We start from the raw sequence: 57,671 nt of genomic DNA on the forward strand, positions 1-57,671 counted from the left end.
TTTTTGTGGTGGATTACCCAAAGTACTTTACGCCCAACGGAGATGGCATCCATGAAACATGGAACATAGAAGGCATTGGAAGTACTGCCAAAATTTATATATTTGACCGCTACGGGAAACTGCTCAAGCAGATCAGCCCGGAAGGCCAGGGATGGGACGGGACGTTCAACGGCAACAACATGCCATCGAGCGACTACTGGTTCACGGTAGAGTACCTGGAGCCCCTGACCAACCAGATAAAAGAGTTTAAAGCCCATTTTACTTTACGACGATAATTAACAAATAATTCGGAATAAAAGCCTGAACTTAAAGTTCAGGCTTTTTTAAGTTTAATAAGGCTAAGTTTGATTTTTGTTGGTGTTAAAGCCAATTATCTTTACTTTTAGAATTAAAGGTTTTACATTCTAAAATTGAAATAAGTTTTCAAAATGCAAATTATATTTTGAATCCTAATATTATTTTCTTCTCTTAGAAGAATGTATTTATTTTTGTTAGAATAATACCCTTGGTTTAGAATAAGATTATAAAAAAACTCAATAATCATTGATTATTGAGTTCTAATACTTTTTAGGCTTTTGGAGAACTATACGGTATAATTAGATTTTAAACCCAAGAGTTAAAATAACATCAGTAAATTTTGATTCAAACTGTGCTGAATCTGTAAGCCCAACGTTATAAAGCTGGTAATTTGTATCGCGCTCAGCTTGACTAAAAGCTAAATCAAGATTAATATTACCAAAATTATAGCCAAGACCTAATGAATACCCTGTTAGATCTCCAAAGAAAGTATCATCTTTATAAGGACTTTCTTCAAAACGGTAACCACCTCTAAAGCTTAGTTGTTTGTATCGATATTCACCACCGACTCTATAGGAGTTTGCTGTATCTAATGTATTACTAATACTATTGTTTAAAGCTGAAAAATAAGTGTCAGAAGTTGGTCTAAACTTTGTGTTACTATAATCTTTGATAGAATAATCAAAACTGAGTAACCCTTGTTTTCCAAAAACATATGCTAAACTTCCTGTAAGTTTTGAAGGTGTTTGTAATCTATATTCAGGGAAAATATTAACCACATTTGGGTTTAGGATTGTGTTACCTTCGGTCGTACTTGTAGTTGCTAAATATTGAGATGTTTCTTCTGATATTCTAAACCAAGTAGGTGAGTTAAACGACAATCCAACTCTGAACTCTTCCGTAACTTTTGCAATTCCTCCTAATTGAAAAGAGAATCCGCTTCCTGTTGTTAATAGATTGTTCTCAAAATCAACATTAGTTATGGTAGAATTTGTATTTGAATTAGTTTCGTTCAAAAACGTACTTCTCTCATAATTGATAAAATGTGCGTTAAGATTAATTCCTAAGAATATCTTGTCTTCATAACTTGTAGCAAGATTAAAAGCTAGTTTACCAGTGTAACCTCTACTAGAATAGTAATACTCTTGGTTATAATCAGTTCCGTTAAGATCTATATTAGACGTATAAGCAGTATTTTCATCCGTGTTTTCTACAGGGTCAATGATAAATCCTTCATATCCTAAAAATGCTTGTTGATTTTCAAATCCATAGAATGATCCAATTTCAGAGTATGCCTGAGAGATTGTCTCATCAGTAAAAGCTGATATCTCATCTAAACGTTTACCTTGTGCATTTAAGAGAAAATAGCTACCTATGGAGTTATTAGGGTTAACACCTGTAGCTACCCAATCGTCATCAAAATCAGCTGATCTATCGTAAGCAGCACTTAGAGTAAATTTTTTCCAAGGTGAACTTTCATTTCTATTAACAAATACAAATGTTGCTCCAAACTGATTTAAATCGAAGTTTGAGTTTGAAGCACTTGTAAATCCATTAAAATAATTAATATCATCATTTTTATTAAAAACACCAATAGAAACAGAGGTGTGGCTATTATTAAATATAGCAGAACCTGCAGGATTAATATTAACGGCTGACATGTCACCACCAAGTGCACCAAAAGCTCCGCTCATAGCTCTAAAACGAGCTGTTCCTTGAATTTCATCCATTGAATAGCGAACAGCGTCTGATATATCTTGCGCTAAAATATAATATGAGCTCGCTATGCTTATGCATAACATAAGTAATTTTTTCATAAGTTAATTTTATTTTAAGGGAATTAATCTATTATCCTCTGCCTCGTCTACCGCCACCAGAACGCATGCTGCCAGATGACCTTGATCCGCCTCCAGAGCGCATACTTCCAGAAGATCTAGATGATGAGCCTCTCGAAGATCTAACAGAGCCTGAAGATCTTGAACTTCTTGTAGATCTAACTGAACTAGACGGTCGTGTGCTTCTTGTAGACCTAATTGAGCCAGAAGATCTGTTGGTACCAGGTCTTGTAACCCTAGAGCTAGGTCTCGTAGAAGAATTTCGTATTGTACTATTTCTAGAAGAACGAGTTGTAGAGTTTAATCTGCTTGATCTTGTAGCACCGCGAGACAATCTATTAGTAGAATAGTTTCTTCTAGACAATGCAGAAGTACTCCTGTTGGCACGATTTAGATAATTGTTACTAAGCATTGAGCCTCTTCTACCAGCATTGTAAGCATAACGATTACCTCTATAATAACCATTCCAACCCCAGTTGTTCCAACCGTAGCCCCAACCAGGACCCCAGCCCCAGTTATTCCAGCCCAAGCCCCAACCAGCATTCCAACCCCAACCAGCATTCCAACCCCAGCCAGCATTCCAGCCCCAGCCAGCGTTCCAACCCCAATTGTTCCAACCCCAGCCCCAAGGTCGTCCCCAACCCCAGTTATTCCAGCCTAAGCCCCAACCAGCATTCCAAAGCCATGGGTCATTCCAGCCCCAGCCATTATCTATAATATTAATTGTAACACTTTCGTTGTTTTGACCCCAGCCGCCATAAACTGGGCGTTCTTCAGTAGTTTCTTGAGCTCTTTCCAGGTAATTACCCTCATAAGAGTCTATGTCAGTAAATATTTCGCTATTTTCCATAGCAGCATCTATTTGTGCCGCATTTTCAGCAAAATAATTTTTATAATAATCAGAATCATCAGTAGATGTAGTAGCAACAGGTTGTTCAACACTGGCGGTATCATAATCTTCAGATGAATAAATGCCGTCGTCATCGTAACCTACATATTGAAAAGAACCACATGAAGTTAACACGGTCATTAAACCGAGTACAACAAAAAATGGCAATTTGTATTTAGTATTAGTTTTAAATTGCATATCTCTTATATTTTATTGTTGAACATAGCAAAAATAGTTAGTTTTGCGCAACTATTTTTTTATTTAACATAGTCACAATATTTGTGCCAAAACATTGAAAATGAGTAAAAATCTTACTACTAGGGCTGAAGATTATTCAAAATGGTATAATGAATTGGTTGTAAAAGCCGATTTAGCTGAAAATTCTGCCGTACGTGGATGTATGGTTATCAAACCTTACGGTTACGCAATTTGGGAGAAGATGCAGGCAGAGTTAGATAGGATGTTTAAAGAAACTGGACATCAAAACGCTTACTTTCCTTTGTTTGTTCCAAAAAGTTTATTTGAAGCTGAAGAGAAAAATGCAGAGGGTTTTGCAAAAGAATGTGCTGTAGTAACTCATTATAGATTACAGTCTGATCCCGATAATGAAGGTAAGTTAAGAGTAGATCCTAATGCTAAACTAGAAGAAGAACTTGTTGTTAGACCAACTAGTGAAGCGATAATTTGGAATACATATAAAGGGTGGATTCAAAGTTACAGAGATTTACCAATTTTAGTAAACCAATGGGCAAATGTTGTTCGCTGGGAAATGAGAACCAGATTATTCTTAAGAACAGCTGAGTTTTTGTGGCAAGAGGGACATACAGCCCATGCAACCAAAGAAGAAGCAATTGCCGAGACTATACAGATGAATAATGTATATGCTGAATTTGTAGAAAATTTTATGGCTATTCCAGTTATTCAAGGTGTAAAAACAGAGAGTGAACGCTTTGCTGGTGCCGAAGACACATATTGTATAGAAGCTTTAATGCAAGATGGAAAAGCTCTACAAGCTGGAACATCCCATTTTTTAGGGCAAAATTTTGCTGAGGCCTTTGATGTTAAATTTACTAACAAGGAAGGAAAGCAAGATTATGTTTGGGCAACATCCTGGGGAGTTTCTACACGTTTAATGGGAGCATTAATTATGACGCATAGTGATGATAAAGGTTTAGTTTTACCACCAAATCTAGCACCTTATCAAGTTGTGATAGTTCCCATTTATAAGAATGAAGAACAGTTTGAGGCTATTAAAAAAGTAGCAGACCAAATAACTGACGATTTAAAAGAATTGAATATCAGAGTAAAGTTTGATGGTAGAGATACTTTGCGACCAGGAGCTAAATTCGCTCAACACGAATTGCAAGGTGTGCCATTAAGAATAGCAATAGGTCCTAAAGATCTAGAAAATGAAACTGTAGAATTAGCTCGAAGAGATACTTTTACTAAAGAGACTGTAATTTTAGATAGAGTTAATGTGGTTGTTGAAGATTTGCTTGAGGAAATACAAGAGAGTTTATTTAACAAAGCTTTAAACTTTAGAGATTCTCATATTACACAGGTTAATGATTTTGAAGAGTTTAAAAAAGTGTTAGAAACTAAAACAGGTTTCATTTCGGCACATTGGGATGGTACGGCAGAGACAGAGCAAAAAATAAAAGAGCTAACAAAAGCAACTATTAGATGTATACCTTTAGATAATAAAAAAGAAGACGGAAAGTGCGTGTTTACTGGTAATCCATCCAATCAGCGTGTGCTTTTTGCAAAGGCGTATTAAATTTTTTTCAAAAAAAATAAGTTAGTTGTTGCAACATTTAAAAATAGTTGTATTTTTGCATCCGCAATGGAAACATTGTAGGTTCATTTAAATAAGTAAATAACCAAATGGCCCGTTCGTCTATCGGCTAGGACGCCAGGTTTTCATCCTGGTAAGAGGGGTTCGATTCCCCTACGGGCTACAATTTTTAATAAGAAAAAATAAAATGGCAAATCATAAGTCAGCTTTAAAAAGAATTAGAAGTAACGAAAAGAAGAGAGTGCTTAACAGATATCAGCACAAGACTACTCGTAATGCTATTAAAAAATTACGAGAGTTAACTGATGCTAAGGAGGCAAAGTCAATGTTGCCAACTGTTATAAGTATGATTGATAAGTTGGCTAAGAAGAATATTATTCATTCTAATAAAGCTGGGAACTTAAAATCTCAATTAACTAAACATGTTGCTGCTCTATAATAGCAGAAACCGCTAAGAATATATAAAGGCTTTCGAAATCGAAAGCCTTTTTTTATGTCAAAATATTATCAGTTTTTGTAATTAAAAATAAAAAAGCCTTGAATTAGTTTTCAAGGCTGTTCTACATTATTATAGTTTTTGAAGATTTGTTTTATCCATTCATAGAAATCAGGAACTCTTCATTGTTTCTAGTTTGTTTAAAACGATCATTTATAAATTCCATCGCCTCAACCGGATTCATGTCTGCAAGATATTTACGCATTACCCACATTCTTTGAATTGTATTATCGTCTAATAATAAATCATCTCGTCTTGTACTAGAAGAAGTAAGGTCTATAGCAGGGAAAATACGACGGTTAGAAATCTTACGATCTAATTGTAATTCCATATTACCAGTACCTTTAAATTCTTCAAAGATAACTTCATCCATTTTAGAGCCAGTTTCTGTTAATGCAGTTGCTATGATTGTTAAGGAACCTCCGTTTTCAATATTACGAGCCGCACCAAAGAAACGTTTTGGTCTGTGTAAAGCATTTGCATCAACACCACCAGATAAGATTTTACCAGAAGCAGGTTGAACCGTATTGTATGCTCTTGCTAAACGTGTAATAGAATCTAATAAGATGACAACATCATGTCCACACTCTACTAATCGTTTTGCCTTTTCTAAAACAATATCTGCAATTTTTACGTGCTCGTGAGCTTCTTTGTCAAAAGTAGAAGCAATAACCTCACCCCGTACATTACGTTGCATGTCTGTTACTTCCTCAGGTCTTTCATCAATAAGTAATATCATTTGATATACTTCAGGGTGATTAGCAGCTATTGCATTAGCCACATCCTTGAGTAACATAGTTTTACCAGTTTTTGGTTGTGATACAATCATACCACGTTGTCCTTTTCCAATAGGCGAAAACAAATCCATTATTCTCGTAGAAATAGTGCTTTGTTTTTCAGCAATATTAAATTTCTCTTTAGGGAAAAGAGGAGTTAAATGTTCAAAAGCAACACGATCTCTTACAACATTAGGATCTTGACCATTAATTTTACTCACCTTAATAAGAGGGAAATACTTTTCACCTTCTTTAGGAGGTCTTACATGACCAAGAACAGTATCACCTTTCTTTAAACCAAATAAACGTATTTGAGATTGTGATACATAAATATCGTCAGGCGAGGTTAAGTAGTTATAGTCAGAAGATCTCAAGAATCCATAACCATCTTGCATTATATCTAAGACTCCTTCACTTTCAATAATAGCATCAAACTCAAAATCTGGCTCACGATAACGGTTTCTGTTATCCTTGTTGCCATTGTTTTTCTGATTGTTATTATTGTTATTTCGGTTTTGTCTATTATCGTTTTTCTGATTGTTGTTGTTAGAACGTCTATTGTCTTCTTTACGATCGTTAGACTTATTGTCTTGACGTTGCTGATTTTGCTTGTCGTTGTTAGACTTATTCGATTTTTGTTCTTTTGGCTTAGCGTCCTCTTTTTTATCTGAAAACTCCAAAGATTTTTGATCGTTATTCTCTTTTGGTTTTCTCTGTACTCTAGCTCTTTTTTGTTGAGGCTTATTTTGCTTTTGCTCTGGTTTTTGGTTGGAGTCTGTTTCAACCTTTGCTTTTACTGCTTCTGGGTTTGCAGCTTGATAATCTAAGATTTGATATACCAAGTCTAGCTTTTTTAGTGAGCGATACTTAGGTACATTGAGTTGTTTAGCTATATCCTGTAACTCAGGAAGCTTTTTAGCTTTTAACTGTGAAATTTCAAACATTCGTATGTTATATAATGTATTACAATTTGATATTATTAATTCAATATTTTCTAAATGAAATAAAAAGAAAAAAAGTGAAATTAATTTGGAAGATAGAATGATGCAAATCAATTCGTTGCTTCATTCTATTGCAATAATACAATTTTATTTTAAAACAATTTCTATCTTTTTAAAAATAAACTACTAATTTTGCCTAGCAATTTTTAATTGAAGATATGATTCAGCGCATACAAACACTTTATTTATTTTTATCTGTAGTTATTTCTGCAGGACTAATATTTGTGTTTCATCTGTGGACTAACACTGAGGATACGAAAGTTTTTGCAACAGATAATTATTTGTATTTGGGCTTGTTTTTAGCGTCGGCTTTATTATCTTTAATTTCGATTTTTAGTTTTAAAAATAGAAAGTCTCAATTTGTAATGGGACGAGTTAATATAATATTAAACTTTATTTTACTAGGAATCTTTGTATATCAATCTCTAAATATATCTGGAGAAACGAATGTTTCTGAGAAAGGTATTGGGATTCTTCTTCCTATTTTTTCTATTGTGTGTTTAGTCTTAGCAAACAAGGCTATTAAAAAGGACGAAGATCTTGTAAAATCTGTAGATAGATTACGATAGAACCTAAAATCTTAGTAGTATTAGTGCGAAAAACCCAGACGCTGCCGTCTGGGTTTTTCATTTTTATCTATCAAATTCTATAACTTCGAGATCTTTTATTTGTTTACCATCAATATTAAAGCGCAACATTGTTCTTTTACGATGAAAACCATGCTTACCTATGGCACCAGGATTCATATGTAAAAGACGTAACTTTTTATCTGGAATTACTTTTAAAATGTGAGAATGACCACAAATAAATAAATCTGGCGGATTATTTTGAAGTATTTCTCTAACCCGACCATTATATTTAGGAGGATAACCACCAATGTGTGTTATCCAAACATCAACATCTTCACATTTAAAACGCAGATTTAAAGGGAATTCGGCTCTTGCTTTGGTGTCATCAATATTGCCATAAACAGCTTTTAATGACTTATGTTTTTTTATTTCATCGGTTACTTTTAAATTTCCGATATCACCAGCATGCCAAACTTCATCGGCTTGCTTTACATATTTAATAATAGTGTCATCAATGTAACTATGTGTATCTGATAAGAGGAGTATCTTTTGCATTAAGATAATATTGTGATATTAACTACCGATTCTATGTATCTTTGTGATTTAAAAAGCAAAAATAGCCAATCTTTTGAGATATTTTTTAGAGTTATCATACAATGGTAAAGCCTATCATGGTTGGCAAAATCAGCCAAACGCTATTTCGGTACAAGAAGTTATAGAAAAAGCACTGAGTACTATTTTAAAAGAAACTATCGATATTGTTGGTGCAGGTAGAACTGATGCAGGTGTGCACGCATCCCAAATGTATGCTCATTTTAATTTTGAAGGGAATTTTAAAGAAAAAGATATTACTTACAAGTTAAATTCCTTTTTACCCAAAGATATAGCCATTCATGATATTTTTAAAGTTACATCTCAAGCGCATGCTAGGTTTGATGCTTTGAGCAGAACATATCATTACAGAGTTTCAACATTAAAAAATGTATTTGATTATGATTATTCGTATCAAATGCATTTGCCTTTAGATGTAGATGCCATGAACAATGCTTGTAAAATTTTATTTGAGTATAAAGACTTTCAATGCTTTTCTAAGAGTAATACAGATGTAAAAACCTATAATTGCAATATTATGGAAGCGTTTTGGACTCAAAATGATGATGAACTTTTGTTCACCATAAAGGCTAATCGGTTTCTGCGAAATATGGTTAGAGCCATTGTTGGTACTATGGTAAATATTGGTTTAGGGAAATTAAAACCTGAAGATTTACATCAAATAATCGCATCAAAGGATAGGGGCAATGCAGGATTTTCAGTTCCTGCACATGGATTATATTTGGTAAATATTGAATATCCTGAAACTATTAGAGTTTAATAAGCATTTATAGAGCTAATTTTGGCTTACGATGGCAGAAAAAAATAAAAAGAAAATATTTGACACAACGCTCTTTAAGCGTTTATTACATTACATAAAGCCCTACAGAACGGTATTTGTAATCTCACTGATTTGTGTTATTGGTTTAGCTGTTTTTGGTGCGTTAAGACCAAGGATTTTAAAGGATGCGATAGATATTAAAATAGCCAATAAAGAGTATAGTGGTTTTGTGTTTTACATGGGTATTATGCTTGTGCTTCTTGTTTTGGAAGTTGTATCTCAGTTACTATTTATTTATTACGCAAGTTGGCTGGGCCAGTCTGTTGTAAAAGATATTCGTGTTAAACTTTTTAAGCATATCCTAAAGTTTAAAATGACTTATTTTGATAAGTCGTCTGTTGGTGTTTTAATAACCAGAGCTGTAACAGACATGGAGCGTATTGCAGATATTTTTGGGCAAGGACTGTTCATGATTTTTAGTGATATTCTAAAAATGTTGGTGGTGGCAATTTTTATGGCATTTATCAACTTAAAATTGAGTTTAATTGTTTTTGCAACGATGCCTGTAATTATTGTTGCTACCAAGATTTTTCAGAAGTACATGAAACGTGCTTTTGAAGATGTGCGAACAGAAGTCTCCAACCTTAATTCTTTTGTACAAGAGCGTGTTACCGGAATGAAAATTTTACAGTTGTTTACACGAGAAGCTACTGAATACACAAAGTTTAAAGAAATAAACGAACGTCATAAAAAAGGCTGGTTAAAAACCGTTTGGTATAATTCCATTTTCTTTCCAGTAGCTGAATTTGTGTCTTCACTTACTATGGCCTTGGTAATTTTAGTTGGAGGATTTACAGCCATAAACCAAGGCGCAACTACAACCTTGGGTGATTTGATTTCGTTTACAATGTTTATTCCAATGCTTTTTAGACCATTGTATCAAATCGCCAATAAATTTAATACATTACAAATGGGCATGGTGGCTGCTGATCGTGTGTTTAGGGTGTTAGATACCACTTCTAATATAGATGATTTTGGAACCATTGAAGCCAATCATTTTAAAGGTGCAATTGAGTTTGATAATGTTAGATTCTCTTATGTTAAAGATGAAGAAGTTTTAAAAGGCATTTCTTTTAATGTAGAAGCAGGTGAAACAGTCGCTATCGTAGGGGCTACAGGAGCCGGAAAATCTACAATCATCAACTTATTGAATCGTTTTTATGAAATAAATTCTGGACATATAAGAATTGATGGTACAGACATAAAGGATATGATCCTAAGTTCATTACGTAACCAGATCGCAGTCGTATTGCAAGACGTATTTTTGTTTGCTGATACCATTCTAAATAACATTACGCTCAATAACGAATATATTACAGAAGACGATGTTGTCACTGCTGCAAAAGCTATTGGTATACACGACTTTATAACAAGTCTTCCCGGTGGTTATCACTATAATGTAAAGGAACGTGGTGTTATGCTCTCTTCTGGTCAGCGTCAACTGATTTCGTTTTTAAGGGCTTATGTCACTAATCCGAGTATTTTAATTTTAGATGAAGCTACTTCTTCTGTAGATTCATATTCTGAGCAATTAATACAAGATGCTACAGATACAATTACCAAAGGAAGAACATCAATTGTTATTGCACATAGATTGGCGACTATTCAGCAGGCTGATAAAATTATTGTTATGGATGCTGGACAGATTGTAGAAATTGGAACACACAAATCTTTACTTAAGAAGAAAGATGGTTATTACAAAAATCTTTATGAAGTTCAGTTCTTAAAGGCTGAGGCCGTTTAATTAATCGTATCTTTTATTGTTTTGGCAGCTTCAATTTCAGCTCTTTTGGCTTCTATCATAGCGTCCAATGACCCATTATAATACATTATAATGGTAGATGCTATTGTTATAATGACAAATAGTACGATTAGAATACCAATAAATAGAAGAGATCTAAGTAGTATTTGGGTAAAACTAAGACCGTAAACACGTTTAAGGCAGTATGTAAAATATAAAACCATAATTGGTATCGTAAGCAATCCAAATGCTTCAAAAGATATTAGTTTAGTGGGTACTAACGCAACTGTTAAGATGGCGATACATATAGATAGTTGTGCTTGGCCGTACAAAAAAATAACAATTAATTCCGTGTAATTATATGTTTTTATACCTATAAAAGTAAGCCTTGCGATTAAGGCATAGATTGGTATATATAACATCATTATAAGGGACTGATAGTCGGTCATAAAACTATATGTAGAATCAAAGACAGCTTGCTGCGTTTTACCGATTTCTGTATTTAAATCGTAAAGTGAAATATCAGTCTGAAATTGCTGTAAGACATAAATTTGTAGACCAGACAAAGTAATGGCTAAGGCAAAATAGCTGATAACGTTTACGTACTTTTTTCTGGTGCCATTTATATAACCAACAATAACATCTTCTGGTTTTTTAAAAAGCTGAATAAAAGTTTGGAGCAGCTTGTTGTCGTAATTAAAAAAGGTTTCACTAAGATGTGTAAATAAGTTTTTTAAGGTAAGTCTGTTACGGATTACTTTTGCACCACAACGACTGCAATAATCATATTGCTCTTTTAACTCGGTATTGCAGTTTTTACAATTCATTGATTAAGAATTTGCTTAACTACTAAAATGATAATAACCAATACCATTAAGAATAATATTGACACCATATAAATAATCATTGTGATTAAGAATTTGGCCAAAGTATTCACAAAGCTTTCTCTAAATATACGTTTAAGTACATAGAATAAATATAGGAACGTAGGTAACGTAAGTATGGTGGAAACAATCAGATAGTTTAAACCAAATAGTAAAAATAAAATGCTAAAAAAAGCTGTAATTATAATTATTTGGGCAGAGTAGTATAGGTTTAATACAAGATGTTCAGTGTAATTATATTTTCTATTGCCAGTAACATAGTATGCTAGCCATGAGCCTAGAGCAGATAGAGGAACTGTTAAGATATAAATAAGGCCTTGGTATTTTGTAAACATGTCGTATTCTATACCAGCAAAAGGGTTGTTTTCTTGTCCTGGTAGATTTTGAACACCTTCAATAAATTCAGTATTAAACCCAATGACATCGTTAAAAAAAGTGGTCATTAAAAATACCTGAATACCAGCAAGAGTTAAGGATACAGCGAAGTATTGTAATACATCGATATACTTTTTTCTAGTACCCTCAATATAATTGACTATAACTGATTCTGGTTGTTTAAAAAGATCAATAAATGTTTTTAAAAACTTGTTGTCTAAAGAAATAAACTGCTCATTTATTTGGTTTGCAATAATCTTTGGTGTTAAACGGTTTTGAATCACTTTTGCACCACACTCATCACAATACTTTTGTGTGTCTTTTAGGACCTTATGGCAATTTTTACAATTCATTACTTAGTTTAAGTCTTCCTTAATCTTTTTTACAAGATCATCAGTGTCTTTAAACATTACAAACTCACCGTTTTTAATGTATGATATTTGCCCTGTTTCTTCACTCACAGCAATGGCAAGTGCATCTGTTTTTTCAGTAATACCAATGGCAGCTCTGTGGCGCAGACCAAAACGTTCTGGTATACGTTTTTCGTTATTAACAGGCAAGATAACACGTGTTGCTTTTACTACGTTTTTATCAATAATAATAGCACCATCATGTAGTGGGCTATTTTTAAAGAAAATACTTTCAATAATGGGCTGAGAAACTAAAATGTTAGTATCATCACCAGTATTTGTTAAGAAATCTAAATTGTTATTACGTTCAATAACAATTAATGCTCCTGTATTTGTAGCGCCCATTCTATTGCAGGCGTTGATAATAGCTTCGACATCTGTAGAAGTCTGATTTTCGTTTTTAAGAAATTTAAAATTTTTAAAAATTCCTTTTTTGCCTCCAATATTAGTTGAGCCTACGAGTAGTAAAAACTTTCGGATTTCTGGCTGAAAGACCACAATAAGTGCAATAATACCAACTTTCATAAAACCATCAAAAATGCTGTAGAGCATCTGCATTTGCAGGTAATCTGTAAGTCTCCAAGCAAAATAGATGATAAGAATACCAATAAAAATATTGATAGCCACAGTGCCTTTTACAAGCTTGTAGATGTAATAGAGTAGAATAGCCACAAGGAAAACATCTACAAAATCTATAAATCTAAATTCCCAAAGTTGAAGGTTTTCCAAGGTTAGTGCTTTTTGCTAATTTAATAATTTATGTTAATAAATGAATTCGTTAGAGTTTATAATGATATTGTTGTTTTTCAACTTCTTTAATTTTTTTTTAATTGAAATATAATTTTGAAACCCGAGATTTTTATTAAAATATAAATCTAGTTGGAAATTATCAGTTTCATAGATTTGAATAAATTCATCAAAATTTTGAAAATTTAATGTTGCGAATTCATCATTTTTAAAATCTAAAATGACTAAACTATCAATGTCAAAGTCTAAAGTCCATTTGGTTGTTTTGGGATAGATGTTATCAGATTTATGTTTTGAGCTATCAATTAATATATTATAAGGTTTTTTATGATTCTTTATAAATCTATATTTAACCTCAGTAAACTCTAAAAACCCCAAATTCTTAATACTTGTATCATTACAAGTAAAATAATTCTTTGCATCTTCATTTTTGTGCATCGATTCTTTTTTACGTTTGTTTTGCAGATATTGAATATGAGGAATAGCCTGCCTCAAAGTTAAGCGCCTGTCTACATTAACTAACCAGTTTGTAGTACCAATAAGATTTTTTCTATTGAAAAGGGTAGAGTCTGGTTGGGTTTCGTCATAAAAAATATAAACAGGTGAAACATCTAAAACTTCTGTGACTTCTGCATTTTCAATTTCAGGTAGCAGCAGTACGCGTTCATTGTTGCAGCCTAAAAAAGTAGTTATTGCTAAGATATATAATAACTTTTTCATTTAGTTCTTAATTAGTTTATTAAACAACATCACACACTCAACAGCTTCTTTTACATCGTGCACTCGTAAGATTTTTGCACCTTTTTGCAAAGCCACCATGTGTAATGCGGTTGTGCCATTAAGTGCGTTTTCAGAAGTGGTGTTCAGTGTTTTGTATATCATCGATTTTCTTGAAACACCTGCTAAGATAGGTTTGTCTACTATTTGCAATAACTCCATATTGTTGAGTAGCTCGTAATTTTGCTCTAGTGTTTTAGCGAAGCCAAATCCAGGATCTATAATTATATCGTTGATTTTTGCAGCATGCGCTTTTGCAATACGTTCTGCGAAATAGCTGTTGATATCTTTTACCAAATCATCGTAATCAGTTTGCTGTTGCATAGTTTTAGGATTCCCTTTCATGTGCATCATAATGTATGGTACGCCTAGTCGCCCAACAGTTGCAATCATGTTTTGGTCCAAATATCCAGCAGAAATATCATTGATGATTGCAGCGCCAGCTTCAATACTTTTTTTGGCAACTTCACCTCTAAATGTGTCAATAGAAATTAGAGTCTCAGGATAATGTTTCAGAATAAGTTTTACAACAGGCACCACACGATTTAATTCTTCAGTTTCACTAACATCATCTGCACCAGGACGTGAACTGTAGCCACCAATATCTATAAAAGTAGCACCTTCGTTCAGCATGGTTTCAACCTGATTTAAAATTGATTTCTCATCTTTATATTGTCCACCGTCGTAGAAAGAATCTGGTGTAACGTTGAGAATTCCCATCACCTTGGGTGTAGAGATGTCTATAAGTTGGCCTTTGCAGTTTATGGTCATGCTAGAGTTATAAAATTTCATTTTAAAAAAGCCAAAGTTAACATATTCATAAACTTTTAAGTCCGAAATAAATCAATGGAGACAGAACTTTGAACTTTAAACTAAATAAGCGAAATTTACAGAAATTTTTACGGAATTATATGCAAGATACATCAAAACAATACGATGCTGTTATAGAAAAGTGCAGATCGCTTTTTGTAAACAAAATGAGCGATTATGGAAGTGCATGGAGGATATTAAGATTACCGTCGCTTACTGATCAGATTTTTATAAAAGCACAACGTATTAGAAGTTTACAAGAAAATGATGTTAGAAAGGTGGATGAAGGAGAAGTAAGTGAGTTTATAGGTATTATAAACTACTGTGTTATGGCATTAATTCAGTTAGAAAAAGGTGTTGTAGAACAACCAGATCTGGAGACGGAAGAAGCTACGAAGCTCTATGATGAAAAGGTTGCACTGACCAAAGAGTTAATGATGAACAAAAATCACGACTATGGTGAAGCTTGGCGAGATATGCGTGTGAGCTCGTTAACCGATTTAATATTACAAAAACTATTGCGCGTAAAGCAGATTGAAGATAATGCAGGTAAAACCATTGTAAGTGAAGGTATAGACGCTAATTATCAAGATATGATAAATTATGCTGTTTTCGCCATGATTCATCTTGGTGAAGGTGAATAAATTCCAAATTACAAAAACTAAATTCCAAAAGATTTGGGAAATGATAAGATTTATAATTTAGAAAAGAGAACTTTTGTTTTTGCAAGAGATTGTCGTTTTTTGGTTCGAGATTTAAAAAGTACAATTTCTAATATTGAAGATGGTAAACAATTGGTAAAATCTTCTGGTTCTGTTGGAGCAAATTATATTGAAGGAAATGAAAAACTCGGTGATAAAGATTTAAAGTTTAGATTAAGAATCGCAAGAAAAGAAGCTAAGGAGAGTGAATATTGGTTAAGACTATTGAAAGAGTTTAACGAAAGCGAAAACGATAGGATTGAAAATTTAAGAAACGAAGCTAATGAAATTAGAAAAATACTCTCGGCTATTATTAATAAGTTAAAATAAAAGAAAAAGTTTAATTTTTAATTATTTGTTTGGAATTTAGTTTTTGATTTTTGGAATTTAATATTTATGAAATACATCACACACATAAGCAGAATATTCGTTGGAGTTTTATTTATAATCTCAGGATTTATAAAGCTTAACGACCCATTAGGATTTTCTTATAAACTGCAAGAGTATTTTGGAGCAGACGTGCTAAATATGGAATTTATGATTCCATATGCCTTATTGCTTTCTGTTTTCGTTGTAGTTTTTGAGGTTGTTTTAGGTGTGTTTTTATTAATCGGATATAAACCAAAATTTACCATTTATAGCCTATTGGCTATGATAGTCTTCTTCACGTTTTTAACTTTTTATTCAGCATATTTTGATAAAGTAAAAGACTGTGGTTGTTTTGGTGATGCATTAAAATTAACACCATGGGAAAGTTTTACTAAGGACGTTATACTACTTGCTCTAATATTGATTTTGGTAAAAGGTTTAAGGCATATACAACCGCTATTTACTAAATTACCAACTACTGTTATTGCCTTACTCAGTTTTATTGTGTCATTATGGTTTGGTTACCATGTATTAATGCATTTACCAGCTATAGACTTTAGAGCTTACGCCATTGGTAAAAATATACCAAAGCAAATGGAAATTCCAGAAAATGCTGCAAAACCAGTTTTAGAATATACGTGGACGTTTAATATCGATGGCGAGAAACAGGAATTTGTGACTAACGGAAGTTATCCAGAAGTTGATGGTGAGTATGTAGGTGTTGAGACTAAGACGATTGATGAAGGTTATGTGCCACCAATTCAGGATTTTTCTATTGAGTCTGAAGATGAAGACCTAACAACTTATTTCATGGAAAAGGATAAGTTGGTCGTAATCGCAATGTATAATATTACTGCATCTGAAACTGATGGAGTAGCTAAATTAAAACCCTTTACAGATAGAGCTACTAAAAAAGGCTACACAGTGATAGGGCTTACCTCTTCTGGTGAGTATGAAAAAGAAAAGGTGAAACAAGATTTTGACCTTAATTTTGATTTTTACTTGTGTGATGAAAAAGTGATAAAGACCATAGTGCGAGCTAATCCTGGTGTTGTTCTTTTAGAAAGGGGTACGGTTGTTAATAAAGCACATTGGAACGATATTGAGGATGTAAATTTATAGTACTCAGTTTGCAGTAGCAGTAAGCAGTTTTTTAATATCAAAACTTAATATTTAAAATGAAGTTTGAAGATTTATTAGCATATAAAAAGGGTTTTGATTTGGCAATGGAAATCTATTTTAAGTCTAAAGAGTTTCCAAAAGAAGAAACATATTCTTTAACAGATCAAATTAGAAGATCTTCTCGAAGCGTTTGTGCTAATATTTCGGAAGCTTATAGAAAGCGATTATATCCAAAACACTTCATAAGTAAATTAACCGATAGTGATGCAGAGAATTCTGAAACGCAAACTTGGTTGAGATTTGCTGTTGCTTGCGAATATATGTCAAAGGAATATTATGATGATTTTATGCTTAAAAGTAAAGAGGTAGGAAAGCTAATAAATTATATGATAAATAATCCAGGAAAGTTTGGTTGTAAGATGTAGAAAATTCAACACTGAATACTGAACACTAAATACTGAACACTGAACACTAATCACTTGATAAGATACTTTATAAATAAACTGTTCTATGCATTTATCACCTTATTAGGTGTTGTTACAGTTATTTTCTTTTTATTTACAATTCTTCCTGGCGATCCTGCAAAGATGATGCTCGGGCAAAATCAATCTGCCGAACAAGTAGAAGCAGTAAAAAAGAAATATGGTTTCGATAAGTCTTTGGGAACACAGTTTTTGTATTATTTAAATGACCTATCTCCAATTTCATTTCACTCTAATAATTCAGAAGATTACACATATTTAAGTATTAATAAGTATAATGCTGCAAAGTTATTTAGTATCGGTAATACAACAACGGTTGTAAAAACACCTTACTTAAGAGAATCCTTCACCAAACAAGGAAAAAAAGTAACAGATGTTATTGGTGAAACTATTCCAAATACCTTTGTTTTGGCAGTTTCAGCAATTATAATTGCTATAATTTTTGGGATTGTGTTCGGAATTATTTCAGCGTTATACAGAGATACTTGGGTGGATAAAACAATACAAGTTTTAAGCACGTTTGGTATGAGTGTGCCTTCTTTTTTTAGTGCTATTCTTTTTGCGTGGTTGTTTGGTTTTGTGTTGCACAAATACACCAATCTAGAAATGACAGGAAGTCTGTATGAATTAGATGATTTTGGTGAAAAAATGAATATACAGTGGAAGAATTTAATACTTCCTGCCATTGTTTTAGGTATTCGTCCGTTGGCAGTAGTTATTCAGCTGATGCGTAATTCGCTATTAGATATAATGAGTCAAGATTACATAAGAACCGCAAGAGCTAAAGGATTAAGCGAGTTTAAAGTGATAAAAAACCATGCTGTTAAAAATGCATTAAATCCAGTGGTTACGGCAATTTCAGGATGGTTTGCATCGATGCTTGCTGGTGCCGTTTTTGTTGAGTATATTTTTGGATGGAATGGGCTTGGAAAAGAAATAGTTAATGCTTTAAACACTCTAGATTTACCAGTAATAATGGGTTCTGTTTTGGTTATTGCTATTGTCTTTATAACCATTAATATTCTAGTAGATTTAGTCTATGCATGGTTAGATCCTCGCGTTAAGCTATCTTGATAATTAACTGATAATTATCAACAAGCATTGTGCTTTAAAAGCTTATTTTTGTATACTTCAAACTAAAGTAAAATCAATTTATAAAATCATGAGAAAACATATTGTTGCTGGTAACTGGAAAATGAATAATGGTTTAATTCAGACCAAAACCTTAATTACGGAGTTAATAAAGCAAGAGAAATCGTCTGATGTAGAGGTAATGATTGCACCAACATTTACAAACTTATGGCACGCTTTCGAAGCAACTAGACAATATGATATAGAAGTGATTGCCCAGAATATGCACTTTGCAGAAAATGGTGCATATACAGGTGAGATTAGTGCAGGTATGCTAAAAAGTATTGGTATTAAATCAGTGATTCTTGGGCATAGTGAGCGCAGAGCTTATTTTAATGAAACTGATGAAGCTCTAGCTAAAAAAGTTGATGCAGCTTTAGCTAATAATATGCGAGTGATTTTTTGTTTTGGTGAAGAATTATCTGACCGCAAAGCAGGTAATGAGGAAACGGTTGTAGAAAACCAAATAAAAAACGTACTTTTTCATTTAGACGCAAATGCCTTCAAGCATATTGTTTTAGCTTATGAGCCTGTTTGGGCAATAGGTACAGGAGAAACTGCTACACCAGACCAAGCACAAGATATGCATGCATTTATTAGAAAAACTTTAGCTGAAAAATATGGTAACGACGTTGCAGACGAAGTTTCAATTCTTTATGGTGGAAGTGTAAAGCCAAACAATGCTAAGGAAATTTTCTCTAAACCAGATGTAGATGGTGGACTAATTGGAGGCGCCTCTTTAAAGGCAGAAGATTTTTTTGCTATAGTGAACGCGTTTTAAATGAACAACACTATATATATAGGCTACGAATTTAAAGTAGAACCTCTTCAGCCAGCAACAGAAATTTTAATTGCAGAGCTTGGCTATGCAGGTTTCGAAAGTTTTGTAGAACACTCAAAAGGTGTTACTGCGTATATTCAAAAAGACGACTGGAATGCTTTTATACTAGAAGATATACAAATTTTAAACTCTGAAGAATTTAAAATTACCTATGAATTTAATGAGATAGAGCAAACCAACTGGAATGCAGAGTGGGAGAAGAACTTTAAGCCTATAGTTGTCGATGATTTAGTTACAGTAAGAGCACCATTTCACGATAAACCTAGTACTAAATACGATCTTATTATTGAACCAAAAATGAGTTTTGGTACAGGTCATCATGAAACCACACATATGATGATTCAACATATTTTAAAGAACGATTTTAAAAATAAATTAGTTTTAGATATGGGTTGTGGCACTGGTGTATTAGCGATTTTAGCTGAGAAAGTTGGGGCAACAAAATTAGATGCTATAGATATTGATAATTGGTGCTACCTAAATAGTTTAGAAAATATAGAGCGAAATGATTGTAAAAATATTTCGGTTTATGAAGGTGATGTAAAACTGTTAGAAGGAAAGCAATACGATACAATTATTGCAAATATTAATAGAAATATTCTATTAGCAGATATACCTATGTATGTTAAATGTCTAAACAGTAATGGTGAATTGTATTTAAGTGGTTTTTACGAAGAAGATATACCAAAGCTTGAAGATTTATGTAATAAGCACATGTTAAAATTTAAAGAAACAATAAAAAGAGGTGATTGGGTATCGTTAAAATTCATAAATTAGTATAATTAAAACGAGAAATCCTCAAATCCGTTTGTAGTTATGACGAAAGAAAAATTATCAGAAGAATTACTCCTCGAAGAAGAAGTGTTGAAACAAAATGAGATTGTTTTATTTAATGATGATGTGAATACTTTTGATCATGTAATAGATACACTAATTTATGCATGTGACCACACACCAGAACAAGCAGAGCAATGTTCTATAATTGTACATTACAAAGGTAAATGTACAGTAAAAACAGGTGCTTACGAAGATTTAAAACCTAGATGTTCTAAGCTATTGCAAGCAGGACTTAGTGCAGAAATAGTATAAAAAAAGAAATCCCTCAAGCGAGGGATTTTTTATTTTGTCATTCTTCCGACAGCACAACTAACAAAAGATTTAGCCTTTTTAGGTAAAGAGTTTTGTTCACCTACCATTGGGTATCCTAAATCTGAAAGTTTTGTTTTTGCAGCTTCAAACGCTTCATTATTATTATGATTAAAGCTTACTTCATCTGTATCATTGTTAACTGAAACATCAGATATGTCATCGAGTTTGGATAATTGTGTTAGTATAGTATTAGCACAACCACCACATTTTAGATTTTGTATTTGTATTGTTGTAGTCTTCATTTTGTAATTATTTGCGTTTACAGGTGTTCCATCCAAAAGGTAAATAAAGCGGACAGAAACTAATAAAACTTGTGAGTAAGAAAATAATAGCTAATGCCATTAAAACATAAGCCAGTGTACCTTCAATTACATTGAAATAATACAATAAGGCTATAGTAATAGCAATTATAATTCTAATACCTTTGTCTAAACTTCCCATGTTCTTTTTCATAATAAAAGAGTTTTAAAGTGTTGATAGACAAACAAAATCGGTAGTAGGTAGGTTTGTTTTCTTAATAGCACCAAATCCGCCAGCGATGTCTACCAAATTATGGTAGCCTCTTGCTTTTAGTATTGAAGCTGCGATAACAGAACGATAACCACCAGCACAATGTACATAATAGGTTTTATCCTTATCTATTTGATCCATTTGATTGTTGATATAATCTAGTGCAAAATGCTGAGCATTTTCTAAATGCATACTTTTATATTCACCATCTTTACGAACATCTAAAACACTTAATTCTGATGTATTTGCTCTTTTTTCAAATTCTTCAGCAGAGATAGATTCTAAGGAATCGATTTCTTTTCCTGAGGCTTCCCATGCGTCTATACCACCTTCAAGATAACCTAAGGTATTATCGTAACCAACTCGAGATAATCTAGTTACAGCTTCTTCAGACTTACCTTCTGGGACTACTAGTAAAATAGGCTGTTTAATGTCTGTAATTAAAGCACCAACCCAAGGCGCAAACTGTCCGTTTAATCCAATAAATATTGAGTTAGGTATGTGAGCTTTAATATAATCTGATTGTGTTCTTACATCTAAAACCAATGCAGATTCATGATTTGCTAATGCTTCAAATTCTTCTGGTGTTAAGGGGTTGTTTCCGGTGTTAAGAATGTCGTCAAAAGCATCATAGCCCATTTTATTCATCATCGCATTCTTAGCAAAATATTGTGGAGGTTGTGCGATACCATCAAGCACTTCTTCAATAAATTCTTCTCTGGTCATATCTGCACGCAAAGCATAGTTTGTTTTCTTTTGTTCACCTAAAACACCAACCGTTTCTTTACTTAAATTTTTTCCGCAAGCAGAACCAGCTCCATGTGCAGGGTACACAATAACATCATCAGCCAAAGGCATAATTTTTTCTCTTAATGAATCATACAACATACCAGCTAAGTCACGCTCTGTTAAATCTGATTTTATGGCCAAATCTGGTCTGCCAACATCACCTAAAAAAAGTGTGTCTCCTGAAAATATGGCGTAATCCTTACCGTTTTCATCTTTTAGTAAGTAAGTTACAGATTCTAAGGTATGACCTGGTGTGTGCAGTACTTTTATAGTAATATCACCGAGTTTCAATTCCTCACCATCGGTTGCCGAGTGAATGTTGTATTCTGTTTCTGCACCAGGACCGAAGACGATAGTAGCTCCAGTTTTTTCAGCTAAATCCACATGTCCAGACACAAAATCTGCATGGAAATGCGTTTCTAATACATATTTAATTTTGGCATTATTAGCTTTTGCTTTATCTATATATTGTTGTGTTTCTCTTAGAGGATCTATAATCGCTACCTCACCTCTAGATTCAATATAATAAGCTCCTTGAGCTAAGCACCCTGTGTATAATTGTTCAATTTTCATTAGTAATTATTTTTTACTAGAAATAAAACCTATGATTAATATAGCTTCATCTCTTATAAATTTACGCTAAATTACAAAAGCATAAAAATCTTAGTGTACTATTTGTTACATAGTTCGTAAACTAATGCGGTAGCTTACGTTTTAAAATCCCATACACAAATGTGCCTACCAAAGCAGCAGCTATTACTATTAACATAGAAAAAACACCTGTGCCCACCAAGACATACATTGGTCCAGGACAAGCACCTGAAAGAGCCCATCCGAGTCCAAAAATACTTCCACCTACTATGTATCTGATAAGTCCATTGTCTTTTGGAGGAACTCGTAGGTATGTGCCTTGCGTAGTTTTAAGATGTTTCTTTTTTGCAATTAACAATAAAATAACACCTGTAAAAACAGCGGAGCCAATAATGCCATACATATGAAAGGATTGAAATTTAAACATTTCAAATATGCGATACCAAGAAACAGCTTCGGATTTTACTAGTACAATTCCGAAGAATATTCCAACTAAAAAAAACTTTAAAAAATTCTTCATTTTAGAATAGTATTGGAAAGATTAAATGAATCATGATTAAACCACCAATGAAGAAACCAATAACTGCAATCAATGATGGTAATTGCAAGCTACTTAAACCAGTTATGGCATGGCCAGACGTACAACCTCCAGCATATCGGGTCCCAAAACCAACTAAAAAGCCTCCAACTATTAGTAGGGCAATACCTTTAAGAGTTAAAACATTTTTCCAAGCAAATAGTTCCGGTGGTAAAAGGCTATTTCCTACATTTTTAAAACCGAGTTCGTGTAGGTCTTTAATAGTTTCAGTACTTAGGTTGATGTCGGTTGGGTTCGATAGAAAAAAATGAGCAATAAACCCACCTACGATAGCTCCAATCACTACGGTGAGGTTCCATTTTTGACTTTTCCAGTCAAATTTAAAAAACTCAGAATATTTACCTGCGCCACCCATAGCACACATAGTTCTTAAATTAGAAGACATACCAAATGTTCTTCCGAAATAAAGTAACAAAAACATGGTAATAGCAATGCATGGGCCAGATACATACCATGGCCAAGGTTCTTTAATTAGTTCCATATAAATTATAAAATTTTAGTGTTGAGGGATAAGGGGTTTAATAAAGAATTAAAAATCTATAACATGGATTTTATTTCTTCCTAATGTTATTCTTTCTTGTTTTTCGAGTTGTTTTAACAATCTAGAAACTACAACTCTAGAGGTGTGCAAATCTTCGGCAATTTCCTGATGCGTAATTTCTAAATCTGTAGAAGCAGAAAGCTTTACTTTATCTGTAAGGTACTTAAAAAGTCTTTCATCCATTTTCATAAAAGCCAAAGTGTCAATGGTTTCTAGCATTTCGTCAAAACGTATCTGGTAACTTTGCAGAATAAAACTTCTCCAACTGGTGTTGGTATCAAACCAACTCCTCATTTCTTCTATGGGTATCATAATAACCGTAGTGTCTTCATCAGCAATGGCTCTTATCTTACTTACAGATTTGGCCATGCAACAGGTTAATGACATTGCACAAGTATCTCCAGACTCTAAAACGTACAGTAATAATTCGCTTCCCTCATTGTCTTCTCTCAAAACTTTAATATTTCCTTTAATTAACAACGGAACGTGCTTCAATTCTTGGCCAATATCAATTATAATATCACTTTTTTTGAAAGTTCTAAGTTCAGCTACTTTAGAAATATTTTTAAGAATTTCTTCGTCAAATAAGTAGGCGAAAGGTTGTATTAATTCTTTTGAAATCATGTTTCAAAAATAATCATTTAGAATTTTGAAATAAATAGTTTGGTTGTTTTTTAATAAAAGTTATATATTTGCAGCCCTTTATAAGGCCACGTGGCGCAACTGAATAGCGCATCTGATTACGGCTCAGAAGGTTGCAGGTTTGAATCCTGCCGTGGTCACAGCAGCGGAGAATTTATCTTATTTGATGAGTTCTCCGTTTTTATTTATGATGATTTGTTCTATGCATAACATATAAATGATAATAGACGGAAGTTTTAAGTTTTAATGTATAAAATAAAAGTTGATTTTTTATTCCGTGTAATGGTCTGTTTAATTTTCATATTGAGTGAAATTTTAGGTATAGAGTTAATTAATTTTTTAATTTTAAATGCTTCATCAAAAGCATTTATTATAATCTTAGAATGAAAACAGCATTAACTTTATTATTATTCCATTTTTTTTTCTCATTTGTCTCTTATTGTCAATTTTCACCAAATATTCATAACTACTCTATTGCTGAATATAAGGCTAGTAACCAAAATTGGGATTTACACAGAGCTGTAAATGGTAAAATATATGTAGCCAACAACAATGGATTATTAGAATATGATGGTTTAGATTGGAAATTGTTTCAATTGCCTAACAAAACCACTGTAAGATCGGTTTTAGAATTGAATAACTTGGTTTTTACAGGTTCGTTTGAAGAGTTTGGTTATTGGGAAGAAGATGATTATGGGGATTTAATTTATAACTCTTTAAGTGAATTGATTAAAGATGATATCTCTCCAAATGAGGAAATTTGGCAAATATTAAGTTATAAGGATAAAATCGTTTTTAGATCATTCTCGAGTATTTATATATATGATTTTAAAACTGTAGAACGTATTAATCCGAGTTCAGCTGTAATATCATTGAGTTTAGTAGGTGAAGATTTACTTGTTTCTACTTTAAACAACGGGATATTTAAGCTACAAAACAAAACTTTAATTCCTTTTTTTTCTGATGAAATATTAAAGGATACTAAAATAATTTCAATAGTAAAAAAACAAGATCGATACTTAATAATGACTTCACTTAAAGGAAGTTTTTATTTGATTTCTAATAAGCTAGTACCTACAACATATGCTTTTAATAATGAAATAAAGCAACACCAGCTGAATAAGTTTTCTAAATTAGATAATGGGTATATGGTCTTTGGTACCATAAAAGATGGTGTTTATGTAGCAGATAGTAATGGAGAGATAAAATTTCATGTTAGCAAAGAAAATGGACTCATAAACAATACAGTTCTTGGCCAGTTTATTGATAATAATAGTAAGTTATGGCTTGGTCTAGATAATGGAATAGCAACAATTGATCTAAAGAATACTAACTATTTTTTTAACGATATCTCAGGGAAATTAGGTGCTGTTTATGATATTGTTAAATACCAAGGTTTACTTTATATAGGTACTAATACTGGACTATTTTGTTTGGATAAAAATAAAACTTTAAGTTTTATTGATGGTTCACAGGGGCAAGTTTGGGATTTAAAGATTATAGACGGTAACTTATTCTGTGGACACAATGAAGGTACTTTTTTAGTTGATAAAAATCAAATAAGAAAAATATCAGATTTTACTGGCGGATGGACTATTCAAAAAGTGCCCGAGCACGACGATTTATATATACAAGGCACATATGCTGGTTTAGTGAAATTTGAACAAAAAAAAGGAAAGTGGAGTACTAAGCACATGGGCAAAACCACTATTCCTTCAAGATTTTTGGTTTTTGAAAACCCTTATACTGCATGGGTGGCTCATGCTTATAAAGGTGTTTATAAAATAAATTTCAGTAAGTCTTATGATACTATAACTAAAGTTACAAATTATGGACTCAAAGGCTTAGACTCTGAGTATAATCCTAGAGTATATAATTTAAAAAATGACATAGTTTTTAAAACTAATCATGGTTGGCAAAAATATGAGCCAATACTAGATTCTATTGTGCCTTTTGATTTGTTGAATGAAAAGTTTGGAACGGATTCTTATATTATATCTGAGAAAGATATGGGTCCGATAGTTCTTAAAGATAAAAATGGTGTAATAAGATTTAAATACATTAATAATGACAGTGTTGAGAGAAAAATAAACAACAAGTTAATAAAGAATAGATATATAGTAGGATATGAACATGTCTCTAAAATAGATAACTCACTTTTTGCTTTAAATTTAGACAATGGTTTTATGCTCATTGATGAAAGCTATATGGATTCTACAGTTCTTTTTAAACCTAGAATAGAGTCAATTCAAGTTAATGGTAAGAGTGTAAGTCTATCATCAATCGATAGTGGCGATAAAGTTGTTGCATTAAAGTACAATGAAAGCGTGAATTTAGAACTGTCCTCTTCTAAATCTAATAATCATTATTTTGAATATAGTATACCCTCTTTGAGTAAAGATTGGTTCAAAGTGGATAACAGAAATCTTGAACTAAATAATATTAATCATGGTGTTTATGACATATTATTAAGAACAAGAGACGATTCTGGAAATACGTCAAAAAGCCAAAGTCTAAAATTAGATGTTAGTCCACCTTGGTATAAAGGAACTCTTGGTTTAATATTATATGTTGTGTTATTGTTTGGTGTAATAGGTTTATTCTATTATTTACATCATAGAAAAATTCAAAAAGAGCAACGGTTAATTAGAGTTAAATACGAAAGGGAGCAGCACAAGCTTTTACGAGAAAAAACTCTAGAAAACGAAAAAAATATAGTACAGCTAAAGAATCAATCATTACAAAATGAATTAAAAATAAAGAGTAAACAATTAGCTAACAATGCAATGGCACTGGTTAAAAAGAATGAAGTTCTCCAAGATATTAAGCGCGAATTAGCTATAAACAAGGATAGCTTTAATGATTATTATTCATACAAGAAGCTTGTTAAGAAATTGAATAATTCAATAGAGCATAAAGATGAATGGGAGGTTTTTGAAGAGAATTTCAATCAAGTTCATGATGAGTTTTTTACCAGGCTTAAATCACGTCATCAAATTTTAACTCCAAAAGATTTAAAAGTATGTGCATATATTAAAATGAATCTAGCAAATAAAGAAATTGCACCTTTAATGAATATCTCTGTTAGAGGAGTAGAGACTCATAGATACAGACTGAAAAAGAAATTGAATTTAGAAAATGACATTTCTTTGACAGATTATTTGTTGAATATTAAATAACAGCTACATTAAGTTGTTAATTTGATATTTTTAACTACGTCATTACTACGTCACTTAGTTAAAATTTTAAGATTTTACAACGTTTTCGTTTATATTTAAACTACGTCAAATTATGAATTTAAAGGCTTTTAGGGTCTTTTAGTATTTCATGGCGTAATTAAAATGTAAATAGTATATATATTAAATTTAAGTTAACACCTTAACTTTAGGTTTAGAAAAAACTAACTATTTCAATCTAAATGTTAATGTATGAAAACTAAATTCAGTTTAATATTACTTTTGTTTATCTCCTTAATCTCTTGGAGTCAACAAATAGAAGTAAGTGGTGTTGTAACTTCAGCAAGCGATGGCATGCCATTGCCTGGTGTAAGTGTAATTATAGAGGGTACCTCTAAAGGTGTAACAACCGACTTTGACGGTAAGTACAATATAACTGTGCAAAGTGGTCAGAAATTAAATTTCAGCTACATTGGTTTTAAATCACAATCTACAACTATCGAAAACCAAATTGTTCTTAACGTAGCCTTAGAAGAAGATGTGTCGTTGTTAAACGAGGTGGTTGTAGTGGGTTATGGTACACAGAAAAAAGCAGATTTGACAGGTGCCATCTCTACAGTAAAAACAGAAGTTATTAGTCGTACGCCCGCAGCTCAGATAGCGCAAGGTTTACAAGGGCAAGTGGCAGGTGTCCAAATTAATAGTCAGGGTTCGCCTGGTGAAACACCGCAAATTCGAATTAGAGGAACGAATTCGTTATCAGGTAATAATAATCCTCTTTTTGTTGTTGACGGCAACTTTTTCGACAATATAGATTTCTTAAACCCTAGCGAAATAGAAGATGTATCTGTTCTAAAAGATGCGTCATCTGCGTCAATCTATGGTGTTAGAGCTGCTAATGGCGTAATTGTAATTACAACAAAGGGTGGTAAATTCAATAAGAAACCAGAAATTACATTTTCTTCTTTTATGGGTGTTCAACGCGCTCAAAATATTTTAAAAATGGCCAATGCAGAGCAGTTTACTACATTTGCATTAGAGTCTGGATCTCAGGCAGAGATAGAAAGTGTAGAGCAAGCGATTCAACGATTTGGTCGTAGTAGAGTTAATCCAAATATACCAAATGTTAATACAGATTGGTATGACGAAGTTTTGAGGGACGCTCCAATTGAAAATTATGACATTCAAGTTACCGGAGGTTCAGATAAAATATCTTATTCATTGGGTGGTAACTTTTTTTCTCAGCAAGGTATTTTAGATATGAAAAATAGCTATAACCGTTCCAATCTTCGTGCAAGGATTGACGCCAAGGCTACAGATTGGTTAAAAGTTGGTGGTAATATCTTATATAGTAATGCCGTACAATACGCTGACGAAGGATCTGCATGGCAACTTACATATTTTGCAGTACCTATTTTACCCGTGTTTGATGCTAATTTTACAGAAGCGGATCCATTGCCATATTCAGACGCAAGAGAAATAGGATATAGAGGGGCTCAAAATCCATTTCCGTTAATGGATAACGCTGATAGGAGAGGAGAAAGAAGACGTTTGGTGTCAAACTTTTATGCGGATTTTGAAATTTTACCAAAAAAATTAAATTTTAAAAGTAGTCTTTCATATACCTATTCTGGCACAAATGAAAGAATCGTGCAACTGCCATATTTTGTAACAGAGGAGTACCAACGTGCTATAGAACAATCATCAATAACACGTAATAATGCTGTTGGTGAAAACTACATTTGGGACAATATATTAACGTACAGAAATAATTTTGGTGGCGACCATGACTTAACATTAATCGCCGGTACGTCTTTTAGAGATGATTATGGTAGAAATTTCGGTGCTAGTGGTAATTTCAGTCCAGAATCTTCATTTGTAAGAAACAATGACAAGACTTGGTATATAGAGAATACTTCTCCTGATAGCCGTATCGCTTACGATGGCGGCTTTAGAGATTATGGTTTTTCTTATTACGGTAGAGCCGAGTATAAGTTAAAAAACAAATATCTATTAAATTTATCCTTTAGAGCTGAAGGAACGAATAAGTATGATGAAACGTATGTGTATCTCCCAGCAGTTGGACTTGGTTATGTCATCTCTGACGAGTCATTTATGGACGATGTGGATTTTATTGACTTCCTTAAATTTAGAGCAGGTTGGGGACGTGTAGCAAATGATGCAGTAGGAAGAAGTAACCCTTTATCTGCAAATTCAATTTCTACAGTTTTTAACGATACGTTTTTTAACGGCATAGAGTTTGAAACGGTAGAGGACAATATTTCTTGGGAGTTTACAGATGAATTAAATGTTGGATTATCAGCTTATTTATTTGATAATAGATTATCCTTAGAAGCGGATTATTTCGTAAAAGACACAGACAACTTAGTTATAAATGTACTTCAGTTTATAGGTACTGGTTCTAGCCGTCAAAATGTTGGTGGTGTTAGAAACAAAGGTATTGAATTAGCTGCAACTTGGAGAGGTCAGTTTTCAGATAATTTTAGTTATTCCATCTCAGGTAATTTCAGTACCTTAGACAATGAAATTACAAGTTTAGCAGGTCAACCAGTTCTTGAAACAGGTACGGCAGAAGCTAGACAGAGAATTATTGTTGGCCAACCAATAAACGTATTCTACGGATGGGAAATAGACGGTGTTTATCAAAATGAAGCAGAAATTCTTGCCGATCCAGCTGCTCAAGCAGCTATCGCTGATGGTGTAGATATTAGACCTGGTTACTTTAGATATAAAGACAATAATGGCGATGGTGTTTTAGATGCAGAAGACAGAGCTTACTTGGGTTCACCAATACCGACGTTCTATTATGGCGGTAATATTGCGTTAAATTATAAAGATTTTGATTTAAATGTAGCTTTCTATGGCCAAGGTGGAAACGTTATATTTAACTCTAACAGACAAGAAGTAATTAGAACCCAAGGACGAAATATAGATGCAGATTTGGCAATCAACAGATGGAGAGGTGAAGGTTCTACAAACTCCTACCCATCATCAGAAGGATACAGACAAGTCTGGAATCAAAGATTATCAGAATTTTTCTTGCAAGATGGTGATTTTTTCAGAATACAAAACATACAATTAGGCTATACCCTAAGACAAGAAAATTTTCCAGAAATAAGACTGACATTGACTGCTGATAGACCATTTATATGGACTAAAAGCTTTAACGGTTTTAATCCAGAAGTTGGATTTGATGGCCGTGATACTCAAACATATCCAACTCCATCTGTTTACTCGTTTGGAGTACAAGTTAAATTTTAAAAATTTTAAGCTATGAAACAAATATTTAATTTAAGACTGATTCTTATTGTTCTATCTATTTTCTTTTTCGTTGCTTGCGAGGAAAAATTAGACGAAGAACCAGAAAACCAAACACTGGTTAATGAGATTGATTACTCAAGCCAAGAACTTGCTTTTGGTACTTTAGTTGGTGCTTATCGCAGTTTTCAGAGCGTTGGTTGGGAGCAAATTCCATTACTATCTGTAAGAGGAGATGATGTTAATGCAGGTGGTCAAGGAGATCAACAAGGTTTTGCAGATACCGATAATTATATTTATGATAATAATTATTGGATGTACAATGTCTTTTTCGAAAACTGGGCAGAGGATATAGTGCAGGTAACAGCCCAAATCAACGCCTTAGAAAAATTTAGAGACGGAGGTGTCAATTCTAATTTAATCGATCAGTACATTGCTGAATGTAAAGTGTTGAGAGGTTTTATGACCTTACAATTATCAAGACTTTTTGGTGATGTATATAAGATTGATACACTTGATTTTACCCAGATTGAAGTTGTTACAAAAGATGAACTTATGGAATGGATTTCTGACCAAATGGACGAAGCAACACCATTTTTGCTAGATGTGGCACCAAATCAACGTCAAGATTTGCCAGGCGGTATAACCAAATATACAGCGTTAACTGTTAAAGCCATCGCAAATTTAGAAATCGAAGATTATCAAAGTGTAGCCGATGCTACTGGTGAGATAATAAATTCCGGTAAATTTCAATTATTTAGCGATTATTATGAACTATTTAAAATTCCTGGAAAATTAGCTAATGAGAATATTTGGGAAATTCAATATTCTGATTTTGGACAAGCTTCAGGGGAAAATGTTGCTCATTTATACGCATTCTATGGGCCTCAAAACTGGACAGCTGCGGTAGAAGAAGCTACCAGTGGATGGGGTTTCTATGAGCCAAGCCTTAAATTCATTAAGTTTATGCTAGACCGAAACGAAACTGTAAGATTAGAAACTAGCGTGCTTTTTACAAATGATGGTATTGATGAAATTATGATGGATCCAGCCTATCAGAATCTTCCTTCATTTGTTTCTAATACGACTAGAGATGGTGATATCATAAATAATTACCCAAGAGCCAATTTTGCAAGCGGTAAGCATTATTTACCTTCTAATCAATTAACTCCTGGTAGAACATCTTACGGAACTAACAAAAATTACACAGTATTAAGGTATGCTGAAGTACTTTTAATGTATGCAGAGGCTCTAACACGCGGTGCAAGTGGTGCTGCAGGTACAGCTGAACAAGCTGTTAATACGGTAAGAGCTAGAGCTGGCATGCCATCATTAGCAAATGTTTCAAGTCAAGATGTTATGGATGAGAAATTTGCAGAGTTAGGTATGGAATGGGGTGTTAGATTTTACGATATGGTGAGACTCGGTAACTTTGATGAATTGAGTTATGATGGTAGAACATTTTCATCAGAAAAAGTATTCTTACCATATCCACTAGAGCAACTTGATTTAAGTTTCATTTTAAGCGAATACGCTAACAATAATAATTAATAACTATGAAAACTAATAATATATTTAAACTCGTTGTTTGCTGTTTACTTTTGTTTTCGGCATGTGACGAAGGCATAGATCCTATCACAGAAGTGGATCCGGGACCAGACGCAGGAGCACCAATGGTAACAATTAATAAACCTGTCGATGGATTTGAGATACAAGTTGCAGAACCTGTAACCTCTACTCCAATAGAGTTTAGGGCAGAAGATGATATAGAACTAGCTTCGGTAAGTGTAAGACTAGACGGAGCAGAAATTGCAAGCTATAACCAATTCATAGATTATAGAATCTTCATTGAAGAATTCATTTACGATAACATTACCACAGGTGAACATGTATTAGAGGTTACAGCAACAGATATAGTTGGTAACTCAACAACAGCAATTTCTAATTTTAGCAAAGAGCCTCCTTATACTGCGTTGTATCCAGGTGAAACGTTCTACATGAATTTTGATGGTAGCTATAGTGAGTTAGTGACAGTAACAGATGCAGATGAGGTAGGTAACCCTGGTTTTGCTCCAGAAGCTAGAGTTGGTTCTGGTGCCTATGCAGGTGCAACAGATTCTTACTTAACTTTCCCAACAGATGGCTTGTTAGCGAGTGAGTTTAGTGCTTCGTTTTGGTTAAAGGTTAATGCAACACCAGATAGAGCGGGAGTTCTTGTTGTAGGGCCACCAGATGAAAACAATCCAGATGCCCAGAACAATAGAACAAGCGGATTTAGATTTTTTCGTGAAAACGCTGGCGGTATGCAACGTTTCAAATTAAATGTAGGTAATGGTACAGGCGATTCATGGTTTGATGGTGGTGCAGCTGCTGATGTAGATCCTACAGCAGACGAATGGGTACACTTTGCGTTTACAATTTCAGGAACAGAATGTGTTGTTTATAAAAATGGAGAAGTAGTTAGTCAAAATTCATTTGCTGGTGTAGATTGGACAGGTTGCGACGTGTTATCTATAATGTCTGGTGCACCACGTTTTACAGGTTGGGGACACAACTCAGATGCTAGTTACATGGATGAGTTAAGGTTATTTAATATGGCTCTAACGCAAGAAGAAATTATAGAACAAATCGCACAAGCTGATGAAATTTTTAAACTAGGTTTTAATGGTAGTTATACTGAAGATTACAGTGATATAGACTGTACCGAAGTAGGTAATCCAGATTATACAGGAATGGCAGATGCTTATGAAGGGAATAATGCATATCAAGGAGCAGCGGATTCTTACTTAACATTTCCGACAGATGGATTATTAAATGAAGAGTTTTCTGCAGTTTTTAGATATAAAGTTAATGGTACTCCAGATAGAGCGGGTGTACTTGTGGTAGGTCCACCAGACACAAACAATCCAGACGCTCAAAATAATAGAACAAGCGGGTTTAGATTTTTCCGTGAAAATGCTGGCGGTATGCAACGTTTCAAATTAAATGTAGGTAATGGTACTGGAGATTCATGGTTTGATGGAGGTGCAGCAGCAGATTTAGATCCTAATAATCCACAATGGGTTCAAATGGCATTTACAATTTCAAATACAGAATGTGTTGTGTATATAGACGGACAGGTTGTGAGTCAAAATTCATTTACAGGTGTAGATTGGACAGATTGTGATATTATTTCTATAATGTCTGGTGCGCCTAGATTTACTGGCTGGAACCACCTTGCCGATGAAAGTGCTATGGATGATTTAAGAATCTTCAAAAAAGCACTATCACAAGCAGAAATTCAATCAATGTTATAGTTTATAAAATTGAGCGATCCTTAACGCTAAATTGATGCGTGTGTAGAAACTATTGAATTAGTCTTTTAAACCTTTAGCTGCATCTAACCAATGCAGCTAAAGTTTATCCTAACTTTTACTAATGAAATCAATACATCAAAATAAAGTTTTTGTTTTGACAGTTTTTCTTTTGTCAATTTTTAGCTGTAAAAACAATACAAATAACTCTGAACACTCAGATGTAGTATTGTTAAATCAAGAAAAACCTGAATTATCTAATGATCAACTCTTAGATACCATCCAGTTCCAAACCTTCAATTACTTTTGGGAAGGTGCAGAGCAAAATTCAGGCTTGGCTCGCGAGCGTTTACATATGGATAATACTTACCCAACATCACCAAAAAACACAGTTACTACTGGTGGTAGCGGCTTTGGTCTTATGGCTATTTTAGTAGGTGTAGAGCGAGGTTGGGTAACAAGAGAACAAGCCCTTAAAAGATATACTAAAATCGTTAATTTTCTTGAAAAAGCAGACCGTTTTCATGGTGCATGGTCGCATTGGATTAATGGCGAAACAGGCAAAGTGTATCCATTCGGAAAAAAAGACAATGGTGGCGATTTGGTGGAAACAGCATTTTTAGTTCAAGGGTTACTTACAGTTTCAGAATATTTTAAAGACGGTAATAAAGAAGAACAGGAATTAGTTACCAAAATTGATAAACTTTGGAAAGAAGTAGAGTGGGATTGGTATACTAAAGGAGGTGAAGATGTATTGTACTGGCATTGGTCGCCAGAATACGATTGGGATATGAATTTTCCTGTTGGCGGATATAATGAATGTTTAATTATGTATGTGCTTGCAGCCGCATCGCCTACACATTCAATATCAAAAGAAGTTTATGAAAAAGGTTGGGCAAAAAATGGTGCTATTGTTTCTAATGACTCATATTATGATGAAGAATTAGTCTTAAATTACTTTGAACATAGTGATGCGCCAATTGGACCTTTATTTTGGGCTCATTATTCATACTTAGGTCTTGATCCTAGAGGCTTGTCAGACCAATATGCAGATTATTGGGCGTTAACCCAAAATCACGCCAAGATCCATTATAAATATGCAATAGACAATCCTAAGAATTTTAGTGGGTATAGTGATAGTCTTTGGGGGCTTACCTCAAGCTATTCTATGAAAGGTTATGCAGGTCATAGACCAGGTAATGACCTAGGTGTTGTGTCACCCACAGCTGCATTATCTTCTTTCCCTTACACACCAAAAGCGAGTATGAAAATGCTAAAAAACATTTACAAAAACCACGATAGCTTAGTTGATAAATATGGACCTTATGATGCATTTAGCTTTGAGTACGATTGGTACTTGCCAAGATATTTAGCAATAGATCAAGGTCCTATTCCTGTAATGATAGAAAATTACAGAACTGGTTTGCTTTGGGATTTATTCATGAAAAATAAAGACGTACAATACGGATTAAAAAAACTAGGCTTCAAAACAAAAAATAAAAATTAGATGAAAAAATTAATTATAGTATTGTTAATCACATTTATATCGAGTTGTGGTAACGGCGACGGTCCTGGTTATCAAGAGCCTTACAATCCAAATGATGACGATCCTGTTTTGGTAGATCCATTAACAGATGAAGAAATTCTGGATTTAACCCAACAAGAAACGTTCAAATATTTTTGGGACTTTGCTGGTTCAAATTCTGGTGCAGCCAAAGAGCGTTACCATCCTAACAATCCATCAGACAGCCAAAATGTGATTACAACAGGCGGAAGCGGTTTTGGTCTTATGGCTATTTTGGTGGGTATAGAACGTGGTTATATTTCTCAAGCTGAAGGTTTACAACGTCTAAATCAAATACTAAATTTCTTTGAAAATGCAGATCGTTTTCACGGTGCTTGGTCACATTGGATAGACGATGCTTCTGGTGCCACAATACCTTTTAGCGCACAAGACAATGGTGGAGACATTGTAGAAACAGCATTTTTTGTACAAGGTTTAATTTGTGTGAAAGAATATTTTAAAAACGGAACTACCGAAGAACAAGCTTTAGCTAATCAAGCTGATATACTTTGGAAAGGTGTTGAGTGGGATTGGTACACCAATAATCAAAATAAATTACTGTGGCATTGGAGTCCATCAAATGGGTTTGCAATTAATTTAGAATTAAAAGGCTATAACGAAACTTTAATAGCATTTATAATTGGTGCGGCATCGCCTGACTATCCTATTTCGGCAGATGTGTACCATCAAGGTTGGGCTAGTAATGGTAATATAGTATCATCATCAAGTCAATATAGTATTCCTTTAATTTTAGATCACGCAGGTATAGGTACTGGTCCTTTGTTTTGGGCACATTATTCATACCTAGGATTAAATCCAACAGGCTTAAACGATCAATATGCCAACTATTGGGATTTAAATGTTAATCACACCAATATTAATTATCAATATTGTGTCAATAATCCAAACAACTTTGCCGATTATGGTCCAGATTGTTGGGGATTAACCGCAAGTTATACCAGAAATGCTGACGGATCGGTCGGTTACACCGCACACGATCCTCAAAATGACAATGGTACGATTTCACCTACTGCAGCTGTAAGTTCTATACCGTACACTCCTGAAAAATCATTAGCAGCGATGCACTATTTTTATGAAAATGAATTAATGGGACCCGCTGGTTTTTATGACGCTTTTAATTCAGAGCATGATTGGGTAACTGAACGTTATTTAGCGATAGACCAAGGCCCACAAATCATTATGATAGAAAACCATCGTACAGGTTTACTGTGGAATTTATTTATGCAAAACGAAGATGTACAAAACGGATTAGATGCTTTAGGCTTTACATATTAAACCTACTAAGATGAAACACATTAAAACACAAATTACTTTTTGTCTGCTACTAATTACAACACTGGCATTTGCGCAAAAAGATCTTTATAAGGAAAAGGTTCATATTAAAGGCGAAGATACGCTTAAGTACCGCATTATGTTCCCAGAAAATTTTTCAGAAGACAAACAGTATCCTGTTGTATTATTTCTTCATGGAGCAGGTGAGCGAGGTGACGACAATCAAAAACAACTACTACACGGAAGCAAATTATTTGCAGACAAAACCAATCGTGGTGCATTTCCTGCAATAGTAATCTTTCCACAATGCCCAAAAGATAGTTACTGGTCTAATGCAGATGTAGATCGTTCATCTTTTCCAAGAAAATTAGTATTTCCAAAAGATAAAGAAGCTACAAAACCAATGCAATTGGTTATAGATTTAATGCAAGACATTACTAGCAAAGACTATGTAAATACAGACAAAGTTTATGTTGGTGGATTATCTATGGGAGGCATGGGAACATTTGAAATTCTATCAAGACAACCAGATATGTTCGCTGCTGCTTTTGCTATTTGTGGTGATGGTAATGCTGAACTAACAAAAAACTACGCTACAAAAGTAGATTTATGGGTATTTCACGGTGCAAACGATGATGTTGTAGACCCAAAAGGTTCAATAAAAATGGTTAATGCTATTTTAGAAAATGGCGGAAAACCAAATTTCACTTTATACTCAGATGCAAATCACAATAGTTGGGATCCTGCTTTTGCAGAACCTGAATTATTAATATGGCTTTTTTCTAAATCAAAAAAATAAATAATGACAACGCTTAAACTTACTAACATAAAATCCCTAGCAATAGGTTTTGGTTTACTAACCGCTATATCTTGCAATACCAATAGCAACAAAACAACATCGGCAAAAACCGATAACCCATACCAAACTAAAGTAGATTCCATTATCGGGTTAATGACTTTAGATGAGAAAATTGGTCAGTTAAATCTTCCGGCTACGGGACCAATTACTACGGGTGCTTCAAAAAGTACAGATGTTGTAAAAAAGATTGAAGACGGAAAAATAGGTGGTCTTTTTAATATTAAAGATCCAAAAAATATTTATGACGTTCAGAAAATTGCAGTTGAGAAAAGCCGATTAGGTATTCCCCTAATTTTCGGAATGGATGTGATTCATGGTTTTAAAACCACATTCCCAATTCCGTTAGGATTATCTGCCTCTTGGGATATGGAAATGATTGAAAAAACAGCGCAAATAGCAGCTAAAGAAGCGAGTGCAAATGGTATTAACTGGACTTTTTCGCCAATGGTAGATGTTTCTCGCGATCCACGTTGGGGACGTGTTTCCGAAGGAAATGGTGAAGACGCCTATCTAGGAAGCCAAATTGCGCGTGCAATGGTTCGTGGGTATCAGCAAGATGATATAGCTGCAAATAACACGTTAATGTCTTGTGTAAAACACTTTGCATTGTATGGTGCGCCAGAAGCTGGTAGAGATTACAATACGGTAGATATGAGTCGTATTCGTATGTACAACGAATATTTACCACCTTACAAGGCAGCTGTAGACGAAGGTGTTGGTTCTGTAATGGCATCTTTTAACGAAATAGATGGTGTTCCTGCAACAGGAAACAAATGGTTATTAACTGATTTACTTCGAGATGATTGGGGATTTGATGGTTTTGTGGTGTCTGATTACACAGGTATTTACGAAATGCGTGCACACGGAATGGGTAACGAATTTAATGTAACGTCGTTAGCATTAAAAGCTGGATTAGATATGGATATGGCTGGGGACTCACCACATATTGACGCTGCTTATATAAAACATTTAAAAGGTGCGTTAGACCAAGGTAGAATTACTATGGAAGATATTGATACTGCTGTTGCACGTGTGTTAACCGCCAAATATCAATTAGGTTTATTTGACGATCCTTACAAATATTGCAGTGAAGAACGTGCTAAAAACGAAACCTATACACAAGAAAATAGAGATTATGCACGTCTTGTTGGTGCAGAATCTTCAGTATTACTAAAAAATGATGATCAGCTTTTACCTTTAGAAAAATCTGGTACTATTGCTGTTATTGGGCCATTGGCAAAAGCTAGCAACAATATGCCAGGAACTTGGTCTGTTTCGTCCGATCATAACAAAGCTATTTCGGTATGGGACGGTTTACAGCAAACCGTTGGTAAGGATGTTAATTTGTTATATGCCAAAGGAAGTAATGTAGATTACGATTTAGACTTAGAAAAGCGTGCTACAATGTTCGGAAAAGATATCCCAAGAGATGGAAGAACTGATCAACAAATGCTTAATGAAGCTTTAGCAATTGCTAAAAAATCAGACGTTATTGTAGCAACTATTGGTGAATCTGCTGAGTTTAGTGGCGAAAGTAGTAGTCGTACAGATTTAGGCATTCCACAAGTACAAAAAGATTTATTACAAGCTTTATTAAAAACAGGAAAACCAGTTGTTTTAGTGCTATTTACTGGTAGGCCTTTAACTTTGGTTGAAGAGAGTGAAACTGTTCCAGCAATCCTTAATGTTTGGTTTCCGGGTAGCGAAGCTGGTTTATCCATTTCAGATGTATTGTTTGGCGATGTTAACCCTTCAGGAAAATTGACAGCAACGTTCCCAAGAAATGTTGGTCAAGTTCCGTTGTTCTACAATCACAAAAATACAGGTCGTCCATTAGGAAACGACGAAGGTCATTTTGAAAAATTCAAAACCAATTATTTAGATGTTCGTAACGAACCTTTATATCCTTTTGGTTTCGGATTAAGCTACACCACTTTTGAGTATGGCGAGCTTAAACTAGATAAAACATCGATGTCTCAAAACGATACAATTAATGTTTCGGTAGATATTACAAATACTGGTGATTACGACGGAAAAGAAGTAGCGCAATTATATATAAGAGATATGGTTGGTAGTGTAACAAGACCAGTAAAAGAGCTTAAAGGCTTCCAAAAAGTATTTGTTAAAAAGGGAGAGACTGTAACAGTAACCTTTAAAATTTCGGTTGAAGACTTAAAATTCTACAACTCTAATTTAGATTTTGTCGCAGAACCAGGTGAATTCCAAGTCGCTATCGGAACAAACTCTGATGTTGTGCTAAAAAATTCATTCAAACTTTTAGATTAATAGCTAATTATTATGCCACACATAAAATATAAGATGTTTTCCCTAGCTTTTATGGTGTGTGTGGCTTCTCTTTTTTTAAGTCACGCTCAAACTAAAGTCATAAATTCGGGTTGGCAATATTCTGAAGATAAAACCCATTGGCAAACCGTAAATATTCCACATACGTGGAATGATAAAGATGCATTTGATGACGAGTCTGGTTACCGTCGTGGTTTAGGCTATTACCAAAAGCAAATCTATGTGTCTTCTCAAAATAAAGACCAGGTTTTCTATTTAAAATTTAATGCTGTAAATCAAGAGGCAACCGTTTTTATTAATGGAAAAAAAGCAACCAATCACAAAGGTGGTTACACAGCGTTTAATGTTGAAATCACATCGCTTTTAAACTTTGATGCTTATAATTTAATTGAAGTTGAAGTCGATAATTCTCACAATAATAATATTCCGCCATTAGATGCAGATTTCACCTTTTATGGAGGTATTTATCGTGATGTAGAATTGATAAAAGTTGCAAAGCAGCATTTTAGTCTAAAGGATTTTGCATCCGATGGTTTTTATGTCAATTATTACAACGTTTCCAACGAAAAAGCTGGTGTAAAAGTTGATATATTGATTGATAATTTTGAAACCAAAACCGATACACATTTATATCTTGAAATTTTAGATGCTGAAGGAAATCGTGTTAGAGAAGAACATCAAGGATTAACTTTAAAATCTAATACAACCGAAACCGTTAAGGTCAAGTTTCCTGAAATTAAAAACCCAAAATTGTGGTCACCTGATAGTCCATATTTATACAAATTACAACTAACCTTAAGTGATAAAAACGGAACGGTTTTAGACCAAAAACAATTCAATTTAGGGTTTCGTTGGGCAACTGTAAATCCTGAAAAAGGCTTTTTTCTTAACGGAAAACCAATAAAATTAATTGGTGTTAATCGTCACCAAGACTTTAAAGATTATGGTAATGCAGTACCAATAGAATTGCAAAAACAAGATATTCATCTTATTAAAAATATGGGTGCAAATGTGATACGGTTTGCACATTATCCGCATGCAAGAGAATTATACAAACTTTGTGATGAGCTCGGAATTTTAGTTTGGACAGAAATTCCTATCGTAAATAAAGTGACCGATTCTGAAGCCTTTTTTGAGGTGTCTCATACAATGCAAAATGAACACATCAAGCAATATTACAACTATCCAAGTGTAGTAATGTTTGGGTATATGAATGAAATTTTTCTGCGTTTAGCATTCGATAGAAAATCATCTGATAAAGAAAAAGAAGCATTAAAAACCACGACTTTAAAACTCGCTAACCAGCTAGAAGACTTAACCCGAAAACTGGCATCAAACCATATTACAGTTATGGCTGGTCATTTAAACGAAGTCTACAACGACACTGGTATCGCAGATTTATCAATGCTGTTTGGTTGGAATCTATATTTTGGTTGGTACGATGCACAAATTGAAGATTTAGGTAAATTCTTGGACGAGCAACATCAACGTTATCCTAATAGATCATTATTGCTGTCGGAATATGGTCCTGGAGCTGACGTTAGAATTTTTACCAAAACACCTAAAAAGTTTGATTTCTCAACCAATTATCAAGCAAAACTGCACCAATCCTATTACAAACAGATTACTGACAGACCGTTTATGACAGGAATGGCAGCTTGGAATTTTGCCGATTTTGGTTCAGAATTTCGTGGCGATGCTATTCCGCATGTTAATCAAAAAGGACTGGTACAATACGATAGAATGCCAAAAGACATTTACTATTGGTACAAATCGGTTTTAGATGATGGTGCGCCATTTATTCATGTTGCAACAGATTATTTAAAGCAACTAACGGTTTTAGAAATTGAAACTGTTCCTATTCAAATATATTCCAATCAAAACGAAGTCAATATTAGTTTAAATGGTAATAATTTTGGTGATTTCAAAGTTGAAAACGGTGTTGTTTCCATTGATATGCCTTTTAAAAATGGAAATAATTCTATTAAGGTTTCGGCTGAAAATTTTTCCGAAGAAAAAACAATAAAAGTCAACCGTATCGAAGCTTTTGATTTTAAAAATTTCAAACGTTTTGGCATTAATTTAGGTTCGCATTTCAACTTTTATGATGAAGCACAAAACATCACATTTGTAGCAGACCAAGTTTATAAAAAAGGATGGTTTGGATATAAAGATGGTTCAGCTTTTGGGATGACAAAAGATAAAAATCAAGGTCTGCCACATAACATTAAAAACACAGATGCGGAACCGTTGTTTCAAACCTTATTAGAAGGTTGTACAGAATATCAACTAGACGTTCCTGAAGGCAATTATAACGTAAAATTATATTACGTAGAGCCACAAATTAAGCCCACTGAGAATATTTATAACCTTTCAGAAGAAATTTTAGAAAGTAATAAAACACAACGCATTTTTGATGTGTATATTAATGATATATTAATCGAAAAACAATTGAATTTAGCCCAAGCCTATCCGGAACAATATGGTGTAACGTTACAGGGAACTATTCAAACAAATCAAGGACTAACTCTAAAACTCAACGCTATTGAAGGTTTACCTGTTATTAGTGGCATTTTAATTGAAAAACTAGACTAAATGAAATTAGTAATAAGCGTATTTGTATTCTTTTTTGTGCTAACACTCTCGGCACAAAACAAAGCAACTTACATCTATTCCATTAAAGGAAATGATACTTTAAAATTGGATGTTTACACACCTCAAAACATCAAAAGAACGGATACGTTACCTGTACTGCTTTGGATGCATGGTGGCGGATTTGCGGTTGGTCACAGAGATTACATAGACGATGAAAATTTAGTAAAATATGTTGCCAAAGAGCAGAATTACATAGGTGTTTCCATTTCGTATCGTTTGCTTAGAAAAGGCACTACAACTGGCTTTGGTTGCGATTGTAGCAAAGACGAAAAGTTAGAAACTTTTAAGCAAGCCGCTATCGATTATATGGATGCTGCAAAATATGTGGTTGAACACGCTAACGAACTTCAAATCGATACCACAAAAATCATTGCTGGCGGCAGTAGTGCTGGTGCTGAAGGCATCCTAAATGCTGTGTATATGCGTGAGTATTTTATAGATAATGCTGAAGACTACAACAATGTGAAATTCGCTGGCGCTTTTTCTTGTGCTGGTGCTATTGTTGATGCAAGTTATATATCGCCAGAAAATGCTGTGCCAACTGTGTTATATCATGGGACTAAAGACCAATTGGTTCCTTTCGGAAATGCGCCACATCATTATTGCTCACCAACAAAAGACGGCTATATAATGCTAGATGGTTCTAAAATTATTGCCGATAAATTAGAGGATTTTGAAACGTCTTTCTATTTCAATATTGTAAAAGAGGCGCGTCACGAAATTTCTAGAATTCCCTTTGAAGAATTAGATAAAGTTTTCAACTTTTTTGAGCAAACAGTCTTAAACAACGAAGTCATTCAAACAAAAATTATAAAAACCAAAGTATAATGCGATATATTTCAATTTTATTAATAGGTCTTTTGGCTTTTCAATCATGTAAAGATACAAACAAAGAAGGCGTAGGTTCGAGTACGGAAGAGAACTTAAGACCACCAAACATCGTCTATATAATGGCAGATGACCACGCAGCTCAGGCCATTAGTGCGTATGGGCACCCAATCAGTAAATTGGCGCCAACCCCAAACATTGATAGATTAGCAAAAAACGGTGCAATTTTCAAAAATAACTTTTGTACCAACTCTATTTGCGGACCAAGTCGTGCTGTGGTTTTAACAGGAAAACATAGTCATGTTAATGGGTTTAGAATGAATGGCGATCGTTTTGATGGCTCACAACAAACGCTTCCAAAATTACTAAAAGAAGCAGGCTACAACACAGCGATTGTTGGAAAATGGCATTTACACGGTTATCCTGAAGGTTTTGACCATTGGAATATTTTAAACGACCAAGGAAATTATTACAATCCGCAATTTATTAAGATTCAAGACACAGTTCACATCAACAAAAAACACATTGATACCACTGCGCATTGGACAATCAAGTTGCCAGATACAACTGTGGTTAAAGGCTATGCAACAGACTTAATTACAGATTACGCAATTGATTATATAGATGAAAAGAAAAACGGCGACCAGCCTTTCTTTTTAATGGTACATCACAAAGCACCACATCGTAATTGGATGCCAGCTTTACGGCATGTAAATAAATACGATTCAGTACAATTTCCATTACCAGAAACGTACTTCACGGATCATAAAGGATCTACAGCATCAAGAGACCAGCAACAAACTATTTATCAGGATATGTACGAAGGCCATGACCTTAAGATGACCAAAGAAAAAGGAAATCCAGAATTGGCTTGGAATCCTTGGAAAACCGATTTTGAACGGATGACACCAGAGCAACGTGCAGCTTGGGATAAAGCTTATCAGCCTAAAAATGATGCCTTTCATGATGCAAATTTATCAGGCAAGGCTTTGGCTGAATGGAAAGGTCAACGCTATTTACAAGAATATTTGGCAACTATAGCCTCAGTAGACGAAGGTGTTGGTAAAATATTGGATTATTTAGAAGCGAACGGTTTAGATGAAAATACTATCGTAGTTTATACGTCCGACCAAGGATTTTATTTAGGAGAAAAAGGATGGTTTGATAAGCGTTTTATGTATGAAGAATCCTTGAAAATGCCATTATTAATGCAATATCCTGAAAAAATTAAACCAGGAACTGTGGTTGAAGGCCTAACACAAAACCTAGATTTTGCTGAAACTTTTTTAGATTTTGCAGGTGTTGATATTCCAACTGACATGCAAGGAAAATCCTTTGCAGGTTTATTAGATGGCACTGAAAAAGATAAGGATTTTAGAGATGCCGTTTACTACCATTATTACGATTATCCAGCATTTCATATGGTTAAAAAAATGTATGGTGTACGTACCGATCGTTATAAACTAATTCACGTGTACGATGACATTGACGAGTGGGAATTATACGATTTACAAACAGATCCAAAAGAGTTAACCAATCTTATCGATGACGAGAATTACGACGAGATTGAAACCAAATTAAGAACACGTCTAGCCGAATTACAACAACAATATAAGGTTACCGAAAAAGAATTTGAAAAAGCACCAAAGCAAGGTGTAGACAATGCTTACAGACAATTTGATAGATTAAGAGGAAACACAGGATCAAAATATCATCATCATTAAAATGAAACATCTCTGATTAATCTTAAGTCACTCAGCGAACATAATAATAAGATGTTCCATCTGACGATTGAAAACAATAAAAATTAACAGATGAAATTAAAACACACTATACAACTCGCATTCCTAATTACAGCAATGATATCTTGCAAACAAAAGCAAGATAACACTGTTGTTTCAGAAGATAATCAGACTAAAACAACAGCAATAGATACAACACAAACCTACATCAATCCACTTGATATAGACTACACCTATATGGTTTATAATTCTGCCAGAAATAAATCCTATCGTTCTGGTGCAGACCCAGCGGTTATTGAGTTTAAAGGTGAATATTATATGTTCGTCACACGTTCTTTTGGTTATTGGCATTCCACCGATTTAGTGAATTGGAAATTTATCAAACCACAACAATGGTTTTTTGAAGGCAGCAACGCACCAACAGCGTTCAACTATAAAGATTCCTTAGTTTATTTTGCTGGCGATCCTGCTGGTTACGGAAGTATTTTATACACCGACGATCCTAAAAAAGGATTATGGACGCCAACCGCTTCCATTTCAAATAACATTCAAGATTCCGAATTATTTATTGATGATGATGGTAAGACCTATCTCTATTGGGGCTCTTCAAACGTACATCCTATTCGTGTTAAAATGCTGAATAAAGATGACCGTTTTTTGGAAACAGGTGTTAGGGAAGAATTAATCAATTTGGTTGAGGAAAAACACGGCTGGGAACGTTTTGGCGAAAACAACTTTCATCCAACCTTAAAAGAAGGTTACATGGAAGGTGCATCAATGACCAAACATAATGGAAAATATTACTTGCAATACGCAGCACCAGGCACGCAATTTAATGTCTATGCAGATGGAGTGTATATTGGCGATTCGCCTCTTGGACCTTTCACTTATATGAACAGCAATCCGATGAGTTTTAAACCTGGTGGTTTCACCAATGGTGCAGGACATGGTATAACAGTAAAGCAAACCAACGGTCAATACTGGCATTTTGCGACGATGGCACTAGCATCTAATGCGCAATGGGAACGTCGTTTGTGCATGTTTCCTACCTATTTTGATGAGGATGGTTTGATGTACAGCAACACGTCGTATGGTGATTATCCGCGTTTTGGACCGAGTCATCCTACAAAAGCTGGTCAACATAATGGTTGGATGTTATTATCTTACAAAGGTAATGTCACGGTGTCGTCTTCGCTTCTACAAATAATGAAATTTACGTCTAATGATGATGAAGTTGAAGTGAAAGAAATCCCAACAGAAACAAATGCTGAAGGACAAATAACTTCAAACGTATTAACCGATGAAAACCCAAAAACCTTTTGGGTGGCAGAAGCCAATGATGATAAACAATGGATAACTATTGAATTGTTAAATGAAGGAGCTGTACACGCCATTCAGCTAAATTATCACGATCACGAATCAGGTATTTACACACGTGTTGAAGGTTTAAAACATCAATTTACTATTGAAACTTCTGAAGATGGTAAAAACTGGAAAACGGCTGTAGATAGAAGTAAAAGTGAGATTGACGCACCAAATGCATATCTTGTTTTAGATGAACCAGTAAAAGCAAAATATGTTAGGTATAACAACATAAAAGTGCCAGGAAACAACTTCGCGATGTCAGAGGTTAGAGTCTTTGGATTAGGTTTTGGCGAAGCACCAAACAAGGTGTCTAATTTCAAAATTAATCGCGAAAAAGATCGCAGAGATGCATCATTTTCTTGGGATAAAGTTGAAGGTGCTCAAGGTTATAACATCCGTTGGGGAATAGCACCAGACAAACTGTACCAATCTTGGCAAGTGTATGATACCAACACACATTTTATGCGATGTTTAGATAGAGACACACCGTATTATTTTACCATAGAAGCATACAATGAAAACGGCATTTCTGAACAAACCGAAACTATTTTTGTAGAATAAAGATGAAAAATTTTATAACGTTTTTAGTTGTTTTAACTTCATTATCAGTCTTATCTCAAGACCTAAAAGTAATGAGCTACAACATAAAATTAGATTACCCAAAAGAAGGCAAAAACAGTTGGGCAAATCGTAAGCCATTCATGGTTAATCAAATCAAATTTTATGAGCCTGATGTTTTAGGTGTACAAGAAGCTATGCCAAATCAAATGAAAGATTTAGATAGTTTATTGGCTGATTACAGTTTTGTTGGTGTTGGAAGAGATGATGGTAAAAATGAAGGCGAATATTCAGCTATTTTTTATAAAAAGAATGAACTAAATGTGCTTCAATCTTCAACCTTTTGGCTGTCGGAAACACCAGATAAAGTCGGTATGGGTTGGGATGCCGTTTGTAATCGCGTATGTACTTATGCATTATTCGAAAATCAAAAAACCAATCAAAAGTTTTGGGTATTCAACACGCATTTTGACCACGTTGGTAAAGAAGCACGTTCAAAAAGCGCTATTTTAATTTTAGATAAAATAAAAAGCTTAAATACAGAAGGTTATCCAGTATTTTTAACCGGTGATTTTAATATGGAACCTAATCATGAAAGTATTCTTCATATAAAAGAAATGTTGAGAGATTCAAAAGAGATTGCTGAGATTGGTTTTGGCCCAGAAGGCACGTTTAATGGATTTCATTTTGACCAACCAGTGAAAAGACGAATTGATTATATTTTCGTGTCAGACGATGTTGAGGTTAACAAATATGCAGTGTTAAGCGATAATTGGAATATGCAATATCCATCTGACCATCTACCTGTTTTAATAGAAGCTAAACTAACTAACTAATTATATAACAATGAACAAGAAGACATTTTTACTACTAATTACAGCCATTTCAGCCCTTGGAGGCTTGCTATTTGGTTACGATACAGGTGTAATTAATGGTGCTCAATTTTACTTAAGTAAATATTTTGAACTCGACGCTACACTTAAAGGTTGGGTGGTAGGTAGTGCCTTATTGGGCTGTTTTGTAGGAGCTATTGTCGCAGGACCAATGAGTATAAAATTTGGTAGAAAATGGTCGTTAATTATTTCAGCTATTTTATTTTCAGTGTCAGCTTGGGGTTCAGGATTACCAGAAATACTTCCTGAAACTGTTACGATGCTGGTAGTGTTTAGAATTATTGGCGGTTTGGGTATCGGTATTGCTTCAATGAATGCACCAATGTACATTGCCGAAATCGCACCTAGCAACATTAGAGGTAAAATGGTAACCTACTATCAATTAGCAATTGTAGTTGGGTTTTTCGTGGTGTTTTTAGCAACTTATTTTATAGGAAATAGTTTAACGGAAGCCCAGAACTTACAATTTGGTTGGAGACGAATGTTTTGGTCAGAGCTGGTGCCTAGTTTACTGTTTTTGGTGTTATTATTTTTTGTTCCAAAAAGCCCAAGATGGTTAGCAATAAAAGGTGAAGATAACCAAGCATTAGATATATTAACCAAAGTACATGGAGAAGGGGAAGCTCAAAAAGAATTAATAGAAATTAAATCTTCTCTTAAATCAGATGAACCAAAGGTTAAGGTCAATTATTTCTCTAAAGCTATCCTAGCTATTATAGTCATAGGTACCGCTTTGTCTGTACTACAACAATTTACAGGTATTAACGCCGTATTATACTATGGAGCAGATATTTTTGAAAAAGCCTTAGGTTTTGGTAAAGATGACGTTTTGGCACAACAAATACTCTTAGCATTTGTAAATCTTGTATTTACATTTGTAGCCATGTACACTGTCGATAAGTATGGTAGAAAACCATTATTATATGTTGGTTCTATTGGTATGATATTAGGCTTTTTATTACTAGGCGTTTCGTTACAACAAAACGCGGTTGGTTTAGTGTCCTTAATTGGTGTTTTAATATTTATTGGCTCATTTGCCTTGTCTATGGGACCAGTAGTCTGGGTTATATTGTCAGAAATGTTTCCTAATAAAATACGAAGTGTAGCAATGTCAGTAGCTGTTGCTGCACAATGGGCAGCAAACTATTTAGTATCGCAAACATTTCCTATGGTTATGGAAAGTGAAGCAAACAACAATGCGCCTTGGAATGGTTCAATGCCATATTTTATATTTGTAGCATTTATTTTAGTAATTATCTTTTTGACCTATAAGTTTATTCCAGAAACAAAGGGAAAATCTTTAGAAGAGATTGAAGCGTTCTGGGAGTAAATAAAAATTCATTAATATTAATGCTTAAATAAAAGAGGTTGTTTAGTAGTTTTGTTTTTCCTCATTTTAAAACTTTAAGCATAGAATACGATAGTGATGTAATCTGTCTACTAATGCAATTAAGATTTCATCTTACCAGTCATGTCATCAATTTTAATTAAAAATACAATAGGTGTTTCCATATTATAAATTTTACTCGAAAATTGACTTATGTAATCTAAATCTTTGTGTTCTTTTTTTAGAACAAGATTTTTAATACCGAGTGAAAATTCATGTAGGTAAAGCTTAGCGGTACCACCATCAATTTCCGCATATTGACCATGTGCCATAACAGATTGCCATTTGTTGTTGCCATAAATGTCCGCGACAGTCAAAGAGATGAATGTATGCTTGCGCATGGACTTTACTTTATGGCCATTACCAGAATAGCAGATTATATAGTCTTCTTCTTCGTTGTAATAATAGGTAATCGGAACCGTGTAAGGCCTATTACTACTAATGTAGGATAAATAGCCTATGTAATTGTTGCTTAAAATCTCGGAGCAACGCTTTTGTTCTAAACTCTTAATCATGACTTTAATATTTGACTTATAAGTTACTAACTAAGTTGTTGCTTTTTAATGATTTTAGTCAGCTTTATGAAGAAAAATATCATAACTGTTAGCTACCTAACATTTTAGGTCTTAGATGAGTTCTAGCTTTGCTTTGTAATATTTAAAAACAATAAGCGATGATTAAAAAAACATTTTTAGGATTACTGGTATTTAGTTTTTTTGCAGTGTCCTGTAGTAGTGACGACGATAATAATACGTCTACAACATCAGATTTAACTCTAAATTTACAAGGATTAGAAGCTTTAGGAAGTGATTATGTTTACGAAGGTTGGATAATTGTAAACGGACAACCAGTAAGTACAGGTACTTTTACTAGTGTTACTTTTCCACAAACATTTCCTGTAAATACAGAACAATTAGATAATGCAACAACATTTGTATTGTCTATTGAGCCAGCTGTAGATCCTGATCCTGCACCAGCAGATACAAAGATACTGGTTGGAGATTTTAATGGAACTATAGCTACAGTTAATACAGATATTGTTGGTGATTTTTCTAATGCTTCAGGTGCATTCTTTTTAAGAACTCCAACAGATGAAATGGGAATGAACAACGGTAACGACGAAAATGGAGTTTGGTTTGGTACACCAGGAATGCCACCAACTCCTAATTTTGTATTGCCAACATTACCAGCTGGTTGGGCTTACGAAGGATGGGTAGTCGGTGATTCCGGACCTTTAAGTACAGGCGTTTTCACAGCATTTAACTCTGCTGACAATGCAGCACCATTTAGTGGACCAGCAGGAGGACCACCAGTACCTGGAGAAGACTTTTTTGAGAATGCACCAACAGGTGAAACATTTCCATTAGATGTTAGAGGTCGTACTGTTGTAATATCCGTGGAGCCAGTGCCAGACGACTCACCAGCACCTTTTGTTTTAAAGCCATTAGTTGGTGCAGCAGGTAATGAGACTGCACCTGCTACGCACAGCTTTGGTGCTAATTTAGCATCATTTCCTACAGGTTCTGTAACAAGAAACTAAAATTGAAAAAGAGAATTTACCGCTAGAGCGATAGATTATATTGAGTTTTTTGAAAGGCTGCCTATTGGCAGTCTTTTTTAGTCTAAAGCATTTTTGGTAACATATGCTCGCCAACCTATTATAGCAAGTTGAAATTTACTCGCTTTACTTAGGTCTAATTGTTTCTTAGAGTAACTTGGGAGTATTGCTTTATTAATTTTTGCAATTACCTTAAAGATATTTGTCCTCATTTTTATTGATTTACAAAAGTATGATCATTTCTTTTGTATGTTGAATGAGTGATAAAAATAGTAAAACTTATTCTAGAACTAAGTTTTACATGTTTTTTGATTGGTTGTCTTAGAACACCATCGCTAATGCAATGATGTATTGATTGGTTGGGTTTAGAATATCGAAAATATTATATCGATAATCAGTTTTGCTAAAGTCATCATAATTTTTTGGTTTAGAGGTTAATTATTTGTTTTAAATTCTTGATTGAGTTTTCAATATATATCGACAAACAATTGTCTTCCAAACGTTTTTATAAAAATCGATGAATTTGCATTTAAATTTATAACTAAAAAAATGAAATATATTACTAAAAAATGTGACTTATCTTAAAATAAGTTATTGAATGAAATCATAAATAGCAATTGACCTTTCAGAATTATATGTTTGTAGAAGGTTTTTTATTCAGTTTTATAAATCGTAGAGGCATTTCATCTTAAAAACGCTCAATTTTTAAGTTTTCATCTTTTTAGTGTTCTTCATTACTGATAATTATCATAGTATTCTTCAGTTGGTTTTTGTAAATAATTTTTAATTAACATCTATAGTCTTTTTTACGCTTATCTTTGGAAAAAATTAGAGTATGAAACGTTTTATTATTGTATTGGTGTTATTTCTATTTCATAATACTTGGGGTCAGGTATTAGTTATCAATGAGCTTGATCCGGATTCGCCGAGTACAGATACAGCAGAATTTATAGAGTTAAAGTCACAGACACCAAATTTTTCCACCGATGGCTACATTTTAGTGTTTTTCAATGGGTCTTCAAGTGGTGCAGATTCTAGTTATATGGTTATTGATTTAAATGGCTATCAAACTGATAATAATGGATTATTAGTTATTGGTAGCGAAGGTGTATATCCTTTTCCTCAATATCTAATTTCAGAAAATGTAATTCAAAACGGTGCTGATGCTGTTGGAGTTTATCAGGCTTCTGTTAATGATTTTCCTGAAGGTACTCTCGCAACTCAAGCAAATCTAATTGACGCTATGGTTTATGGTACTAACGATCCCGACGATGCGGTGCTCATGGGTTTGTTGGGAGAAACTGTTCAATATAACGATAATGGTACTAATGTTACAGAGAGATCTATACAACGCTTTGTGGATGGTATGGGAGTAGAGTCTTATTCTGCTGCAACACCAACACCAAGACGTGAAAATGATGGTTCTAGTGCAGTAATTAATCCTATTCAGATTTCTGTTGCAGAAACACAGTATGATGAAGGTGCTTCTTTTGATATCACATTTACTTCGGAAGTAAACGTTACTTCAGATTTGAACTTTACAATTAGCCTTAATAATTTTGGTTTTAATACTTCAGATTATACCGGAAATACAAACCTTACTATTTTAAGTGGGACCAATTCAATATCCACAACCATAACATTAACGGATGACTCTGATGATGAAGGTGATGAAGTGATGCGAATTCAATTTACGGATTTAGAAGAGCCAATTGTTCCTGGTAATAACTTTGTAGAAGTTAGAGTAGTGGATAATGACTTTACGGTTACTCCTTGGGGAACACCAACAAACCCAACAACAGGAATTGTACAGAGTACACAGCCAGATGGGTACTATGATAGCTTAGATGGTTTGTCGGATTTGGCATTAAGACAAGCGTTACAAGATATTATTGCAGACCCTAATGTGGTGAGGGCACAAACCTATGCTGATGTCATCGATATTTTAATGGAAGCAGATCAAAATCCTGCAAATAGCAATCAGGTTTGGTTACTTTACACAGAAGAAGGTAGAGCAAAGCTAGATTTACAAACAGGAAGTAGTAATGCAGGTAAATGGAACAGAGAGCACACATTTCCGCGTTCTAGAGGTGGTTTTTTTGATATTGAAGAAGACGAAGTTGCTGATGGTATTGATGTCTTTTGGACAACAGAAGCAGACTCGCTTCGCCACGGAAACTCAGATGCTCATGCCTTGAGGGCAGCAGATGCTGCTGAGAATAGTACTAGAGGAAATCAGCATTATGGTCAATACATTGGGCCAAGTGGAACATTAGGTAGTTTTAGGGGAGATGTTGCCAGAAGTGTATTGTATATGGAAATTCGTTATAACGGACTTGAAGTGGTGAATGGATTTCCTACAACAACAGGGCAATTAGGCGATTTAGCAACTCTATTAGATTGGCATAGAAATGATCCTCCAGACGATTTTGAAATGAATAGAAATAACGTAGTTTACACATGGCAGTTTAACAGAAATCCATTTATAGATCAACCCGATTTGGTGGAATATATTTGGGGAAATAACGTAGGAGAGGTTTGGGATCAGCAACTCAGTGTAGATGAAAATGAATTGCAAGGTGTTTCGCTGTATCCAAACCCAACATCTGGAAGATTGTACATAAACACAATCAATGCAGTAAATGTTGAGGTGTACTCTGTAGAAGGAAAACGATTAAGACAATATAGTTCAGTAAATAGCTATGTGGATTTAGATTTAGCTTCTGGTTTGTATTTGGTAAAACTAACTAACAGTGAAGGCTTTTTAACCGAAAAGATAATTATAGAATAATAGATTTTATAAACTGAAATAAAAAAAGCCAAACTCAATAACTGATGTTTGGCTTTTTCCGTTTTGATTGATTGATGAAATTTAATCCTTTTTAGTTTTTATAATGATTACACCATTTTTGGCTTTGTCTCCATATTTTTCTATCGCAGACTTATCTTTAAGTACTGTTACAGACTCAATATTTTTGGGTTTCATTTTTATGAATTTATCTTTAGAGACTTCCTTGTCGTTTATTATATACAATGGATCCTTACCATTAGATGTTGTTATAAACATGTTTTCATCGTCGTAAGCATTTTGAATGATGATTATATCTTCTTCTTTATTTAAGTCTTCATTGTTTATCCAGACATTGTTTCCATTTTTCTCTTCTACAATAACCTCAACGCCTTTATCTGAAACTGTTTTGATTTTTTTACCATCAACAATAATTTCATCTTCATCGTTTCCTTCATTTTCGATTATGACTTCAACTTCATCATCATCACCTGAAATGACTTCAATATTTTTTGATTTTTTTATAGTTTTCTCATTACTATTTTTATCAATTACCATATATAAGGTGTCTCCCCTTTTGGTGTTTGTTTTTTCTTTAGATATAACAAACACATTATTGCCTTTACCGGTTTTATGAATTTTGTGTTTACCTCCGTCTTCCGTTTCAATAATATAGGAATGAGCCTTATGGATTGTATCTCCTTTACCAATAGATATACTGTTATTTTCTTTATCAAAAACTATTTTTATAGGTTTAATGGCTTCGTCATCTGAACTGACTTGATAATTGGTACTCGAGTTTTTAGATTTAGCTTCAATTTTGACAGCTCTTATTTCACCATTATTATTTCGTTTTATGCGTTTAAATGTTATAGTAATCCCCTTGTTTTTTAACTCATCTTTTATTTTATTTAATTCAGAATCTGTAGTGTTTTTGGTGATGATAAACTCAATGATTTCTTTTGGGTTTTCAATGGTAGAAGCGTTTTCTACATACACTTTTTCGGTATTCATACTCATTAATAAACCTGCTAAAAGTGGAAGAATTAATAGATATCTCCATTGTTTTTTTTGATGTGATTTAGATTTGTGTAACATAATGATTCGATTTTTGATTTGTGAATTATAGAAATTATTTGATAATGAAATATTTGTGTTATGAATACTGGTTTTTAGTAGTAGATGTTGGTAGGCTTTTTCATTCTTTGTAGTAGCTTGCGTTTCACGATCTGCGATATATTCAAGATTTTGATGCACTTCTTTTTTGTAAAACCATACCAGTGGATTGAACCAAAAGATTACGCATGCTAGTTGAGAAAAAAGAACGTCTAAAGAATGCATTTGGTTAACGTGAACTTTCTCGTGCATTAATATGAGTTCTAATTCTTCGTTACTAAAGTCTTTAGGATTAAAAACAATCCATTTAAAAAATGAAAAGGGTGATATTTTATGATTAACAGTTACATAAGTGTATATGCCTTCTTTGTTTTTTGGATTTTTGATTAGTAACCATATTAAAGATCCAAACTGAAATAAAAACTGCAAGAATAAAATGCCAAAACCTATGGCATAAATAATTGCTAAAAACGATGACCATTCAAATTGCTTTTCTGTAATAATGCTTGGTGAGGTGATAGCTATACTATTTGTTTGAAAAGAAATTTCTGGCGAAGCTACAGTTTCTAAAGGTGTATAAATGGGAATGACAACAAGCGGAAACACTAAAGCTAAAACCAAACCGATAATTAAAAACCAACGGTTATGGTTAAAAAAAGTTTCTCGTTTTAATAATAGCTGATAACATATATAGAATATGCAAACAGCGGCCGATGCCTTTAATAGATATTCCATGATTACTTTTTGTTTTCTATAATTTCAATTATCTCCTTCAGCTCTTCAACACTAATTTTTTCCTCTTTCGCAAAAAAGGACACAACGTTTTTATAAGAACTGTTGAAGTAGTTCTCAATAGCAGTATTCATAAAACGCTTTTTGTAATCTTCCTTAGATATAATAGGGTAGTACTGATGTGTTTTACCGTAGGCATTATAACTCACATACCCTTTTTCTTCGAGGTTTCTAATTATGGTAGATAAAGTATTATAGTGTGGTTTATCAGTTTCAATTTCAGCCAATACATCTTTTACAAAAGCTTTTTCAAGCTTCCATAAAATGTGCATTATTTCTTCTTCTTTGTTTGTGAGTTTTTGCATCTTAGAAGTATTAAATCATTGTTCTTGGTTTCAAATATAACTATTTTTTTAGTTAATAAACTATAAAAATAGTTGTTTAACGAAAAATTTAGTTTTTGTTTGCTTTGAAAATGAAATACTATCTTCGCAATTCTTAAAAACATGAATTAATTATTTGGGTTGTAGATGAGTGTATTTCTTGTTATAGCTGGCTTAGCTTTATTGGTTGTTGGTGGTGATTTTTTGGTAAGAGCTTCTGTGGGATTATCTTTTAAGTTAAAGATCTCTAAGCTTGTAATAGGTATGACGGTAGTATCTTTTGCAACATCTGCACCAGAGCTTTTGGTGAGTTTGCAAGCGGCTTTAGATGGTGTTACTGATATTGCTCTTGGTAATGTTATAGGTTCTAATATTGCCAACATAGGTCTGGTTTTGGGTATAACAGCAATTATTTCTCCTTTAGTTGTAGATCGAGACTTCTATAGACTCAATTGGCCAATGATGATGTTGGTATCGTTTGCGCTATATTATTTTTTGAAGAACGATGAATTGCTTTCAGCATTAGAAGGGGCAATTCTTTTTATGGCCTTAATTATATTTTTGGTTATACTCATTAGAAATTCTCGAAAATCGATTAAAGCAAATTTAGATGAGGTAGATGATGCATTAGCTGAAGTGTCTAACTTTAAAATCGTTGCCTGGTTACTTATTGGTGCGGCAGGTCTATATTTTGGTTCTGAATGGTTAGTACAAGGAGCAAAAGACTTAGCAAAAGCGATTGGTATAAGTGATTATGCAATATCCGTAACGGTTATTGCAATTGGTACCAGTGTGCCAGAATTGGCAGCTTCGGTGATTGCTGCATTAAAACGTGAAAAAGCAATTTCTTTAGGTAATTTAATTGGTTCTAACATATTTAATATTGCTTCAGTATTGGGTTTAACGGCAATAATTAAGCCTATTGCTGTAAATCCTGAAACACCAGAAATCTTATCAACCAATATCTTTTGGATGATTGCTTTTGCGGCAATATTGGTGCCGCTAATGCTTATTCCAAAACGATTTATTATTGGTCGTTACAAAGGCATGTTGTTATTTGGAGCTTACATGGTTTTTATCTTTTTAGCTTTAAAATAGGATACAAAAAAAGCTCATAATTATTATGAGCTCTTTTTTGTTTATAAGTAATGCTATTGATTAAACATCTGCACTTTTTACGGTCTTTACAATTCTACCTGCTACTTTATAAGGATCAGCATTGGAAGCAGGTCTACGATCTTCTAACCAACCTTTCCAGCCTTTTTCTACTGTAATAATCGGTATACGAATTGAAGCGCCTCTGTCAGAGATTCCATAACTAAAGTCGTTTATAGATGCTGTTTCATGGTCGCCAGTTAAACGTTGGTCATTAAACTCGCCGTAAACAGCAATATGTTCTTTTACAACAGGTCTAAATGCTTCACATATTTTCTCGTAAGTTGCTTTGTCTCCACATGTTCTTAATGTAGTGTTAGAGAAGTTGGCGTGCATACCAGAGCCATTCCAATCCATTTCTTTTCCGAGTGGTTTTGGATGATATTCAATGTAGTAACCATACTTTTCAGTTAAGCGGTCTAATAAGTAACGCGCTACCCAGA

Annotated in this window: 51 protein-coding genes and 2 tRNA genes (1 of these 53 running past the window's edge); 33 read left to right on the top strand and 20 right to left on the bottom strand. The window is 33.8% G+C overall.

Translation table 11 applies throughout. From position 1 onward, the window contains the following. Positions 1 to 275 (top strand): T9SS type B sorting domain-containing protein (locus FC091_RS07535; protein WP_138433669.1); only part of this gene is annotated, 275 nt, incomplete at its 5' end. 321 nt (positions 276 to 596) lie between these two features. Here FC091_RS07535 and FC091_RS07540 read toward each other — a convergent pair. Continuing rightward, entirely contained in the window at positions 597 to 2,114 is a 1,518-nt protein-coding gene (locus FC091_RS07540; protein WP_138433670.1) for an OmpP1/FadL family transporter, read from the bottom strand. Positions 2,115 to 2,145: 31 nt separating this feature from the next. Next, a complete protein-coding gene (locus FC091_RS07545) occupies positions 2,146 to 3,219 on the bottom strand; it encodes a hypothetical protein (protein ID WP_138433671.1) in 1,074 nt (357 codons plus the stop codon). Between the two features lie 100 nt (positions 3,220 to 3,319). Here FC091_RS07545 and proS point away from each other — a divergent pair, with 100 nt between their 5' ends. The 3 genes from proS (at position 3,320) to rpsT (ending at position 5,255) form a co-directional block, all read left to right on the top strand. Then, the gene (gene proS / locus FC091_RS07550; protein ID WP_138433672.1) at positions 3,320 to 4,798 is read left to right on the top strand and encodes a proline--tRNA ligase; all 1,479 of its coding nucleotides are present in this window, start codon (positions 3,320 to 3,322) and stop codon (positions 4,796 to 4,798) included. Between the two features lie 109 nt (positions 4,799 to 4,907). Continuing rightward, a tRNA-Glu gene (locus FC091_RS07555) sits at positions 4,908 to 4,979 on the top strand. 24 nt (positions 4,980 to 5,003) lie between these two features. Beyond that, complete coding sequence (gene rpsT / locus FC091_RS07560) at positions 5,004 to 5,255, top strand: 30S ribosomal protein S20 (protein ID WP_138433673.1); 252 nt, start codon at positions 5,004 to 5,006, stop codon at positions 5,253 to 5,255. A gap of 151 nt (positions 5,256 to 5,406) precedes the next feature. Here rpsT and rho read toward each other — a convergent pair whose 3' ends face one another. Beyond that, a complete protein-coding gene (gene rho, locus FC091_RS07565; protein ID WP_138433674.1) occupies positions 5,407 to 7,032 on the bottom strand; it encodes a transcription termination factor Rho in 1,626 nt (541 codons plus the stop codon). Between the two features lie 215 nt (positions 7,033 to 7,247). Here rho and FC091_RS07570 point away from each other — a divergent pair, with 215 nt between their 5' ends. Next, positions 7,248 to 7,658 carry a DUF4293 domain-containing protein gene (locus FC091_RS07570; RefSeq protein WP_138433675.1) on the top strand — a complete coding sequence of 137 codons (411 nt, stop codon included), beginning with the start codon at positions 7,248 to 7,250 and terminating at the stop codon, positions 7,656 to 7,658. 63 nt (positions 7,659 to 7,721) lie between these two features. Here the strand turns inward: FC091_RS07570 and FC091_RS07575 are convergent, their stop codons facing one another. After that, positions 7,722 to 8,213 carry a metallophosphoesterase family protein gene (locus tag FC091_RS07575; RefSeq protein WP_138433676.1) on the bottom strand — a complete coding sequence of 164 codons (492 nt, stop codon included), beginning with the start codon at positions 8,211 to 8,213 and terminating at the stop codon, positions 7,722 to 7,724. Positions 8,214 to 8,286: 73 nt separating this feature from the next. On the opposite strand from FC091_RS07575, the gene truA reads away from it, so the two are divergent. After that, positions 8,287 to 9,030 carry a tRNA pseudouridine(38-40) synthase TruA gene (truA, locus tag FC091_RS07580; RefSeq protein WP_138433677.1) on the top strand — a complete coding sequence of 248 codons (744 nt, stop codon included), beginning with the start codon at positions 8,287 to 8,289 and terminating at the stop codon, positions 9,028 to 9,030. 31 nt (positions 9,031 to 9,061) lie between these two features. Continuing rightward, positions 9,062 to 10,834: an ABC transporter ATP-binding protein gene (locus tag FC091_RS07585; RefSeq protein ID WP_138433678.1), complete on the top strand. Its 1,773-nt coding sequence runs from the start codon at positions 9,062 to 9,064 to the stop codon at positions 10,832 to 10,834. Here the strand turns inward: FC091_RS07585 and FC091_RS07590 are convergent. Genes FC091_RS07590 through folP form a run of 5 tightly spaced genes read right to left on the bottom strand, consistent with a single transcriptional unit; the run spans position 10,831 to position 14,795 of the window. Then, positions 10,831 to 11,658 carry a DUF3667 domain-containing protein gene (locus FC091_RS07590; protein WP_138433679.1) on the bottom strand — a complete coding sequence of 276 codons (828 nt, stop codon included), beginning with the start codon at positions 11,656 to 11,658 and terminating at the stop codon, positions 10,831 to 10,833. The two genes, FC091_RS07585 and FC091_RS07590, sit on opposite strands and share 4 nt — an antisense overlap. After that, a complete protein-coding gene (locus FC091_RS07595; RefSeq protein ID WP_138433680.1) occupies positions 11,655 to 12,443 on the bottom strand; it encodes a DUF3667 domain-containing protein in 789 nt (262 codons plus the stop codon). Before FC091_RS07595 ends, FC091_RS07590 begins: the two co-directional genes overlap by 4 nt. 3 nt (positions 12,444 to 12,446) lie before the next feature. After that, positions 12,447 to 13,229 carry a diadenylate cyclase CdaA gene (gene cdaA / locus FC091_RS07600; protein WP_138433681.1) on the bottom strand — a complete coding sequence of 261 codons (783 nt, stop codon included), beginning with the start codon at positions 13,227 to 13,229 and terminating at the stop codon, positions 12,447 to 12,449. Positions 13,230 to 13,262: 33 nt separating this feature from the next. Next, complete coding sequence (locus FC091_RS07605; RefSeq protein ID WP_138433682.1) at positions 13,263 to 13,967, bottom strand: hypothetical protein; 705 nt, start codon at positions 13,965 to 13,967, stop codon at positions 13,263 to 13,265. Beyond that, on the bottom strand, positions 13,968 to 14,795 hold the full coding sequence (folP, locus tag FC091_RS07610; protein ID WP_138433896.1) for a dihydropteroate synthase: 828 nt from the start codon (positions 14,793 to 14,795) through the stop codon (positions 13,968 to 13,970). 140 nt (positions 14,796 to 14,935) lie between these two features. Here folP and FC091_RS07615 point away from each other — a divergent pair, with 140 nt between their 5' ends. The 8 genes from FC091_RS07615 to FC091_RS07650 all read left to right on the top strand — a co-directional run bounded on the left by FC091_RS07615 (position 14,936) and on the right by FC091_RS07650 (position 20,569). Beyond that, positions 14,936 to 15,478 (top strand): DUF1599 domain-containing protein, encoded by a 543-nt coding sequence (locus tag FC091_RS07615; protein WP_138433683.1) that lies wholly within the window; start codon positions 14,936 to 14,938, stop codon positions 15,476 to 15,478. 33 nt (positions 15,479 to 15,511) lie between these two features. Beyond that, positions 15,512 to 15,865 carry a four helix bundle protein gene (locus FC091_RS07620; protein WP_138433684.1) on the top strand — a complete coding sequence of 118 codons (354 nt, stop codon included), beginning with the start codon at positions 15,512 to 15,514 and terminating at the stop codon, positions 15,863 to 15,865. Positions 15,866 to 15,931: 66 nt separating this feature from the next. Then, positions 15,932 to 17,026, top strand: coding sequence for a BT_3928 family protein (locus FC091_RS07625; protein ID WP_138433685.1), 1,095 nt, complete (start codon positions 15,932 to 15,934; stop codon positions 17,024 to 17,026). A gap of 56 nt (positions 17,027 to 17,082) precedes the next feature. After that, a complete protein-coding gene (locus FC091_RS07630; protein ID WP_138433686.1) occupies positions 17,083 to 17,451 on the top strand; it encodes a four helix bundle protein in 369 nt (122 codons plus the stop codon). 54 nt (positions 17,452 to 17,505) lie between these two features. Next, positions 17,506 to 18,582, top strand: a complete 1,077-nt coding sequence (locus tag FC091_RS07635) for an ABC transporter permease (RefSeq protein WP_138433687.1) — start codon at positions 17,506 to 17,508, stop codon at positions 18,580 to 18,582. A gap of 88 nt (positions 18,583 to 18,670) precedes the next feature. Continuing rightward, complete coding sequence (tpiA, locus tag FC091_RS07640) at positions 18,671 to 19,420, top strand: triose-phosphate isomerase (protein WP_138433688.1); 750 nt, start codon at positions 18,671 to 18,673, stop codon at positions 19,418 to 19,420. Further along, entirely contained in the window at positions 19,421 to 20,257 is an 837-nt protein-coding gene (gene prmA / locus FC091_RS07645) for a 50S ribosomal protein L11 methyltransferase (RefSeq protein WP_138433689.1), read from the top strand. It abuts the gene before it with no gap. 39 nt (positions 20,258 to 20,296) lie between these two features. Further along, on the top strand, positions 20,297 to 20,569 hold the full coding sequence (locus FC091_RS07650) for an ATP-dependent Clp protease adaptor ClpS (RefSeq protein WP_138433690.1): 273 nt from the start codon (positions 20,297 to 20,299) through the stop codon (positions 20,567 to 20,569). A 29-nt stretch (positions 20,570 to 20,598) separates the two neighbouring features. Here FC091_RS07650 and FC091_RS07655 read toward each other — a convergent pair whose 3' ends face one another. From FC091_RS07655 to FC091_RS07680, 6 genes are all read right to left on the bottom strand, one after another. Next, positions 20,599 to 20,871 (bottom strand): heavy-metal-associated domain-containing protein, encoded by a 273-nt coding sequence (locus FC091_RS07655; protein WP_138433691.1) that lies wholly within the window; start codon positions 20,869 to 20,871, stop codon positions 20,599 to 20,601. 7 nt (positions 20,872 to 20,878) lie between these two features. After that, positions 20,879 to 21,082, bottom strand: coding sequence for a YgaP family membrane protein (locus FC091_RS07660; protein WP_138433692.1), 204 nt, complete (start codon positions 21,080 to 21,082; stop codon positions 20,879 to 20,881). A 12-nt stretch (positions 21,083 to 21,094) separates the two neighbouring features. After that, entirely contained in the window at positions 21,095 to 22,501 is a 1,407-nt protein-coding gene (locus FC091_RS07665) for an MBL fold metallo-hydrolase (protein ID WP_138433693.1), read from the bottom strand. Between the two features lie 121 nt (positions 22,502 to 22,622). Further along, positions 22,623 to 23,039, bottom strand: a complete 417-nt coding sequence (locus tag FC091_RS07670) for a DUF6691 family protein (protein WP_138433694.1) — start codon at positions 23,037 to 23,039, stop codon at positions 22,623 to 22,625. 1 nt (position 23,040) lies between these two features. After that, on the bottom strand, positions 23,041 to 23,598 hold the full coding sequence (locus tag FC091_RS07675) for a YeeE/YedE family protein (RefSeq protein ID WP_138433695.1): 558 nt from the start codon (positions 23,596 to 23,598) through the stop codon (positions 23,041 to 23,043). Between the two features lie 48 nt (positions 23,599 to 23,646). Continuing rightward, on the bottom strand, positions 23,647 to 24,282 hold the full coding sequence (locus FC091_RS07680; RefSeq protein WP_138433696.1) for a Crp/Fnr family transcriptional regulator: 636 nt from the start codon (positions 24,280 to 24,282) through the stop codon (positions 23,647 to 23,649). An 84-nt stretch (positions 24,283 to 24,366) separates the two neighbouring features. Between FC091_RS07680 and FC091_RS07685 the strand changes: the two genes are divergently transcribed. The 15 genes from FC091_RS07685 (at position 24,367) to FC091_RS07755 (ending at position 49,439) form a co-directional block, all read left to right on the top strand. After that, positions 24,367 to 24,440 (top strand) — tRNA-Arg (locus FC091_RS07685). A 243-nt stretch (positions 24,441 to 24,683) separates the two neighbouring features. Then, entirely contained in the window at positions 24,684 to 27,479 is a 2,796-nt protein-coding gene (locus FC091_RS07690) for a helix-turn-helix and ligand-binding sensor domain-containing protein (protein ID WP_138433697.1), read from the top strand. 249 nt (positions 27,480 to 27,728) lie between these two features. Further along, entirely contained in the window at positions 27,729 to 30,758 is a 3,030-nt protein-coding gene (locus FC091_RS07695; RefSeq protein WP_138433698.1) for a SusC/RagA family TonB-linked outer membrane protein, read from the top strand. A gap of 12 nt (positions 30,759 to 30,770) precedes the next feature. Beyond that, entirely contained in the window at positions 30,771 to 32,306 is a 1,536-nt protein-coding gene (locus FC091_RS07700; protein ID WP_138433699.1) for a RagB/SusD family nutrient uptake outer membrane protein, read from the top strand. A gap of 5 nt (positions 32,307 to 32,311) precedes the next feature. Next, the gene (locus FC091_RS07705) at positions 32,312 to 34,051 is read left to right on the top strand and encodes a LamG domain-containing protein (protein WP_138433700.1); all 1,740 of its coding nucleotides are present in this window, start codon (positions 32,312 to 32,314) and stop codon (positions 34,049 to 34,051) included. A 121-nt stretch (positions 34,052 to 34,172) separates the two neighbouring features. After that, entirely contained in the window at positions 34,173 to 35,555 is a 1,383-nt protein-coding gene (locus FC091_RS07710; RefSeq protein WP_138433701.1) for a glucoamylase family protein, read from the top strand. Further along, complete coding sequence (locus FC091_RS07715) at positions 35,556 to 36,908, top strand: glucoamylase family protein (protein ID WP_138433702.1); 1,353 nt, start codon at positions 35,556 to 35,558, stop codon at positions 36,906 to 36,908. It abuts the gene before it with no gap. Positions 36,909 to 36,918: 10 nt separating this feature from the next. After that, positions 36,919 to 37,704 carry a carboxylesterase family protein gene (locus FC091_RS07720; RefSeq protein WP_138433703.1) on the top strand — a complete coding sequence of 262 codons (786 nt, stop codon included), beginning with the start codon at positions 36,919 to 36,921 and terminating at the stop codon, positions 37,702 to 37,704. A 3-nt stretch (positions 37,705 to 37,707) separates the two neighbouring features. Further along, positions 37,708 to 40,050 carry a beta-glucosidase BglX gene (gene bglX, locus FC091_RS07725; RefSeq protein ID WP_138433704.1) on the top strand — a complete coding sequence of 781 codons (2,343 nt, stop codon included), beginning with the start codon at positions 37,708 to 37,710 and terminating at the stop codon, positions 40,048 to 40,050. Between the two features lie 12 nt (positions 40,051 to 40,062). Beyond that, positions 40,063 to 42,663, top strand: a complete 2,601-nt coding sequence (locus FC091_RS07730; RefSeq protein WP_138433705.1) for a glycoside hydrolase family 2 TIM barrel-domain containing protein — start codon at positions 40,063 to 40,065, stop codon at positions 42,661 to 42,663. Next, a complete protein-coding gene (locus tag FC091_RS07735) occupies positions 42,664 to 43,551 on the top strand; it encodes an alpha/beta hydrolase (RefSeq protein ID WP_138433706.1) in 888 nt (295 codons plus the stop codon). Continuing rightward, positions 43,551 to 45,275: a sulfatase family protein gene (locus FC091_RS07740; protein WP_138433707.1), complete on the top strand. Its 1,725-nt coding sequence runs from the start codon at positions 43,551 to 43,553 to the stop codon at positions 45,273 to 45,275. The genes FC091_RS07735 and FC091_RS07740 overlap by 1 nt, the downstream gene beginning before the upstream one ends. A gap of 90 nt (positions 45,276 to 45,365) precedes the next feature. Beyond that, positions 45,366 to 47,219 carry a family 43 glycosylhydrolase gene (locus FC091_RS07745; protein WP_138433708.1) on the top strand — a complete coding sequence of 618 codons (1,854 nt, stop codon included), beginning with the start codon at positions 45,366 to 45,368 and terminating at the stop codon, positions 47,217 to 47,219. 2 nt (positions 47,220 to 47,221) lie between these two features. Next, entirely contained in the window at positions 47,222 to 48,052 is an 831-nt protein-coding gene (locus tag FC091_RS07750; RefSeq protein WP_138433709.1) for an endonuclease/exonuclease/phosphatase family protein, read from the top strand. A gap of 10 nt (positions 48,053 to 48,062) precedes the next feature. Further along, positions 48,063 to 49,439 carry a sugar porter family MFS transporter gene (locus tag FC091_RS07755; RefSeq protein ID WP_138433710.1) on the top strand — a complete coding sequence of 459 codons (1,377 nt, stop codon included), beginning with the start codon at positions 48,063 to 48,065 and terminating at the stop codon, positions 49,437 to 49,439. Between the two features lie 119 nt (positions 49,440 to 49,558). Here the strand turns inward: FC091_RS07755 and FC091_RS07760 are convergent, their stop codons facing one another. Continuing rightward, on the bottom strand, positions 49,559 to 50,011 hold the full coding sequence (locus tag FC091_RS07760; RefSeq protein ID WP_138433711.1) for a pyridoxamine 5'-phosphate oxidase family protein: 453 nt from the start codon (positions 50,009 to 50,011) through the stop codon (positions 49,559 to 49,561). 158 nt (positions 50,012 to 50,169) lie between these two features. Here FC091_RS07760 and FC091_RS07765 point away from each other — a divergent pair, with 158 nt between their 5' ends. Continuing rightward, on the top strand, positions 50,170 to 51,036 hold the full coding sequence (locus tag FC091_RS07765) for an anti-sigma factor (protein ID WP_138433712.1): 867 nt from the start codon (positions 50,170 to 50,172) through the stop codon (positions 51,034 to 51,036). A 77-nt stretch (positions 51,037 to 51,113) separates the two neighbouring features. Here FC091_RS07765 and FC091_RS07770 read toward each other — a convergent pair whose 3' ends face one another. Beyond that, a complete protein-coding gene (locus FC091_RS07770) occupies positions 51,114 to 51,266 on the bottom strand; it encodes an SsrA-binding protein (RefSeq protein WP_138433713.1) in 153 nt (50 codons plus the stop codon). Between the two features lie 623 nt (positions 51,267 to 51,889). Between FC091_RS07770 and FC091_RS07775 the strand changes: the two genes are divergently transcribed. Then, positions 51,890 to 53,845, top strand: a complete 1,956-nt coding sequence (locus FC091_RS07775) for an endonuclease (RefSeq protein ID WP_138433714.1) — start codon at positions 51,890 to 51,892, stop codon at positions 53,843 to 53,845. A gap of 81 nt (positions 53,846 to 53,926) precedes the next feature. Here the strand turns inward: FC091_RS07775 and FC091_RS07780 are convergent, their stop codons facing one another. Continuing rightward, positions 53,927 to 55,693 (bottom strand): M56 family metallopeptidase, encoded by a 1,767-nt coding sequence (locus tag FC091_RS07780; protein WP_138433715.1) that lies wholly within the window; start codon positions 55,691 to 55,693, stop codon positions 53,927 to 53,929. Between the two features lie 2 nt (positions 55,694 to 55,695). After that, on the bottom strand, positions 55,696 to 56,055 hold the full coding sequence (locus FC091_RS07785; protein ID WP_076620480.1) for a BlaI/MecI/CopY family transcriptional regulator: 360 nt from the start codon (positions 56,053 to 56,055) through the stop codon (positions 55,696 to 55,698). Positions 56,056 to 56,220: 165 nt separating this feature from the next. Between FC091_RS07785 and FC091_RS07790 the strand changes: the two genes are divergently transcribed. Further along, positions 56,221 to 57,171, top strand: coding sequence for a calcium/sodium antiporter (locus tag FC091_RS07790; protein WP_138433716.1), 951 nt, complete (start codon positions 56,221 to 56,223; stop codon positions 57,169 to 57,171). A gap of 60 nt (positions 57,172 to 57,231) precedes the next feature. On the opposite strand, the gene FC091_RS07795 is transcribed toward FC091_RS07790, so the two are convergent. Then, on the bottom strand, positions 57,232 to 57,671 hold the 3' end of the coding sequence (locus tag FC091_RS07795) for a glutamine synthetase beta-grasp domain-containing protein (RefSeq protein ID WP_138433717.1). It continues 577 nt past the right edge of the window; 440 of the gene's 1,017 nt are visible here — the last part of the coding sequence; its start codon lies off the right edge, out of view — the gene reads right to left on this strand; it ends in the stop codon at positions 57,232 to 57,234.

Origin of the sequence: Winogradskyella algicola, assembly GCF_005869935.1 — a bacterium.
In the GTDB taxonomy this organism is placed as follows: domain Bacteria; phylum Bacteroidota; class Bacteroidia; order Flavobacteriales; family Flavobacteriaceae; genus Winogradskyella; species Winogradskyella algicola.

Excerpts from the sequence above, each read along its gene's own strand:
- rho (WP_138433674.1), bottom strand. The coding sequence starts at position 7,032 with ATGTTTGAAATTTCACAGTTAAAAGCTAAAAAGCTTCCTGAGTTACAG.
- FC091_RS07545 (WP_138433671.1), bottom strand. The coding sequence starts at position 3,219 with ATGCAATTTAAAACTAATACTAAATACAAATTGCCATTTTTTGTTGTA.
- FC091_RS07740 (WP_138433707.1), top strand. The coding sequence starts at position 43,551 with ATGCGATATATTTCAATTTTATTAATAGGTCTTTTGGCTTTTCAATCA.
- FC091_RS07650 (WP_138433690.1), top strand. The coding sequence starts at position 20,297 with ATGACGAAAGAAAAATTATCAGAAGAATTACTCCTCGAAGAAGAAGTG.
- FC091_RS07790 (WP_138433716.1), top strand. The coding sequence starts at position 56,221 with ATGAGTGTATTTCTTGTTATAGCTGGCTTAGCTTTATTGGTTGTTGGT.
- FC091_RS07750 (WP_138433709.1), top strand. The coding sequence starts at position 47,222 with ATGAAAAATTTTATAACGTTTTTAGTTGTTTTAACTTCATTATCAGTC.
- FC091_RS07695 (WP_138433698.1), top strand. The coding sequence starts at position 27,729 with ATGAAAACTAAATTCAGTTTAATATTACTTTTGTTTATCTCCTTAATC.
- FC091_RS07715 (WP_138433702.1), top strand. The coding sequence starts at position 35,556 with ATGAAAAAATTAATTATAGTATTGTTAATCACATTTATATCGAGTTGT.
- FC091_RS07770 (WP_138433713.1), bottom strand. The coding sequence starts at position 51,266 with ATGAGGACAAATATCTTTAAGGTAATTGCAAAAATTAATAAAGCAATA.
- FC091_RS07690 (WP_138433697.1), top strand. The coding sequence starts at position 24,684 with ATGAAAACAGCATTAACTTTATTATTATTCCATTTTTTTTTCTCATTT.
- FC091_RS07700 (WP_138433699.1), top strand. The coding sequence starts at position 30,771 with ATGAAACAAATATTTAATTTAAGACTGATTCTTATTGTTCTATCTATT.
- FC091_RS07755 (WP_138433710.1), top strand. The coding sequence starts at position 48,063 with ATGAACAAGAAGACATTTTTACTACTAATTACAGCCATTTCAGCCCTT.
- folP (WP_138433896.1), bottom strand. The coding sequence starts at position 14,795 with ATGACCATAAACTGCAAAGGCCAACTTATAGACATCTCTACACCCAAG.
- FC091_RS07710 (WP_138433701.1), top strand. The coding sequence starts at position 34,173 with ATGAAATCAATACATCAAAATAAAGTTTTTGTTTTGACAGTTTTTCTT.
- FC091_RS07655 (WP_138433691.1), bottom strand. The coding sequence starts at position 20,871 with ATGAAGACTACAACAATACAAATACAAAATCTAAAATGTGGTGGTTGT.
- FC091_RS07570 (WP_138433675.1), top strand. The coding sequence starts at position 7,248 with ATGATTCAGCGCATACAAACACTTTATTTATTTTTATCTGTAGTTATT.
- FC091_RS07615 (WP_138433683.1), top strand. The coding sequence starts at position 14,936 with ATGCAAGATACATCAAAACAATACGATGCTGTTATAGAAAAGTGCAGA.
- FC091_RS07775 (WP_138433714.1), top strand. The coding sequence starts at position 51,890 with ATGAAACGTTTTATTATTGTATTGGTGTTATTTCTATTTCATAATACT.
- FC091_RS07585 (WP_138433678.1), top strand. The coding sequence starts at position 9,062 with ATGGCAGAAAAAAATAAAAAGAAAATATTTGACACAACGCTCTTTAAG.
- FC091_RS07765 (WP_138433712.1), top strand. The coding sequence starts at position 50,170 with ATGATTAAAAAAACATTTTTAGGATTACTGGTATTTAGTTTTTTTGCA.
- FC091_RS07630 (WP_138433686.1), top strand. The coding sequence starts at position 17,083 with ATGAAGTTTGAAGATTTATTAGCATATAAAAAGGGTTTTGATTTGGCA.
- FC091_RS07605 (WP_138433682.1), bottom strand. The coding sequence starts at position 13,967 with ATGAAAAAGTTATTATATATCTTAGCAATAACTACTTTTTTAGGCTGC.
- FC091_RS07625 (WP_138433685.1), top strand. The coding sequence starts at position 15,932 with ATGAAATACATCACACACATAAGCAGAATATTCGTTGGAGTTTTATTT.
- FC091_RS07675 (WP_138433695.1), bottom strand. The coding sequence starts at position 23,598 with ATGGAACTAATTAAAGAACCTTGGCCATGGTATGTATCTGGCCCATGC.
- proS (WP_138433672.1), top strand. The coding sequence starts at position 3,320 with ATGAGTAAAAATCTTACTACTAGGGCTGAAGATTATTCAAAATGGTAT.
- FC091_RS07730 (WP_138433705.1), top strand. The coding sequence starts at position 40,063 with ATGCCACACATAAAATATAAGATGTTTTCCCTAGCTTTTATGGTGTGT.
- tpiA (WP_138433688.1), top strand. The coding sequence starts at position 18,671 with ATGAGAAAACATATTGTTGCTGGTAACTGGAAAATGAATAATGGTTTA.
- FC091_RS07670 (WP_138433694.1), bottom strand. The coding sequence starts at position 23,039 with ATGAAGAATTTTTTAAAGTTTTTTTTAGTTGGAATATTCTTCGGAATT.
- FC091_RS07595 (WP_138433680.1), bottom strand. The coding sequence starts at position 12,443 with ATGAATTGTAAAAATTGCCATAAGGTCCTAAAAGACACACAAAAGTAT.
- FC091_RS07665 (WP_138433693.1), bottom strand. The coding sequence starts at position 22,501 with ATGAAAATTGAACAATTATACACAGGGTGCTTAGCTCAAGGAGCTTAT.
- FC091_RS07590 (WP_138433679.1), bottom strand. The coding sequence starts at position 11,658 with ATGAATTGTAAAAACTGCAATACCGAGTTAAAAGAGCAATATGATTAT.
- FC091_RS07780 (WP_138433715.1), bottom strand. The coding sequence starts at position 55,693 with ATGGAATATCTATTAAAGGCATCGGCCGCTGTTTGCATATTCTATATA.
- FC091_RS07735 (WP_138433706.1), top strand. The coding sequence starts at position 42,664 with ATGAAATTAGTAATAAGCGTATTTGTATTCTTTTTTGTGCTAACACTC.
- rpsT (WP_138433673.1), top strand. The coding sequence starts at position 5,004 with ATGGCAAATCATAAGTCAGCTTTAAAAAGAATTAGAAGTAACGAAAAG.
- FC091_RS07660 (WP_138433692.1), bottom strand. The coding sequence starts at position 21,082 with ATGAAAAAGAACATGGGAAGTTTAGACAAAGGTATTAGAATTATAATT.
- FC091_RS07720 (WP_138433703.1), top strand. The coding sequence starts at position 36,919 with ATGAAACACATTAAAACACAAATTACTTTTTGTCTGCTACTAATTACA.
- bglX (WP_138433704.1), top strand. The coding sequence starts at position 37,708 with ATGACAACGCTTAAACTTACTAACATAAAATCCCTAGCAATAGGTTTT.
- prmA (WP_138433689.1), top strand. The coding sequence starts at position 19,421 with ATGAACAACACTATATATATAGGCTACGAATTTAAAGTAGAACCTCTT.
- FC091_RS07745 (WP_138433708.1), top strand. The coding sequence starts at position 45,366 with ATGAAATTAAAACACACTATACAACTCGCATTCCTAATTACAGCAATG.
- FC091_RS07575 (WP_138433676.1), bottom strand. The coding sequence starts at position 8,213 with ATGCAAAAGATACTCCTCTTATCAGATACACATAGTTACATTGATGAC.
- FC091_RS07540 (WP_138433670.1), bottom strand. The coding sequence starts at position 2,114 with ATGAAAAAATTACTTATGTTATGCATAAGCATAGCGAGCTCATATTAT.
- FC091_RS07680 (WP_138433696.1), bottom strand. The coding sequence starts at position 24,282 with ATGATTTCAAAAGAATTAATACAACCTTTCGCCTACTTATTTGACGAA.
- FC091_RS07760 (WP_138433711.1), bottom strand. The coding sequence starts at position 50,011 with ATGATTAAGAGTTTAGAACAAAAGCGTTGCTCCGAGATTTTAAGCAAC.
- FC091_RS07705 (WP_138433700.1), top strand. The coding sequence starts at position 32,312 with ATGAAAACTAATAATATATTTAAACTCGTTGTTTGCTGTTTACTTTTG.
- FC091_RS07785 (WP_076620480.1), bottom strand. The coding sequence starts at position 56,055 with ATGCAAAAACTCACAAACAAAGAAGAAGAAATAATGCACATTTTATGG.